Genomic DNA, 54,177 nt, shown 5'->3' with positions numbered 1-54,177 from the left:
AGCCCGCCTCCGCTTCAATTGGTGTTGCAAATATAAATCAACGCAGCATGGGAATGACATCTACCCCAAAAAAAACAGCCTGATTTTTGTCCACTTGAGAGCAACGTCTCAAAAACAGCCTAAAATTTGTCCATTACACCGAATATTCCGAATTTGAGCAAGGCACGCTGATTGCCGTCACCGAAGCCAGGGCGAAAGCCTCAGCTACCACACTGACAGCCAACGACATGACCGAAGAACAACTGCAAAGTTTTGAAGGCGTTCAAGACGAACTAACCAACACGCTTGGCAGATTGACGGCCCGCGTTGAAGACTATCCCGATTTGAAAGCCAACGAACAATACCTGACGCTTCAGGCACAGCTGAAAGGCTGCGAGAACCGCATCCTCACCGAACGCCAGCGTTACAACGAATTGGTTCAGGAATACAACAAGCGGGTCCGCAAGTTTCCAAGCAGCATCGTTGCCAACCTATTTGGCTTTGAGAAACGTCCCTATTTCGAGGCAAGCGAAAACGCCGGCCAAGCGCCACGCATTTAAGGACGCCTTGAAATACGAAAATCAAAAAGGTCGAAGCGTTTGCTTCGACCTTTTTTCGTCTATTGATTTCTGTTTGAGACGGTTGTTTTTTCTTCATTTCGATAGCAGTTCATTCTGACTTAGACACTTCCCAAAAATTATCTGATATCCGCTAAACTTTGGCAGACGCCAAACAATTTGAAAAAAAAAACACGACTTCTTGCCAATTCCAAAAAATCCATATATTTGCCACGCCAAAAAGAGAACTTTGTTACAGTTTTGGGCATTCGTTCTCTATCGGGCACAAAATTTAGGAGTTTTAATGATTCATAAAATACAAACAATGAGCAACTACACATTGACCTACGACAAAAGCAAATCTCAAGAGATTTACATTGAGGATTGCAAATCGAACAATAATCCTTATTTTAAGGATGAATACGAAAAAGCCAAAAAGTTGATTGACGAAATCGTTAGATTTCAAAATGACGAAGAGAATAAAACTACCATCAAACAATATGGCTGCAACAATCGCATCCTGTTTATAGGACAGCGTGGCTGTGGAAAGACATCCGTGATGAGATCTTTAGCTAAACATCTGTCTTCAGAAGAATATCAAACAACTGACCCCAAAACCCCAAAGGTTAAGTTCTGTTGTCTTCCAATAGTGGATCCAAGCCATTTTGACAACAACGACAGCATCTTGCTGACGGTAATCACCAACATGTTCTCTGAAGCAAAAAGGAGGATGAACGAAGCAAAAAACGAGTTTGACACTTTCGGACGTGAAAATCTTCTGAATCAATTTGAGAAAGTTTTCAAGTCATTGAGTTCCATTAATTTAGAGCTGTCATCCCATACCTTGGAAACATTGAACAGGAAAAGCGATGCCGAGGATTTAAGTAATAAAATAAAACAACTTGTCGATGAATATCTTAAATTCACGGGCTATGGCAAAGACAATTCAAAACTCGTTCTTCTGATTGACGACCTCGACATGTCCGTGTCGTATGCCCCTGATATGCTTGAGCAGTTGCGAAAATATTTGGAAATAGACAACCTTATCATCTTGATGTCTGCCAATTTGGGACAATTGACCAACGAAATGAGGGAGAAATACAGTTCTGCATTCAAGAACACGTTGAAAGACAGCAATTAGGCACTTTCCATCGATGTGGAAGACTTGGCCACAAAGTACCTGCTGAAGTTGTTCCCGACCTCAAGAAGAATAAACGTTGAACGGCATGTCAGCCAATTGCTGGAGACTAACTTGAAAGTCGTAAATGCGAATGACACCTGCCCCAAAAACTCTGACGGATGCAGTGGCTCTTATAATCTTAATGCGAGAATTAACATTACTAATAAATGCTTTTGTGGAAAATGGGATGAGTCAGAAGCTAAAAGCGATGATTCAAAAGGCGATGATTCAAAAGGCAATTTCCAAAAAATGATACTATCTTTGATATGGGAGAAAACCCGACTCCTTTTCATCCCTAAAGATCCTGATAACACATTGCATCCGATAATCCCGACCAACCTGCGTGACTTGGTGCAATTCTTAGATATGCTGACGGATTTGAAAGAGGTTAAACCCAAGCATGATAATCTATTTAAAGATATAACTTCGTATAATAACTGTAAAGAAAATCTGGGAAAATTCAAAAACTATGTGATGAATATCTGGATTCCCAATCATTTGTCGGTGGAGGAAGAACTGGTGTTCAAGAATATTCCAACGGATATCACGGAAATCAACAAGCACCTGATCAATTCCATTAATGTAATTGGAACCAGACACAAAAACCGATTGATGTCGCGCCAGGTGGATTTGGACATGATCGAACGCAACGCCGAGAATATCAATATTGACCGTGACATTTACACAATGGTCAGTCCCAACGACCCCAAGTTTGTAAAAGCCAACAAGATTTCCGACATCTTCAACCAGCCGTCCAACTATTCATACGGCGACCTGTTGCTGATGATTGACAAGTATGAAACCTACTTCGAGTCGGAAGAAGACAGAAAATTTACCGATGCCATAAAGATTTACTATTCCATTCTGCTCTTTGAAACCATGTTTTTCAAGAGTGGAAAAGTTAAATATAATAAAAAGAAAGAAACAGAAAAAGAAAAAGATGGATTTTATGATTTGCAGGAAGATGAAAAGATTCTTCCTATACAAAAACTACTTGGCGGGACGGTATATTACCCCAATTATTTTGAGATAATAACGAGCAAACACTTTTCCCAAAAGGGTCCTTCTTTCGATGCAAAGCGAGCTTTTTACCACAAAGTTGAAGTGGAAAAAGAAGGGGGAAAAAGAAATGGGAAAAAAGTAGAAGAAAAATACACGGTTGGTAAAGATTATCCCTTGTTTGCTGTTTTGTACTACGGCGACATACGCCCTGACAGGTACGACAACAAACACATATACGATACAACGTTTGAAAATGATGCAGATGTTGACGGAACAAAATATGTCACATTTGACATCCTTTCCATTTTGAGTAACATGCTTAATCCTTGGCATACTATTAATAGAGCCAATGGTGCTGTTGTCACTGATAGTGAAGTCGATTATGATAATAATTATTTCAAAAATTGGGGGAATTATTGTTCAATACCAAATTCAGAACATATTACACCTAATTCAATACTGCCATTTTATTCAGTAGATATTATGTTACAATATCTTAATAAATCCATTTCGTTTGAGAACATACTGAAACAGGAAGAAAATGTAAAATTAAAAGAAATATTTGACGAAAAGGTTAGCAAAAATAATAAAATTAGTAAAAATAATAAAAAAGGAACAGAAATTTCAATGAAATACTTTCTTGCTGAGGATACTTTAAATTCACAAAAAGTCATTCCTCCAAGCAACATTACTATATTGGAACAAGCTAAAAATGTCTATAATAAAATTATTGAAATTAATACATCTGATAATAAAACAATATGTGCCAAAAACTGCTGCAATAAAGCCACTGCATTTAGAGATTACGTGATGTCATTGGTGTTAATGCACTTTGAGGGTAGTGTAAAAGAACGTGACCTGTTGATTAAGAATCTGCATAAATATGATACTTGCTCCGAAATATTTGAATATCTTTATTCTGTTTTATTTACGGATGCTTATAGGGCAAATACGGCACGTTTATCGGTTCAGGAGACCGTTCATTCCAGAGATTTCGTCAAATATTACTACGGACAGCTATTGGCTAATACGGATAGGATGTTGAAACGTATAGACATAGGCACAGGTATGGTTGACGTGTATAACAAAATCTATAATGAAGCCATTCCGTATTTCATTGATCCACAGACAAAGTAAAAAACAACAATAGGCAGTAATGACAACGTCAAAAAATCCTGAATTATCCTTCTTGATAGAAGCCCTTCATCTCAGTCCTGATGAGGTCTTTGAGTATGTCCATGAACATCCTTGTTGGAAACTTAAGGATGTTATCAGCTTTGTAGCCGACAAGACCCAGTGTAATGTTGGCATTACGGATTTGCGGCATTTCACTCCTGAAATTGTGGATTCGTGGAGATGTTATGTGGTTGGTAACGATAAGATTCCAGCATCAGAAGACGAAGAAAAGTCCGTCTTCGATTTTGTTAGGGAAAGAAGTAAGGAATATCTGCTGGTACAAAACGGAGAGCCATACTTCAGGATAGAGAAAATGGATGAATGGCAACATGTGTCGTTCCACTGCGGCGAAGACCTTTTCGTCGCAGCTTTGTTGGCCGACATGAAAATCAACGGGAATTATGAGCCACGCAATTTCCAGTGGAACTACATCCTGAAATCGGATTTCTCGCTGCTCAACAACATGATTGTCCAAAACAAAATCGTTGAAAACCACTACCATCTTGGCGGCTCGTCACCAATGGTGGATCTCTCGTGGATATATCTGATGAATCATCCATTTGGTCAGGAAGAAAGATACCGTGCATTCCTTGAAAAGCCTGAATCTCTTTATATTGCCCCCTATAGTCTCAACAAAACGCACCAAAGTTCACTTCAAACACTGGTAAAGATGGCAGCATACATCAGGCTTTGGCTGTTTCGGCGGAGCGTCCAACGGAAGGATATTTTGGAGAGTCAAAACGGTAGTGATGACAATGCACGATCGGATGACAATGTGATTCGTGACATTTATGACATACTCCATTCTGCTGGAGTCCTGCTTGAAGATGAGTTGGCATCCACCATCGATGCCCTTCTTTATAACAGCGATTTTTCGGCATTCGGCGTTAAAGTGGATTATGCCATCAAAGGTTTTAACATATCCGTCGATGAAAAAAATTGTTTTTTATCAGGTGAACGCCATCTCAACTATTGCTGTCTGAAACACATTTACACTTATCCGAAAAAGGATGATTATTTCAGGGTGATGTATTACCTTTATCTGCTGGTCAAGCATCATTTCAACCTTTACTTTGTCCAGTCCAACGACAAAACCGGTTTTCAGAATTTCAAGGACTACAACGACAGAAAAAGGGAATTGATTCGAGGCACTAAATATGCGGACATGGCGACTAATATCGCACTTGAATGGGACATAAAGGAAAACCATCTTGAGCAGCTTGAGGTGAGAATTGCGCCAGACAAGAAAAAAAGCAAAATCATCAATGGTATAAATGACACTGACAGCAAAGCTTTTTTCCGCTCATCACGAATCAGCGGTTACGACAGGATTACGCCACGAGTGCCGGAAAATGGTCGTTTGAGATACAGCGACGGCACGGACAAGTATTTCTATGTGCTTCACTTTATAAAAAATAAATGTGCCAATTGGTATACCGATAAAAGCCACATCAATGCTCCTGTATGCCGTGAGTATGCTAAGCGGCGTGAATTTCGCTGTCAGGCTGAGACTTTAAAGGACATGCGTGACAGCAATGAAGATGTGTGCAGAAGGATATTCGGAATTGATGCGGCAAGCAACGAGGTTAATTTCCGTCCCGAAAACTTTGGCACTACATTCCGTTTTCTTTCCTCTTCAAGAGAAAAGCAAGATGTACCATGGATTCGCAAGATACCAGACCTACGCAAGACATACCATGCCGGAGAAGACTTCTACGAGGTGATTGACGGACTGAGGGCTATCGATGAGGCAGTGATGTACCTTGAGCTGTCGCAAGGCGACCGAATCGGTCATGGCGTGGCTTTGGGCATTGATGTTGACAAATGGTATCAGCGTCATCCTGTCATTGCTTTGCCATTGCAGAACAAGATTGACAATGTGGCTTGGATGCTGCATAAGATACGCGAATGGAGACTGACGGTGTCAACAGCGTACTACGAAAAACTCATGACCGAGTTTGAACGGATGTATGTTCAACTGTATCAAGACAAATGTCCGGGTTTGATGGATTATATCAAGGCTTGGGAATTGCGTGGCGATGATCCTGATTGTTATTCGAGTCCGAAACCGGAAAATTCTTATACAACACCAACAACTTTGTGGGAACGGTATCACATCAGGGATATCGGACAATATAAGGATTTTGTTAAAGTAGCTAATCGTCCAAAATCCGAAATTCCTGCTGCTTATGGAATCTACCACAGGTATCATTTCGATACCGAACTGAAACGGAGAGCTTCCATGATTGAAAAACACGAGTTCAATCAAGACGAATATGCACAGGAACGCATAAGGCTTGTAAAGGAAATACAGTTACACATGAGAACACATGTCGCCAACAAGGGCATTGCGGTGGAAAGCTGCCCGTCATCCAATTTCCTGATTAGCAACTTTGATGAGTTTAAGGAGATTCCAGCATTCGCCTTATTTCCCATTAGAGAGAATGAAGCCGACCATATTAGGACAAATGTGTGTATCAACACCGATGACCAGGGCGTATTTTACACCAATCTTGTCAAGGAATACACCATGTTGGCCGGCACGTTGCGCAAATGCAAAACGGAAGACAATAAGCGGAAGTATTCTGATAATGAGATTCTGAAATGGATCATGTGCTTGATAGAAAACAGCAAGCAGCTGTGTTTCCGTTCGGGTGATGTTGAATATTACGGCATTCGAAGTGACAACAACCTGTTTGAAGACAATGTAAGAGAACGGCCATTGGATGATAGATATGTACTACCGAGTACATTTTAAACGGTTAGTTCTGTATAATAACGTGAGTTCGATAAGTAACTGTTTAAAATTAAACTTCAATTTGGATTTCAAGGCTGCGAGATTTTGAGAGGTCTCGTATTCTCGCGGCCTCGATGCTTCGTTTTCATCATGTCTAAATTTGCTCATCTACATATTCATAGCAGATGCTAATAGTTTCAATCCAACCGTTTTTTCAAATGCTTTCAGCCTTCCCACCAAAAGGCGGCGGCCTTTTGGTGAAAAGCACGCCGCCTTTTACCCAAAAGCCCGCCTGCTTTTTGAAAAAGCAGACGGGCTTTTAAAATTTGCCGCTCGTGCTTTTTTCAAAAGCTGGCGGCCTTTTCAGTTTGCGCTTCCGAGGGGCTTATTTCACCTTCTCGTACTTGAGCGTGGCAAGCATTTCCTTCAGGTCGATGCCCGGACGGAAAGCCACCTTTGCACCCTTAATCATCGAGGCATTGAAACGGCTTTCGGTTTCCGCACCCTCACTCGTGAGTGAGATTTGGAACGAACCGAAATCACCGAAACGGACAATCTCTCCGTTTTCCAAGTGGCGTTTCAGCACCTTGGTAAGGTCGTTGAGTACTGCAAGCACATCGCTGTCGCTCACTGTGGTGGAGCCTTCGGCGATTTCCTTGCTCAGTTTGCGGAATGTAAGTTCTTCGCGAGCCTTTGCCTGTGCGTAGAACTTCTTCGGGGCGTTTGCGTTGCCCGGATTACCCTTCTGGGTCAAAACATAAGTTACTGCCATGATTTTTGATTTTTTATTTGGTTAGACAATAAATTTTGATTGCGGGTGCAAGTATACACTTTTTTTCTGACTTATCATAGGCTTTCAGGGCATTTTTTTTGCATTTTTTCCGAAAAACAATCAGGCCAGACATTCCTACATGAGTGGATTTACACCTTATTAATTAATAGCGGACACCTATAATAAAATATTGCTGTCCGCTAAAAATGGAGACAATACCTGTAATCGATAAAATTTCAACGAATTACGATGCCCTGTCAAAAACAGGGCTTATCTTTATACGATTTCATTTTCATCACAATCTCAATAAAAAGCAAAGAGACTGAAGTGTTGAAAGCTTGACTGGGATGGGCGTGCGGGCCACGGGCAAAATCAGTGCCGCCTTGCATTTAGCGGCCTGATTCATCGAACGCTTGCGTGAGACTAAATGCGGGGCAGCGTCCGCCCAAAGGACAGACTAAGTGTTTGAGCCTTAGGGAGCTGCATTTATGTTCCGCGACTTAAGGCTCAGACACTTGGCTATTGCCCAATTGACTTCGTCTCGGCATAGTTCAAGCAAGCTTGCCTCTGCTCTCGACTTGCGTCAATTTAGGCTGGCCGTGCGTAGGGCCGATGATTTTGCCCTTGACTCTTTGGTTACTTTCTGGTCAAGTTATCATTGTTGTTGAACAAACGGATGGCGGATATAACAGGCAAGAGTTCTGTTGTGTCACAATCTGGTGGTATGTAGAGACGCACAGCCGCGCGTTTTTACGTTCCAAAAAATCCCTCGAAAAAACACGTTTCGTTGCAATTTTTGTAAAAATGCTGTCTAATAGATAATTGCGTTTTAGTTATATAGAAGAAAACCATAGTCCACTCATCAATTTGTAGTTGGGATTTTCATAAAGATTTTCAGTTGGGATTTTGAGGGCTTTGCCCGACCTAAAGTGAAAGAATCGTAGAAACATTTTCGGAGAGATTTTCAGTAAGGATTTTGATGGAGATTTTTTCAAAATCCTTCTGAAAATCCTTACTTAAAATCCTGTTAAAAATAAGCGCAGGCTTTCGCTGATTAGGGTCGCTTCGCTCAAAATCCATACTTAAAATCCTACAAAAAATCCTTACTGATATTGCTTCGCTTTCTTATCAAGTTATCATTGTTGTTGAACAAACGGATGGCGAATATAACAGGCAAGAGTTCTGTTGTGTCACAATCTGGTGGTATGTAGAGACGCACGGCCGTGCGTCTTTACGTTCCAAAAAATCCGTCCAAAAAGCATGTTTTGTTGCAATTTTGTAAAATACTGTCTAATAGATAATTGCATTTTAGTTATATAGAAGCAGAAAGTGACAAAAAAATGATAGTTTGGCTGTCCGCTAAACTTTTAGCGGACACCAATAAATAAAAAAAGCAGAAGACCGAAATTCCAGTCTTCTGCTTTTCGTTATTTTGCTATGCAACATCTTACGCCTGAGCCGTAGGGCCATTCAAGGTAAACGGAGGCATTTCGCCGCCATCCTTGATATTGCCAAACTGAGCCTCATACTTGCTCAAATTGTCAGCCAAAGCCTTGTAAAGACGCTTGGCGTGCTGTGGGGTCATAATGACTCTTGATCTCACCTTTGCCTTTGGCGAACCCGGCATAAGCTGAACGAAATCGAGGATGAATTCAGTTGGTGAGTGTGTGATGATGGCCAGATTGGAGTATTTTCCTTCAGCCACTTCATCAGTCAATTCAATGTTAATCTGATTTTTCTGATTGTTTTCCATAATATTTTTGATTTAAAAAATGGGGATAGAACGCAGTCCATCCCCATTTTGGTTAATTACATATTAGGCTTCCAGAGTTGGAGCAACCTTTGCTTCGTATTCTTCACGTGAACCGACGATAAGGTCTTCGTATTCGCGCAAACCAGTACCGGCAGGAATCTTGTGACCGACGATCACATTTTCCTTCATGCCGAGCAGAGAATCCGACTTAGCGGCGATGGCGGCATTGGTCAGGACCTTTGTGGTTTCCTGGAAGGATGCAGCCGAAATGAAGCTATCGGTAGCCAGAGCTGCGCGGGTAATGCCTTGCAGCACCTGAGTAGCAGTAGCCGGATTAGCAGGTCTTGTTTCAGGCAACTTCAAGTCCTTACGTTTCAAGGCTGAGGTCTCTTCACGCAACTTCATTGAAGAAATGATTTGACCGGCATGGATATTCTCCGACGCACCAGGATCGATGACAAAGAACTTGCCGTAAATATCATCGTTTTCTTCCTGGAACTTCAGTTTATTGACGAGTTCACCTTGCAGGAAACGGGTATCACCTGGGTCAATGATTTCGACCTTACGCATCATCTGACGGACGATGACTTCAAAGTGCTTATCATTGATGGTCACACCTTGTGAACGGTACACGCTCTGGACTTCGTTGACGATGTATTCCTGAACCTTCATTGGGCCCATGATAGCCAAGATGCTGGCAGGTGTGATGACACCTTCCGACAGCGGCTGACCAGCCTTCACGAAGTCGTTTTCCTGAGCCAGAATCTGCTTTGAAGTAGGAATCAGATAGCGTTTCTGTTCGCCAGTCTTAGCCGTTACGACGACTTCACGGTTACCACGCTTCAGTTTCTTTTCCAAAGTCACGATACCATCGATTTCAGAAACGATAGCCGGGTCGATAGGGTTACGGGCTTCGAACAATTCCTGGACACGCGGCAGACCGCCGGTGATATCGCCACCGCCCGAAACGTTACGAGGAATACGGACGAGATGGTCACCAGCCTTAATCTTTTCGCCTTCTTCAACAACGACGTGAGCATCAACAGGAAGGTCGTATGAAGCAACGACTTCTCCATCAGCCACGATTTCAATCAACGGGTTCTTTGCGCCTCTCTTACCTTCAATGATGACACGCTCGTTAAATCCGGTTTCAGCGATGGTTTCCTTACGGAAGGTAATGCCTTCTTCCACATTCTGGAAACGGATTTCACCGGCAAATTCGGAAACGATTGATGCATTATATGGATCCCATTCATACAGCTTGTCGCCCTTCTTCACGGTTTCACCGCTTGCGAAATACAACTTGGCAGCGTATGGGATATTCAAAGTCGTCAGAACGACATCGGTATTGCTGTCGTGCAGTTTCAATTCAGCGGAACGGCCAATGACCACTTGGTACTTCTGGCCATCCTTTTCAGCATTGACTGAACGCAATTCATCGATTTCAAGATAGCCGTCGTACTTGGCTTCGGCGCTTGAAGCGACCAGATTCTTGGATGCCTTACCACCTTGGTGGAAGGTACGCAGAGTCAGCTGAGTACCTGGTTCACCGATTGACTGGGCTGCGATAACGCCCACAGCTTCACCCTTTTGCACCAGCTTGCTGGACGAAAGGTTGCGGCCATAGCAGTTAGCGCACACGCCACGTTTCGATTCGCAAGTCAAAACGGAACGGATTTCGACGCTCTCCAATGGTGATTCGTCGATAGCTTCAGCGCGTTCCTCGTTGATTTCTTCGCCACCGGCAACGATAAGTTCGTTGGTCTGAGGATGGAAGATGTCGTGCAAGGCGACACGGCCCAAAATACGGTCATATAATAAGGAGTGCTTTCCTGGTTCCTTCTTTTCATCACCGCGCGAAACGGTCAAGCCACGCAATGTGCCGCAGTCCTTTTCGGTAATGATGACATCGTGAGCGACGTCAACCAGACGACGGGTCAAGTAACCAGCGTCAGCGGTCTTCAAAGCGGTATCAGCCAAACCCTTACGGGCACCGTGAGTTGAAATGAAGTATTCCAAAACCGACAGACCTTCCTGGAAGTTGGAAAGAATCGGGTTTTCGATAATTTCGGAGCCGCCAGAACCAGCCTTCATAGGCTTAGCCATCAAACCTCTCATACCGCAAAGCTGTGAAACCTGTGCTTCAGAACCACGGGCGCCAGAGTGCAGCATCATGTAAACAGGGTTGAAGCCTTGGTCATCGCTCGAAAGGACGTTCATCACTTCCTTGGTCAGCTTGGCATTGACATCAGTCCAAAGGTCGACAATCTGATTGTAGCGTTCGTTAGGACCCATGAAGCCCATCTTTTCGTATTCACGGATTTCAGATGCCTTTGCATTAGCTTCTTCAATAAGGTTGCTCTTCATGGCAGGGACGAGGACATTGCCCAAATTGAATGACAAACCGCCCTTATAAGCCATGCGGTAACCCATATTCTTGATATCATCCAAGAACTTGGTGGTGATAGCGGTACCTTCGTGTCTCACCATATCACCGACGATGGTACGCAGTGACTTCTTGGTCAACAGTTCGTTGATAAAGCCGAAATCATCCGGAACTACCTGATTGAAGAATACGCGGCCGACAGTCGTTTCAATCTTCTTCGTAACAATCTGATCGTTTTCGCGGACACCGACTCTCACATTGATGATGGCGTGCATATCGGCACGACCTTCATTCAATGCAATAATCACTTCTTCAGGCGAATAGAACGACATGCCTTCACCCTTGACAGGATGTTCAGGCGTGCTCTTACGAGGCTTAGTGATGTAATACAGACCAAGAACCATATCCTGAGAAGGCAAGGTGATAGGCGCACCATTGGAAGGATTCAGGATGTTGTGAGAAGCAAGCATCAGAATCTGAGCTTCAAGGACAGCGGCATTGCCCAGCGGTACGTGGACAGCCATCTGGTCACCATCGAAGTCGGCATTGAATGCCGTACAAACCAACGGGTGCAGACGGATAGCCTTACCTTCAATAAGTTTCGGCTGGAAGGCCTGGATACCCAAACGGTGCAGTGTAGGAGCACGGTTCAGGAGAATCGGATGACCTTTCAATATGTTTTCAAGGATATCCCAAACGACAGGATCCTTGCGGTCAACAATCTTCTTTGCCGATTTCACGGTCTTCACGATGCCGCGTTCGATGAGCTTGCGGATGACAAACGGCTTGAACAATTCGGCAGCCATATCCTTCGGCAGACCACATTCATTCATGTGAAGGTCTGGACCGACAACGATAACGGAACGGCCTGAATAGTCGACACGTTTACCCAGCAAGTTCTGACGGAAACGGCCCTGCTTACCTTTCAAGCTGTCGCTCAAGGATTTCAGCGGACGGTTGGATTCCGTCTTAACAGCACTTGATTTGCGTGAGTTATCGAACAATGAATCGACAGCTTCCTGCAACATACGTTTTTCGTTACGCATGATGACGTCAGGAGCATTGATTTCAATCAAACGCTTCAGACGGTTGTTGCGGATGATGACACGACGGTAAAGGTCGTTCAAGTCGGAAGTAGCGAAACGGCCACCATCCAAGGGGACGAGAGGACGCAGCTCCGGAGGAATGACCGGCACCACGCTCACAATCATCCATTCAGGACGGTTTTCGATATGTGTATTTGCTTCGCGGAAAGCCTCAAACACCTGCAGGCGTTTCAGCAGTTCCTGCTTACGCATCTGAGCCTTCACATCGTTGGCTTCTGCACGGAGCTTGTCAGCTTCAGCGTCAATGTCCAATGACGCCAGCAAATCATAAACTGCCTCAGCACCCATCTTAGCGATGAATTTCTTAGGATCATCATCCTTAAGATATTGGTTTTCAATTGGCAGCTGTTCCATCAAGGTAAGATACTGTTCTTCGGTAAGGAATTCCAGCCTCGTAACCGTACGGTTTTCTGAATCATTCGGAATAGGAGCACCTTCCAAAGCACCGCCTTGAATGATAACATAGCGTTCGTAATAAATGATGGCATCGAGCTTCTTTGTCGGGATACCCAGCAAAGCGCCAATCTTATTTGGCAATGAACGGAAATACCAGATATGAGCTACCGGAACCACCAGTTTGATGTGGCCCATACGCTCTCTTCTGACTTTCTTTTCAGTCACTTCAACACCGCAGTGGTCGCACACGATATTCTTGTATCTGATGCGCTTGTACTTACCACAGTGGCATTCCCAGTCTTTTACAGGTCCGAAAATTCTTTCGCAGAACAAACCGTCACGTTCAGGCTTGTAAGTGCGGTAGTTGATGGTTTCCGGTTTCAAGACCTCACCGTGTGAACGGGCAAGGATCGATTCTGGAGAAGCCAAACTGACCGTAATGCTGTCGAAGTTGCTATTAATTGTGTTATTGACCATATATATTCCTTATTATTTTCAAACGTTAGTTTAACAATTCAGGACTTTACCATCCTTATCCTTGAAGGTGATTTCGAGGCCCAAGCCACGCAATTCGTGAATCAACACGTTGAATGACTCAGGGATGCCAGGTGTCTCGAAGTTAGCGCCCTTGACGATAGCTTCGTAAGCCTTGGCACGACCATTGACGTCATCTGACTTAATGGTAAGGATTTCTTGCAGCACGTTGCTGGCGCCGAATGCCTCCAATGCCCAGACTTCCATTTCACCGAATCGCTGACCACCGAACTGAGCTTTACCACCCAAAGGCTGCTGCGTAATCAGTGAGTAAGGACCGATTGAACGGGCATGCATCTTGTCGTCGACCATGTGGTGCAGTTTCAGCATGTAGATGTAACCCACTGTTGCTGGCTGATCGAAAGGCTGACCTGTTTCACCATCATAAAGCTGCATACGGCCATTGGCTGGCAGACCGGCCTTTTCCATATAACCGTTGATTTCGTCAAGCGTTGCACCATCGAAAATAGGTGTAGCAAACTTGAGGCCCAGTTCATGACCTGCCCAACCGAGCACGGTTTCATAAATCTGACCTAAGTTCATACGTGAAGGCACGCCCAGAGGGTTCAGAACGATATCGACAGGAGTACCGTCAGCCAGGAACGGCATATCTTCGGCACGCACAATCTTCGAAACGATACCCTTGTTACCGTGACGACCAGCCATCTTATCACCAATCATCAGCTTGCGCTTCTTGGCAACGTAAACCTTAGCCATTTGGACGATGCCATTCGGCAATTCGTCACCGACACCGGCGGCATATTTTTCACGGTTGAACTTACCTTCGATTTCCTTACGCTTCACGATATAGTTGTCGATGGTAGCACACACGAGTTCGTTGGTCTTTTCATCGGAAGTCCACTTCGTAGGATTGACATTGAGGAAATCAATTTCAAGCAAACCCTTTGCCGTGAATTTCACCTTCTTGGCAACTAAAGGATTCGACTTGAAGTTTTCATAAACGCCACATGAAGTATGGTTGCCGAGGATCTGCATCAGCTTGTCGACCAAGACGTTCTTCAGAGCAGCAAGCTCTCTTTCGGCCTGAGCATCGATTTTTGCCATATCTTCCTTATCCTTGGCGCGCGACTTACGGTCTTTCTGCAAGCGTGAGAACAAACGTTTGCCAATGACCACACCCTTCATCGAAGGACCAGCCTTCAACGAAGCGTTCTTCACATCGCCAGCCTTATCACCGAAGATGGCTCTCAGGAGCTTTTCTTCCGGTGTAGGATCGGTTTCGCCCTTAGGCGTAATCTTACCAATCAGGATGTCGCCTTCGGTAACTTCGGCACCAACGCGAATCAAACCGTTGTCGTCCAAGTCCTTAGTGGCTTCTGCACTGACATTCGGAATATCGTTGGTCAATTCTTCAAGACCACGGCGCGTGTCACGCACTTCAAGCGAGAACTCTTCAACGTGAACCGAAGTGAAGAGGTCTTCCTTAACGATACGTTCCGAAATCACGATAGCATCCTCATAGTTGTAACCCTTCCAAGGCATGAAGGCAACCTTCAGGTTGCGACCCAATGCCAGGTCGCCGTTCTGAGTGCCGTAACCTTCGGTCATAATCTGACCCTTAGTGACGCGCTGACCTCTACGGACGATAGGTTTGATATTGATGCTCGTACCTTGGTTGGTGCGGCAATACTTGGTAAGCATATAAGTCTTCACATCATCATCAAAGCTGACCAGACGCTGTTCATCAGTGCGGTCATATCTGACGACAATCTTAGTGGAATCGACGAAAACGACTTCGCCATCGCCTTCAGCCATGGTAAGCACGCGGGAGTCGCGGGCCACATAGCGTTCGATGCCGGTACCGACGATAGGAGCTTCAGGATTCATCAACGGCACAGCCTGACGCATCATGTTGGAGCCCATCAAGGCACGGTTAGCATCGTCGTGCTCCAAGAATGGAATCAAGGAAGCAGCGATTGAAGCGATCTGGTTAGGACCGACATCCATCAAATTGATTTCCTCTGGAGGAACAATAGGATAATCGGCAATATAACGCACCTTGATTTCCTTGTCGATGAATCTGCCTTCATCATCAACCGGCGTTGTGGCCTGAGCGATAATCTTATCCTCTTCCAGTTCGGCGGTGAGATAAACAGGATCCTTCGAGAAATCAACCTTACCATCAACGACTTCACGATAAGGAGTTTCGATGAAACCGAGGTCATTAATCTTTGCAAACACGCAAAGTGATGAAATCAGGCCAATGTTAGGACCTTCAGGAGTTTCAATGGTGCAAAGACGGCCATAGTGTGTGTAGTGAACGTCACGCACTTCGAAACCTGCACGGTCACGCGACAGACCGCCAGGACCCAAAGCGGAAATACGACGCTTGTGGGTGACTTCTGACAGCGGGTTCGTCTGATCCATGAACTGTGACAGTTGGTTGGTGCCAAAGAACGAATTGATGACCGATGAAAGGGTTTTAGCATTAATAAGGTCTGTAGGTGCAAACACTTCATTGTCGCGCACATTCATTCTTTCACGAATGGTGCGGGCCATACGGGCCAAACCGACGCCAAACTGAGCCGAAAGCTGTTCGCCGACGGTACGGATACGACGGTTGCTCAAGTGGTCGATATCATCAACATCGGCCTTGCTGCTCAGCAACTCGACCAAATACTTGATGATGGCAATGATGTCTTGCTGCGTAAGCGTTCTCGTATCGAAAGGAATGTCAAGATTCAGCTTACGGTTGATGCGGTAACGGCCGACCAAGCCCAAGTCATAACGCTTATCTGAGAAGAACAGCTTATTGATGACATCACGGGCTGTTTCCTCATCGGGCGGTTCGGCATTACGCAACTGGCGGTAAATATATTCGACTGCTTCGAGAGCAGAATTACATGTATCTTTTTGTAAGGTATTGAAAATCACAGAATAGTCGGACACCTTTTCTTCAGCCGACTGGTCAATGTGCAGGAGAATGGTCTTCACGCCTGAATCGACGATCTTCTGGATATGTTCTTCTTGAAGCTCAACATCACGGTCGATGATGACTTCGTTACGTTCAATGGATACGCATTCACCAGTATCTTCGTTTACGAAATCTTCATAATAGCTATGAAGCACTCTGGCGGCCAGTTTACGGCCACAAACGCGCTTTAATCCAGCCTTGCTCACCTTGACTTCTTCGGCAAGGTTGAAAATATCAAGGATGTCCTTATCGGTTTCGTAACCGATGGCGCGCAACAAAGTGGTGATAGGCAATTTCTTTTTACGGTCGATGTAGGCGTACATCACATTGTTGATGTCCGTTGAAAATTCCATCCAAGAACCCTTGAAAGGAATGATACGGGCTGAATACAACATGGTGCCGTTGGTATGCTGGCTTTGACCGAAAAACACGCCAGGCGAACGGTGCAATTGAGATACGACGACGCGTTCAGCACCATTGATGACAAACGTACCGCGAGGCGTCATGTACGGGATGGTTCCCAGATAAACGTCTTGGGTAATCTGTTTGAAATCGTCCTGCTGATCAGCATCGTTGCACGACAACCGTAATTTAGCTTTTAACGGGACGCTATAGGTGACGCCACGTTCGATGCATTCCGCAATGCTGTAGCGCGGAGCATCAATATAGTAATCGAGGAACTCGAGTTCAAAATTGTTTCTTGCGTCGGTGATAGGGAAATTCTCCTTGAACACCTTGTAAAGACCCTCGTTCTTTCTGTTGTCAGGGTTGGTTTCAAGTTGGAAGAATTCCTTGAAAGACTGAAGTTGAATGTCCAGAAAATCAGGATATTCAAAAGGCTTCTTAATGGACGCGAAGCTAATTCTTTCAGTTGATTTTGTATCCAATGTATGAGTTATTTAAGGGTGAAAAAACGTTAAAGACGTATGAAAATAAGGGGGCGCAATCGCTTAAAGCGAATAATAGGCACAAACCTCAGTCCCAAAAAACTGTTTGGAACTGAGGTTGAATGCCACAAAACTTGCGGGAAATAAATCCTTCTTATTTAACTTCAACTTCTGCACCAGCTTCTTCGAGTTGAGCTTTGAGTGCATTAGCTTCGTCTTTGCTCACACCTTCCTTGATAGCCTTAGGAGCACCGTCGACCAATTCCTTAGCTTCCTTCAGGCCGAGGCTTGTGAGTTCCTTCACCAGCTTCACGACTGCCAGTTTCTGAGCACCGGCTGACTTCAGGATGACATCGAAAGAAGTCTTTTCTTCTGCAGCGGCAGCACCGCCTTCAGCAGGAGCAGCAGCAACAGCAACAGCAGCAGCTGCAGGTTCAATACCGTATTCTTCTTTCAAAATGGTAGCGAGTTCGTTTACTTCCTTCACGCTAAGATTCACTAATTGTTCAGCAAAAGCTTTAAGATCTGCCATTTTACTTCTATTTTTTAAATTGTTAATAATTTACTTGTTAATTTGTTGCGAATGTCGATACATTCAATTTTTTTATTCTGCTTTGTTTGATAATGTTTCAAGAATACCGCACAGTTTCTGACCACCTGACTGCAAGGAACCGATAACATTCTTGATAGGTGACTGCAACAGGGCGATGACGTCGGCGATAAGGTCGTTCTTCGACTTAACGTTGCACAAAGCGTCAATCATGTTGTCGCCAATGTAGCAGCATTCTTCGATGAAAGCGCCTTTCAGGATAGGACGATCACTGGTCTTACGGAAATTCTTTATCAATTTTGCGGGAGCGTTGCCGGTCTCGCAAAGCATGACGGCTGTTGAGCCATGAAGAACGTCATAAAGGCTGTCGAAATCCTTGCCTTCCATCTTCAGCATTGCTTTATGCAGAAGAGCGTTCTTTACGACCAACATCTTAATGCCACTATTGAAGCATTGTCTTCTCAGTTGGCTGGTCTTTTCAGCGTTAAGGTCTGAAACGTCAGTCAGGTAGAAATTAGGACAAGCTTGCAATTCGCTGAGTATGGAGTCGATAACGATATTTTTATCTTCTTTTCTCATTTCAATAACTTCCTTTCAAATTTAGATTGCTACTGATTTTAAATCGATCTGCACACCCGGGCTCATGGTGCTAGAAACATATATGCTCTTCACATACGTGCCTTTAGCAGCTGCTGGTTTCAATTTGATAACGGTCTGGATCAATTCCTTGGCGTTATCAAAGATTTGTTCTGGAGAGAAACTGACCTTAGCGACACCGGCATTGATGATACCATACTTGTCGACCTTGAAGTCGATCTTACCGGCTTTAACTTCTTGAACAGCTTTTGCTACATCCATCGTAACAGTGCCAGTCTTTGGGTTTGGCATCAATCCACGGGGACCGAGGATACGGCCAAGAGCACCAACTTTAGGCATGATGTTAGGAGTAGTGATCACTACGTCAATATCGGTCCAACCTTCCTTAATCTTCTGGATGTATTCATCCAAGCCGACGTAATCGGCACCAGCGTCGATAGCTTCCTGAGCCTTGTCAGGGTTACAAAGAACCAAGACGCGGACAACCTTACCAGTACCGTGAGGGAGTGTAACGGAACCACGAACCATTTGATTGGCCTTACGTGGGTCGACACCCAGACGGATGTTCAGGTCGACTGAAGCATCAAATTTGGTGTAAGTGATTTGTTTTACGATATTAACCGCTTCACTTAAGGAGTAACTCTTGCTTTTGTCGAACTTAGCTAAAGCTTCTTTCCTTTGTTTAGATACTTTTGCCATTTACTTAACTTTTTGTTGTTCTACAAATGCATTAAAGACTTAGTCTTTCTTTAAAGGTGATTCGCCTGTAACCTTGACTCCCATACTACGGGCAGTACCAGCAACCATCGACATAGCTGATTCGATGGTGAAGCAATTCAAATCCTTCATCTTGTTGGTAGCAATTTCACGAACTTGATCCCAAGTCAATGAACCGACCTTTGAACGGTTAGGTTCCTTGGAACCACCCTTGATTTTACCAACTTCGAGGATGGACACAGCCACTGGAGAAGCCTTTACGATGAAATCGAAAGACTTGTCCTTGTAGACAGTAATAATGACTGGCAAAACCTTACCAGCCTGATCCTGTGTACGTGCGTTGAACTGCTTGCAGAACTCCATAATGTTCACACCTTTGGAACCTAATGCAGGGCCAACGGGTGGAGCAGGGTTCGCGGCTCCTCCTTTAATTTGCAGTTTAATTAATCCGCTTACTTCTTTTGCCATTTTTTAATCCTTAATTAAAATGTCATAAGGAAACACTTACTTCACATACAGGTTAGCTTTCCATCTTAACTTGGAAATAACTCAATTCCAGTGGGGTCTTGCGTCCGAAAATCTTAACGGCGACCTTCAGTTTCTTCTTCTCAGGAATAACTTCCTCGATGATGCCAGAGAAAGTGCTGAAAGGACCATCGTTGACAATGACCGACTGGCCGACGACAAATTCCAAATCGTTTCCTTCACCCATCTCCTGAAACTCATCCATCTTACCAAGAAGACGATTCACTTCAGCAGGACGGAGCGGATCCGGCTCGCCCTTTGTGCCAAGAAAACCGATGACATTAGGCACGTCCTTGATGACGTGAACAACCTCACCCGTCAGGATAGCTTCAACAAGCACATAACCTGGCAGAAAAGTGCGTTCTTTCGAAACCTTTTTGCCGTTACGTACTTCATAGACCTTCTCCATCGGAATAAGGATGCTGGAAATAGAATCCTGCAGATTCAGCCTCTTGATTTCGGATTCAAGGTATTCCTTTACCTTTTTCTCCTTACCAGTAACGGCCTTCACCACATACCACTTTTTCTCACTATTGCCACTCATTTCCAAATCAAATTAGATTGTTAGCCTATAAATGCTTACTAAAGATTCAATATACACCAATCAGAAGAGTCTATAGAACGCTTCCAAAATGTGTTGAAAAGAGAAGTCCATCAAGAAAACCACCAAAGCGATTATCAGGGAAGCAATGGACACAACGATTACGCTACTTTGTAATTCTTTCCAAGTTGGCCAAGAAACCTTGTCCTTCAACTCGGTGTAGCATTCCTTAATGTAGTTTACGAATTTCATCTTGTATTGAATCTTAATTAAAAAAGCACGGGCGGAAAGGCTCGAACTCTCGACACTCGGTTTTGGAGACCGATGCTCTACCAACTGAGCTACGCCCGTTTAAAAGGGAGGTGAGGTTTGGTCACCTCCCTTGTGCTATTGATTTATAAATTAGTCGTCAATGATTTCGATAACCTGACCTGAACCCACGGTACGGCCACCTTCACGGATAGCGAAACGCAGACCTTTATCCATTGCGATTTCAGCAATCAGCTTAACATCGATAGTGACGTGGTCACCTGGCATAACCATTTCCATTCCTTCTGGGAGGGTGATTTCACCGGTAACGTCAGTTGTTCTGAAGTAGAACTGAGGACGATACTTGTTACGGAATGGGGTGTGACGGCCACCTTCTTCTTTTGACAGAACGTAAACCTGACCCTTGAAGTGGCTGTAAGGCTTCACTGAACCTGGCTTTGCGATAACCATACCACGACGGATTTCGTCCTTGTCGATACCGCGGAGCAGCAGACCAGCATTATCGCCAGCTTCACCTTCGTCCAAAATCTTACGGAACATTTCAACACCGGTAACAACTGATTTCAGCTTTTCAGCACCCATACCGAGGATATCAACAGGATCACCAACGTGGATGACACCAGTTTCGATACGGCCAGTAGCAACGGTACCACGACCTGTGATTGAGAACACGTCTTCGATAGGCATCAGGAATGGTTTATCAACGGCGCGCTGTGGTTCTGGAATCCAGGTATCGCAAGCTTCCATCAATTCGTCGATCTTACCAGACCATGCTGGGTCATCATTCAGAGCACCCAGAGCTGAGCCACGGATGATAGGAGTATTGTCAGCATCGAATTCGTACTTAGCAAGGAGGTCACGAATTTCCATTTCGACCAATTCGAGCAATTCTTCATCATCAACAAGGTCGCACTTGTTCAGGAACACAACCAGACGAGGCACACCGACCTGACGAGCGAGCAGGATGTGCTCACGGGTTTGTGGCATAGGACCGTCGGTAGCAGCGACAACGATGATAGCACCGTCCATCTGAGCAGCACCGGTAACCATGTTCTTAACATAGTCAGCGTGACCAGGGCAGTCAACGTGAGCATAGTGACGATTTTCAGTCTGGTACTCAACGTGAGCTGTATTGATGGTGATACCTCTTTCCTTTTCTTCTGGAGCTGAGTCGATTGAGTCAAATGACTTGACTTCTGACAGACCCTTCTTTGCAAGGTGCAATGTGATAGCAGCTGTCAAAGTGGTCTTGCCGTGGTCAACGTGGCCGATAGTACCAATGTTGACGTGCGGTTTAGTTCTTTCGAATTTTTCTTTTGCCATTGTTCTATTTATTTACTTAAGGTTATACTTTATAATTCTTACACGAAAAATCGAGCCGATGGGGAGAATTGAACTCCCGACCCCTTCCTTACCAAGGAAGTGCTCTACCGCTGAGCTACATCGGCTTGTCATTCATCTGAGCGGAAGACGGGGCTCGAACCCGCCACCTAAAGCTTGGAAGGCTTTCGCTCTGCCAAATGAGCTACTTCCGCTTGACTTGTGGGGGAAGGTGGACTCGAACCACCGAACTCATCCGAGGACAGATTTACAGTCTGTTGCAATTGCCACTATGCGACTCCCCCGCTTTTTTAACTGAGCCGGTAGACGGACTCGAACCGCCGACAGGCTGATTACAAATCAGCTACTCTACCAACTGAGTTATACCGGCATCATGTGAAAGAACATTGTTTTGCTTCTTAAAAGCGCACCCCCTCATTGCTGAAAGAGTGCGCAAAAATACTCACTTTTCTTGAATCCACAATCAATTTTGGAGATTTTTTTCAAAAAAAATTGAATTTAAAGTTTATAAGACTATAAATCAACGCATTATCACTTTGCGATTTTACCCTTATATTTCTCCAATTGCTTCTTCAGAGCGTCGACTGCGGTGTCAACTGACTCTTCAAAGGTCTTTGACTGCTTGCTTGCGAACAGGTCATCACCCTTCAAGACGATGCGGATGTCGGCAATCTTGTTTTCCGGCGTGTCGTTGTTGTCTAATTTCAGGTTGACTTCAGCGCCAATAACCTCGGCATATTTTTCGCAAACCTTCTCCACTTTCTTTGTGATGAAGTCTTCAAGTTTTTGATCAGCCTTGAAGTGAACTGAATTAATCGTTACGTTCATAATAAACTCCTTTCTTTTAATCATCCTTTCGGATGAGCTTGTTTATGAATTTTCTTAAGTTGTTCTATCGTTGTGTGTGCATATATCTGCGTTGATGACAGGTCGGCATGGCCCAGCAGTTCCTGAATGGCACGCAAGTCGGCTCCCTCGTCGAGCAAGTGCGTCGCAAAAGTGTGGCGCAAGACGTGCGGACTTTTCTGCTTCAAGGTGGTCACGCCCTCCAGCATCTGATGCACCTTATTATATATATAGTAGGGTGTCATCTCCTTCCCCTTGTCGTTCACGAGCAGACGATCGTCATGTTCGGGAAACGCCGCATCGCGCAACTGCCTGTAGTGGTCAATCATGCCGAGCATTTTATGACTTAACGGAACAAAACGCGTTTTATTGCGTTTGCCAACGATTTTGACTTTCATTTCCGCCTTGTCGACATCGGCATCACGCAAACCGCGCATTTCGGCCTGACGCATACCAGTCTGGTACAATAACTCAAACAAGAGTTCGTCGCGTTTTGTTTGAAAATCGTCAGCATCGCCAAACGAAATCTTTTCCATATCCGATTCGGGCACAAACTTCACCAAAGATTTTGGCAATTTCAGAGACTTCACTTTCATCATCGGGCTGACGCGGATGAGATCTTCGCGAAGGCAATACTTGTAAAACGACCGCAAAGTCGAGATTTTCCTATCTATGCTTTTGTTTGCCAGACCATTTTCCTTGAGCAAAGCCATGAACGATTTCACCATGACGGCAGTAACCTGAAGCAAATCGCTGGTTTCGTAAGTCTTTGCAAGATAATCCGAAAACTCCTCCAAATCACGGCGGTAGGCCTTGACAGTCAGCGGAGAATAGCGTTTTTCGGCTTCGATATATGTTGCAAATTGGTCGATGAGCATAAAAAAAAAACTTCGTTGTAAAAGTAAGCAAAAAATGCTTATACAACGAAGTTTTCCCTAAAAAAATTATTTTCCTATGAGGGGAGAATCAGATATTCTCTTCAGCGTCACGGAGTTTCTGCACATAGACAGCCTTCATGTGAGCAGCACGCTTCAGCACTGATGGCTTGGTGAATTTTTGACGTTCGCGCAATTCTTTCACGACGCCGGTCTTTTCATACTTTCTCTTGTAGCGCTTCAAAGCTCTGTCGATGCTTTCGCCTTCTTTTACAGGAACAATAATCATTTTAAAACACTTCCTTCTTTTAATGGTTAATAATAAATACTTAATTTTGAGGGTGCAAAAGTACAACTTTTTCAAATGCAAACAAGAAAAAAGTTGAAATACTTGCACTTATTTATCCGATTTCCTGCGGTTACACTTGAAGCAAAGATGTGTGGACTTTTCAGAAAGGCAATTGATTTCACTCAACATATTGACGAATCGCATCCGCCCAAATACTATATGCTTCAGGGAAAAGATGCACACCATCTCTTGATAATCTTTCAGGCATTTGACCATTCTCTTCATACAAAGAAAACAGGTCAACATATACACAATTCGAGCGCTCTGCAATTTCACGAATAATTTCATTGCTTCTTTTTATCTTTTCATTGTCCAATTTTGCAGAACTTCTCTTCGTCTTACAAATAGGAAGAATACTCTGAAGATAGACTTCAGTTTCTGGAACCGATTCCCGAATTGAATCAACAAGCCTTTGATACTTCTCTTCAAAAACCTTATCCGTTTTCAAATATAGCCCATTAATTCCAGCCATGACAAATAGTTTCTTCGGCTGCAATGTTTTTATTTGTTCCACCCGTAGGAGCATTCCTTCCAACTCATCACCAGGACAACCCAAATTACATGTTTTTACATCTGGAAAATAATCCTGAAATTGACCGCCACAAGTAATCGAATTTCCAAAAAACACGACATCAATGTCAAGATTCAGTTTTTTTATTGTGTTGGTCCATCCTTTGATGCACCAATAGTTTCCTGATTCTTGCGGAGACATTTCACAAAGACCGATTCGGGCACATTGACGTTTAAAAAAACTCGTCTTCACAACGCCAACATACATAATGCCAGCAAACAATACCACATTAAACACTAAAGATAAAATTAAAATAGTGTTTAATCTTTTTACACTTTTTACCTTTTCTTTCATTTGACAATTGATAGTTTTGCGCATCACTATCAATCGATTCCCGAATGGACATAGAAAAGGTGTGGCTTTTCTACTCGCGTTCACGGGAAGTCCGGAAAGAAACCCGCCAATCCTTATAGATAAAGCTCACACCAGAACGGTATGAGCATTAACATTTCAAGGATTATAGGGACTGCCTTTTTCGGCTTACCGTGAACACTATTTCCGATTCGTTAGAAAATCGTTTTCCGGACTTTTTTCTTTGAACGCGAAATAATAGTTAATGCTTGGTTAATAATATGTTATGATACTTTCTTTTTCTCGATAAATAAACTTACAAATTCTATTTTTCTATTTGTCCGTGCAAATATAGGGAAAAATCAGTGAAACAAAAGATTTATGAAAAAAAGGCACAATATTGGCCGATGAACAGAATCATTTGAAATAGATTTATTGGGAACTATCAGTCCATTACTCCAGCAATCTTTGCGCAAATCACGCTGATGTTATCAGCACCGCCATTGCGACAAGCGAGGTCATAAAGGTCAGTGGCGCATTGCTGGCTTTGCGATAAAACGGATTCTATTTCTTCGTCAGTGGCCATGTCAGTGAGGCCATCGGAACAGATAAGCATTTGGTCGCCAACGCGAAGACGCCCAGTGATGTCAATTAGGGTTAAGGTTCCCACACAACCGCCCCCGATGCAATTGACCAACAGTTTGCTGTCGTCAGGATTTCCCGAAAGGCCGCGTTCCGTTTCGTCGATGGTGAGTTGCCTCAAAGTGCCGTTGCGAAAACGGTAGGTGCGGCTGTCGCCTGCATTCAGTACATATATCTTGCCTTTCAGCCACACCACACCTGTCAGCGTGCAACCCATCGGACGAATCTGTCCTTCCTCCGAAGCTTGATTGTTCATGAAACGACTGAATGCCAAAACGCTATCACAAATCTCCTTCTCAAAATCCTTTTCGTTGAAATCATTTACGGTAAAGAAATCTTTGAGATGTTCGAGCAGCATTTGACTAGCGCGTTCGCCATGTTCGTGGCCACCCATGCCATCGGCAAGGAGAAGGTAAAAACAGGAGTCGTCGTCAAATTCGACTGGCAAGGTTAAACTGTCGTTGCGCAACATGACTCCGCTCACCGAAATCATGTCTTCGTTGTTGTCGCGCTTTAAGCCTTTGCCGCTGATGGCTTCAATCTCTAACTTCGTCATTTTACGGAAAGACGTGTGGTTGCAATTTTCAGTTGATCGCCAATATTTATATTCGTCCAGACGTTAGGCGCAAGCCTTATGCCGTTGACGAAAGTGCCGTTGCGACTACCTAAATCGCGGATTTGCCATTGCCCGTCATGGAAACGCAGTTCGCCGTGAATGCCGGAAATATAGATGGAACTGCCAAACTCGGGATAAATGCCTTGGGTTCGGCCAAAGATGCCTTCCTTGAGTTTCAAGTTAAAGCCATCGCCCACCATGGTCATTTCATGTGTCGGATTTGCAGTTTGCTGTTCTTTTGGTTCAGGCTTAGGTTCAGTCCCGCCAGTATTGAAAAATGCTTCAGCCGAAATCAAATCGGCACCGCAAGCTGGGCATTCCGTTCCCCTTTTCGGCTGACCGCATTCGGGGCAAAAATGCAGTTCTTTGCCGCATTGGTCGCAGTAGCGGCTATCATCGTCAATGATTGCTTTGCAAAACGGACACTTCATCACATTATCTCCTCTATTTTAATGTTATTGATATCAGCAGCAGTGAAGGTCATCAGGGCATCGTCGTCGAGCGTGTCGTCGAAAGCCGTGCGTTTCGAGAGGTTCTTGATGGCCTTGTCCAAGGCTTTGCGCACGGTTCGGCCATTGCCGAAATTCCTGTCGCGCGAGGCATAGACCCGCACAAACAAATCGCGAATGGCAGCTGCGGCATCCTCAGCGATGATGTATTCCTTCTTTGTGGCCATCGAAACGAAAATCTTTTCCAAGTCATCAACATCGTAATCTTCAAAGATAATGGTTTCGTCAAAACGCGATTTGAGGCCTGAGTTCTGGTCAAGGAACTGGTTCATTTCGCGCGTGTAACCAGCGGCAATGCAAACGAACTTGCCTTTGTGGTTTTCGAGCAGCGGCACCAAGGTGTTGATGCACTCGGGACCATAATCACCAGCACCGCCAGAGCAAAGCGAATAAGCTTCGTCAATAAAGAGCACGCCGCCCATGGCTTTCATCACCACTTCCTTGGTTTTCAATGCCGTTTCGCCCACAAAGTGCGACACAAGGTCGTCGCGGGTCACTTCATAGACATCGGCAGTCGGGATGACGCCCAACGAGCAGAGAATCTTGCCCATCAGTCGTGCCACGGTGGTCTTGCCCGTACCCGGATTGCCCAAAAACAGGTAATGGCTCAAGGTGATTTTAGGTGTACGGTTCTTGCGTTGCGCCAACTGCTGTTCGCGCCGAATGGTGACGGCCAGGTCGTTCAGACTTTCCTTGACATTTTCCAAACCCACCAAGGCATCAAGCTCTTTCATCACCTCTTTTATGTCAAATGAATTGCGCGCGCTTTCACCCGCAATATCGTCGTAGGTCAATAATTTGCCTTCCTGTGCAACCTCAGCATCGTTCATCGTGCGCAATCTGACACCGCGTCTTTCGATGGCGGCATCAAGGAAATTACGCACGTCGCGGGCGTTGCCAAAGGTCTCGCTGCGACGGTTATACATATTTTCAAATTCGATGTGCATCTTCTCGTCGGCCTCGTTGCTGAAAGTAAAGCCGCGCTTTTGAGCCATGCTTCTGAATATCAGTTCCAACTCGGTGGCGTTATAATCGGGGAAGGCAATCTGTTTCTTGAAACGCGAAGGCAGACCCGGATTCATTTTCAGGAATTCCTTCATCTCATCACGATAACCAGCTGCAATACACACGAACTCACCTTTCCTGTTTTCCAAAATCGGCACCAGCTTGTCAATTCCAGCCTTGCCAAACTGTCCGTCGTTGAGGCCGTAGGCTTCGTCGATGAAAAGCACGCCGCCCATGGCGCGGTCAACGGCTTCCTGAATATTGCGTTCAGTGCCACCCACAACATCGGAAATCAAGTCCTTGCCCGCCACTTCGACATACTGACCTTTTGGAAGAACGCCCAAGGCACCGAGAATGTCGGCAAAGATGCGTGCGATGGTCGTCTTTCCCGTTCCGGGATTGCCCGAAAACACATAGTGGTCGCTGATGCACAACTTGGCATCGGGACCGTTTTCGCGTTGGGTTTCCATAATATTGTCAATGATTTTATGAATCTCGTCTTTCACACTTTGCAAGCCGATGAAATCATCAAGTTCCTTCCAAATCTCGACTTCGGTACGCGGAACGAATATTTCACCTTTAATATCTTGCTCATCAATTTGTTGACTTCCTCTGCTCAAGGCGCTTATCGCCAATTCTTCAGCCTTGGCATCGGCCAAATGGCCATTGCTTTCGGTGCCTTCGCCCTTGCGCAAAAGCCATTCGAAATGCGATTGCAGCTTTTTGGCCGCTTCGGGCGATAAAATCAACTTGTATTTTTCCTTCAACGAAAGGGCGCAGATTTGCATCAAGGCCTTTTCGTCGAAAGGCTTCAGGGCGAAACGGAACTCGAACAAGGAAGCCGCATCGGGATTGCTGGAAAGGAACTCCTCCAAGCCACGACTCAAACCGGTCATGAAAACGAAAGGCATCTTGCTGGCATTGTTGCGCATACGCGAAAACAAGCGGTCGAGGTCGTTCACATCGTTGGCATCGCCATTAGGCAGAAGTTTCTGCACATTGGTCAGCACCAAAACACCCTCCTTGACTTCGTCAAGATGCTCATCGAACTTGTCCATCCAAATCTTGAAATCGGCAGCATCAACGACTTTAGGCTTCGGCTGGCTCACCATGCCCGCCTTGAGCAAGATTTCGAAAAGTTTATTGACCATGAAACGCTTCCCCGTTCCGGCCTTGCCCAAAATGACGGCATCCATCTGTATATGCACATTGGCACCATTCTTCCTGAGTTGGGCTGCGACTTTCGCCCTATCCCTATATTTCTCGATTTCAGCAAACAGTTCATCCTTGGCATAAAACTCCTGATTCATCTGATTTACAGATGTCTGAAAAGCCGTTCCGCAGTGTTTGCAGAACTTAGCCTCGTTACGGTTTTGCTTATGGCAGTGTTCACATGTTTTCATTTTAAAACGCCTTAATATTCAAATTTTTAGGGTAAAAAATCACAGATAATGATAATTTATAATCAATTCTGGCCAATCGAAACAATAAATAATCATTCAATTTTAGAAAACCCCAACGCTTCATCAAACTGTGGGCTAATAACAACTTTTCCGCTCTTATCAATATAGCCATATTTTTCTCCAATTTTCACAACAGCTAAGCCATCGGAAAAATTACCTGCATAATAATATTGGGGTCTAATAATGAATTGGCCGCTTTTATCTATAAATCCATATTTTCCGTCAATTTCAACAGCAGATAAGCCTTCAGTAAAACCACTTGCATTATCAAACTGAGGGTTAATAACATATTGCCCCGTATTGTCAATATATCCATATCTGTTGCATAACATAACAGTTGCCAAACCCTCACTAAACTTCGATGCTAATTCAAACTGGGGATTTATAAGAATTTGTCCTTTTTTATCAATATATCCCCATTTCCCATCCATCTTTACAGGAGCCAAACCATCATCAAAAAACCTTGCATCTTCAAACTGTGGATTTATAATGTATTGACAAGATTTGTCGATAAAGCCCCATTTATCACCAATATTCACAGCAGCCAAACCTTCAGAAAAAGGATATGCAAAATCAAATTGCGAGTTAATCACAAATTGTCCATTTTGATCAATAAACCCAAACTTACCATCTTGTTCAACAGCGGCCAAACCATCAGAAAACCAAAATGCATAACTAAACTGTGGATTAATAATATACTGTCCATTCTGATCGATAAAACCCCATCTACCGTCAACGTACACGGCTGCATAACCTTCGTTAAAACCATAAGCAAAATCAAACTGCGGTTTAATAACAAATTTACCAAACTTATCAACATATCCCCATTTACAATTATCCAAATCACCAATCTTCACAAGAGCAAAACAATGATCAGATTTCTCAGAATCTTCATTTATGTTAAACTCAACCTTCTTTTCATCACATGCCACAAAGAAGAATACTCCACATGTCAATAGTAACAATTGCAATACATTTTTTATCATATTATCAAATTTTAGATTTCATTGTGGCAAAAATATCAAAAAAAACATTCCATACATCTTATGCAGAAAATATCTCAAATCCAACGAACAAAATGAAATAAAAAACATTTCCACAAGTAAAAGTGATGTATGTTATTGGAGACCATCTTCAATTTCTTGACTCTTCAAAACTTACTCCTTCCCGCACAGCCAATCAGCTGCACTTATCACATGGATGATTTTCCCGTCTTCAACGATTTGCCCCGTTTCGCCATACATCACTATCAGCGTCATGTTATCACAATGGGTATAGGCCGATGCTTTCAGCAATCCACCGATTTCACGTTTATATAGTTTTGCGGACGGCTCTGCAAAATCATACGTCACCTGAATGAGTTGTTGCACATGCGACCGCTCAACCACCACAAAATCACACTCATACTCGCGAGTCTTACGCAAATAATATACTTGTTGATAGTCTTGATGCAGACGACGAAGCAATTCAATGGCCACTACATTTTCTAATCTAAGCCCATAACTTTCCGTGAGCAAAACATTCTCATGCTCATTAATAAAGGCAGGGTCGATGGCGTATGTCTTGCGCATACCATTGCGTTCACTGCTTTTGAGAGAGAAAAGCGGCATTATGGCTAACAGATATGCATTTTTCAGATAGTCAATGTAATTCTTGACCGTGTGTACCGAACGTATGTCCTGCTCCTCAGCAATGTCGCTATACGATTTCTCCTGACAAAACCAATCCAGCATTTTGTTGGCCAATTCTGCTATTGTATGCGGATAACGGACTTTGTATCGCTTGCAAATGTCTTTTTCGACAATTGCCTTGATGAGTGATTGCACATAGTCATGCTTATCCACATCGGGTAAGGTAAGCAGTTCGGGAAAACCGCCATCCATAATATATTGATTAAGCGCATTTTGCCGAAGTCCCAATCCTTTCACGCTCCCTGATTTCAAATCCACACCTTTCATGCGGCAATACTCCATAAATGAAAACGGAAATAGTTCAATCTGGTGGTAACGTCCGGTAAGGTGTGTAGCAAGTTCGCTGCTGAGCAGGTTGGCGTTACTGCCAGTCATTATAAGGTGAATGTGCTGACGTAGCAACCGATTGACGAATAACGGCCAATCCTTCACGTTTTGCACCTCGTCCAACAACAGATGAGTAAATGAGCCATAGACACAATACAACGTCTGCAACACATCGTCCAAATCGTCCGTTTTTGCCTTTGCCAACCTTTCGTCATCGAAGTTGACGTATGCAAACAGCAACTTGCTTTCAATCAACACTTTCTGGCAGAGCGTTGACTTGCCGCTTCGCCTAACGCCAATAACCACTTGGGCAAGATTGCTGTCCAAATTGACTTCTGCCTCTTCATTACGAAAACACAAAGCCGTCACATCCAAATCCTTCAATTCTTCGCGCTGCGATTCCAAAATACGTTGCAAGTTCTTAATCATAGTGTAAACCATCTTAAATGTGAGTGCAAAAGTACATAAAAATCATGGTATTACACAAACAAATCATAGTTAAACTGCACAAAAATGCAAATTTTTACCTTCCAAACTGCACAAAAATGCAATTTTTCATCGTCTAAACTGCACGAAAATGCAATTTTTGCAAACTCACTGAACGGCTGAATCAACATTTATTGAATCATTAACCATGATGGAATCATTAACGATGGTCGTCTCGGTCTCACCTTTTATTTTCGGTGTGTCATTGGGCAGTAAAAGACTCATAGCGCCTAATATCAACACGACGCCAATGAAAATGCCGACCCACTTCCATCGGTCTTGCAAGTCGAGTTTCCAATATTCTATCGATTTGCCATCAACGACACCATTGAGCGAGGAATCAAAATGTTTCTCGTCGTTGAAAGCGAAGTACAAAGGTTCAAGCGTAAGTTCCTCAAAACCAGGATTCGCTACGGACTTTGCGTCTCGCACAAACGGACTGAAATCAAAAAGCGTCTTGATGCTGAAAAACACAATGGCTGCCAAGACGACCAAACCATAAATCCAGACAATATACTGACCTAAAAACTTAATCAACAGCAAGATGATTATTGAAGTCGCTACACCAATGACGAGAGGAACGAAACAGCCAAGACTGTCAAAAAGCTTATAAGAAACTATGATTGTAACAATGCCTAACACAATAAAAAACCAACTATTAATCTGAATCGAACTTGTATCGACAGTTGGATTGGCATAAAGACTGATTATGATTTTAATGAATAAATATATTGCCGGAATAAAAGCCAAAGCCACGGCCAGCACCTTTTGGATGACGCTACGCGCCCAGTTGCGCTTGATTTTGCCTTTGGCATTGTCCGAAACAGATTGAGCTTCTGTACGTGCTTCGATGAACCTCTCGAAATTTTCGTTGTCGGTATCGGCCACACCCAAGGCTTGAACGTATTGCTCCAAAAGTTTCTCGTAGGCATATTTCGGTTTAAAGTCGGCATTGGGGTTTTCTTGATATTGCACCGCGAGCCAGCCGCGCAAACCCTTGTCGTTCTGCAAATCGTATTTCAGTTCCTTTTTTGGAGCCTTCAGGAAATCATCGAGATTTTTCAGCACTTGGCCTGTGCGCGAAAGACGATATTCGGGCATTGCGCCATAGCCGACGATGGCTTTCATTATCGCCACCTGGTCCTTATAGTTTCTGTCTTTCGGACCGGCTTTTTTCTCATCGTCTTTTGAAGGAGTAACGCAGTAACCGAACCATTTGCGCTGTTTCGCAAAACGATTTCCCTTGTGGTCGAAAAACCAAGGCAGATAGTCGGCATCGCCACCATTCTGGAAACTCCAAACGATGTTGTAAGCCAACTCAGGACCATAAATCTTTTCAGCTTTCGCCCCGTCGAAATCGCTCAAAAGCGCGTCGTCATCGGCGTTGTTCTTCGTGAAATAGAGATAATACACCTTGTTGAGCAAGCGCCCGATGGCTTCACCGGTCATGGCATAGTCGGGATGCTTGACATCGCAGCAAAGGTTAAGGTCGCAGAAAGGATTCAGCGTGTGGACGGCAGCCAAAAAGCCCATGGTTTCGTCGTCGGGATAGTCCTCTTCGACAATCTTTTCGATTTCGACTTGCAATTCAGGGCAATACTCAAGCCACTTGCTGATTTTGCCGCTGTAAAGGAATTTCTTAGCCAGATCGGCATCTTCAACCATGAAAGCAGCCAGTTCTTCGGGAGTGTGCGCAATCTGGTTTTTGCTGCTGTTATATATGATATTGAGACCTTTAGCCTTGGTCTCGTCGTAAATCTCAACTTTCTTTCCTTTGACGAAATCCTGAATCTGTTTCAAGCCCCAACGATGGGCCGGATCTCGGGTCAGCAGTCCACGCGTGATGGTAAACAGGGGTTCGGGCATGTCGGTAGGCACTACGATGCCATCGTGGGCTTTTTGCATGGCCATCAGCGTTTCCTTGGCGCGGAAAGCCGATTCGCCATACCAAAGGCTGAGAATGGTCATGCCCAATGAGTAGAAATCGGCGGCGGGGGTCAGGTTGCAGTAGGTCTTGTTGTCGATGATGACCGTGCTGGCAGGGTCATAGACTTCGGGCGCGGCATATATGGGAGTCCGGCTCTGCAAAGTCTGCACCTTGCCGTGGTCGAGAATATCGGCAATGCCGAAATCGCAAAGCAGACAGTCCCAAGTCGATTCGTTGTTAACCAATATGTTGGCCGGTTTCACATCCTTGTGAATGAAACCCAAGCGATGACATTGGTCGAGCGCCATGGCCGTCTTCAATGCGATTTTCATGATGGCGTCCTTGTTGCCTTTCAGGTTGAAATCGCTCACTGCCCCTTTCGGACAATGTTGCATCAGTTCGAAGAAACGCTGCTCGCCCTGGTAGTTCATGGTGCCAAAATCGTAGAGGTCGATGAGGTAGCCTTTGCCACACAACTGCTTCACCAAAGGAAGGACGGATGCGTTTAAAGTGTAGCCTTCCTTATAGATTTTCAGCACTTTGCCATCATCTCTTACAATGATGTCAGCTTGCGATCCACAGTGCAAAGTGTCACCTTGCGGGGCCGTTGCTGTGCCTTGTGGAGCCGTAGCCGTTCCTTGAGGTGCTGTTGCGGTACCTTGTGGAACTGTAGCGGTATCTTGTGGAGCCGTTGCCGTTCCTTGCGGAGGCTGCTTCTTTGCGCTTTTCAATCGTTCGGAAAGGTCTGACATAATTTAGTCCTCATATTTATATTCCTTAGTGGTTTCCACCACATCCTTGTCAACAATGATGGTTTCGTACTGCCAGGTTCCGCCGCGCCATGGTTCGCAGCATTCGCTGGGCTGATTGTGGAAACAGCCGCAATAGTTGCACACCCAGCCTGTCCTGACTTTTTCTTCGGTATGGATATGTACCTTGCGAGTAGTTTCGATGGCGACCTTGCGTGCCGAATAATAGTTGTATTGCTCTTGCGGTGTGCTGCCAGCGGGAGGTAGCATTTCGTCAAAAAGCTGGTTGATGTCTTTGACAACTTGCTGATATTCCGCCTTGACTTGCTCTGCATCGAATGTCTCGGCTTGCTGGCCAAGGAGTTCCAGTAAACTCTGTTCTGCTTCGGTGACCTGAACTTGTTGCTTTTCGAGCAAGGATTCCAGTTCGACAGCACGGTCGATGAGTGCCGCCACCTGTTGCACTTTCGGGTCTTGCTTGGCCTTTTCGATGGCACGTTGGGCTGCCTTGGTGAGGGCTGTGTTGCAATGGCGGCAATAGGAACGTACATTCAAAGTGCCGCAATTAGGACATTTTACGCCGCTGGCGGGCATACCACATTCCTCACACACGCTTTCGCCAGATTCCATTGGTGCACCACAAAAAGTGCAATAATCAACGAGTTTCTTTCCGCAATGTGGACAAAATTCAGCCGTCTTGTCGATTTTGGCACCGCAATGCGGGCATTTTCGAAGGTCGGAAGGATGTTGTTCAGCTTTAGTCTTAGGCTGGACTTGCTGCTGCGTGCGTATTTGCGTTCTCTTGTTGTCCATAATCAGAAAAAGGTTCAAAAGTATAATAATTCTCTTACACACGATGAGATTCCCGCCTGCGCGGGAATGACGGCCTCAAAAAAAGGCCGTCTATGAGCCGAAGAGTTCAAATCAACCATCACCAAAGTTTAGCTAATAGAACTGATGGATGGAATGAAGTTTTGGCGGATGCCAGCAGTGAGGAAACTAAATATCACTTCATCGCTGAAGCCAAACTGCTGGTGCCCGATTTGGAACATGAGGTCGAGTTCCTTCTGGTCGAACTTGTGGTCGGTCACCGTCAGGTTAACGATATAACTGAACAAGTCGGCTTTCATGTCAGGATTGATGTCCAGGATTCTTTGCACGCTCTCGTTGAAAATCTTGCAGCAGTCGCCTTGACTGACTTGTTCCAAAATCGACATCGGGAACATGTAATAGCTCGACATGGAGAGCAGTATGTGCTCGATTTCTTCCTGCGTGACCTGTCCGTCGGCATTGGCCATGATGAGACCCGCCGAAGCCATGAAATACACCATGTAGTCCTCAATTTCCTCGGTGTTGAGTCGCGCTATGGCATCGATGAGCACATTCATTCCATCGTTGAGTTCCTTTTCAGTACGCGCATTGGCAAACAAGTTGAGGGCCTCAATGCGGATTGGGCTGACCGGATGCGTGTAACCATCGTTAAGGCTCAAGCCCTTACCGTTGATGTAGTGTCCCAAAATGTTTCTGTTTTCCTCGATGAACGCTGGAATATTGACTTCCATCTTGTCCAGTTTCAGTCCTGATTTTAGCTTGAATTCTGATGAAATGCAGGCCTCAAGGTCCTTTACGGCAAGATAACCGTAGCGGTCGGCGAAGAGTTCGCTCATCTGCTTCCACAGGAAAAACTTATAGCGCAAAGGCAAGGGCAGGTTAGGCATTCCAGTTTGCGGATCGGGCGGAAAAACGAAACTGATGATGTCTTTCAGGAACATGTTTTCGTCGGCAAGATGGCCCAGTTCGTGACCCACCACCGAGCAGAGTTCCTTTTCGCTCATCACATCAATCAAGGCCGAATTGATTTGCACGATGTAAGGGCTATCAGGGTCGATGGAGGTATAGCAATAGGCACCCGCATTGAGTGAGGAACTGCTGACGACAAAGAAATCGACGGGATGCACGAAATTCAGCGCTTCCTTCACGCCTTCAAGCAGTTTGTAAAGATGCGGCGTGACGCTTTCGCTCACCTTCAGGCTTTCGCCTTCCATTTTGATGCGCAAGTGGCGGTCATCCATCTTGTCGGCACCGATGCGTTTCATAAGATCGTAAACCACATCGCCCTGAAGCGCTTGGTAAAGCTGTTCGGTGAGTTGTCGGTAGCGTGGTATTTCAGGCAACAGCAGGTTCTGTTTCTTCTGCTGCATCCGGGCTTTGTATTCTGCTGCGTTCATAACGGAATATTATTAGTTGGCAATGTTTAGCTCCATGCATCAAATCTGCCATCGTCGTCGTAGTTATCGTCATCGAGACAAATGTTTGCGATGGTGGCGCCCAAGGCTTCCAGCACGCGGCGCAAGGCGTTGATATCGTAGAAACTCATCGGGTTGTGGTCGTCGTCTTCAAGCGTCAGGATGATGTCGCCGGCAATAGGTTCGCGAGAAATTTTTTGCCCGACGCTGTTAATCGGCAGCCGTTTCTGCTGACCGTTTTTGTCGGTCCAGCCCGTCACCTTTTCCTCATATCCGGCCTTATGCCCGATCTCGAAGAGTGGCTGCACGCGCAAGGCGTGAAGTCGGTCAGCACTAATGAAATCAGCCATTTCGCTCCAATTATCGACATCAAACTCGATGATGTCGGCAGTGGCATCGGTATGGACAATGGCAATAAGCGGAATACCTTCGTCAATGAGGCCGCCATCGGTTTGTTCCTCATCTTCTTCTGCCGGTGCAATATTCTCATACAAAGGCAGATAGTATTTCTCGATCTCCTCCTTGAAATCATCGAGTTGTCCATTCTGATAAGCTTCAATGACATCTTCCAAACGGCTGTCGTCGCCATTGCGATAGGCGCAAAGCAGGCAGAAGGGTCGGAAACTTTCGGGGACTTCGACAGGACAATGGCCTTCATCAATCATCGTGGCCATCATGCTGTAGCAGTTTGAACTGAAGTACGCGGCTCCAAGGTTGAACCAATCCCAGGCCTCTTCGTCGTTTTCCTCGAACCCGAAGTTGCCGAAATAATAGTTTTTACCCATTATCCATGGCGCTATGTTGTCGCCCAATTGGTAGCCTTTCTCCAGATCGGCCTTGATTTGTTCCGTCTTCCTAATTTGTTCTCTCTTGCTGAGCTTGTCATATTCATTCTTGGTAATGTCGCCTCGCAAGGTATAACAGAAAGCATCGTTATGCTGGATGCCAATTTCGACATATTTGTCGAACATTTCTTTCTCGGTCAAATTGCCATTCTCGTCATAGCACATCATCAGGATGAGACTGCTTATCGATTCGTAGAAACCGAAACTGATTGCTTGAATATAGGCATCTTCAGCCTTTTCAATGTTGCCCACTTCCTGATAGGCACGGCCCAACAAATCGTAATATTCAGGTTCAATTTCAAAGATATCCTTTTCGTCATCGCCCGTGACATCTTTCAGAATATTGGAAACAAAGTCGAGTATATATTTCGGGTCAGCCTCGTAGTCATTCAAGCCATACATGATGTCCTTTGCCTTCTGATAGAACGCCTTAACGCTGCCCTTTTCGATGGCATCTTCGCGGAGCTTGAGGTATGTCTGATTATCGACTTGCCCAAGGAGACTGACATGTTTTTGATTATTGGCTTGCTTTACGCGGCCATCGCGGTAAAACAAGGACAAGGCAAAGATAGCGTCACCGATGCCTTTGTCGGCAGCGGCAACGAAAAGGTCGTAGGCTCGCTTCATCGAGTCTTCATCGGGCTGAACCAGCTGGTGATAGCGGCCCAAGGCATATTTCGCAATGGCATAGCCCTCATCGGAGAGTTTCTTCATCTCGGCGACTTGCTTGTCGGTGAGCATGTACATAGGATACACGCCGCGAACGATACGCAAGAAGAGACGGCGAGCCGTTTCATCAGCCAACGCCGCATAGAACAACTGGTCGAAAGCACCCGACATATCGTTATCCATAAGGCATTGGGCTGCTTTATTGAGGCGGATGTTCAGTTCCTTGCGGAACTCTTCTTCCGTCATTTCGCCATTATCAGCCGTGCCTTCGGGTTCGCTTTCCCGAATCTCCTTCATGAGGTCGTCATAGATGATATCGACAGCCTGCTTGCCATCATAGCCGAATTTTTCGCAAATATGCTCGGCAAGACTCCTTTTCTGCTTATCGATGACGCCATCGGAAAACATCATGGAAACGAGGTTCTTCATGTAATCCACCTTGTCGTCATCAGACTTCGGAATCTCGATAATGAGATTGTCGCTGTCTTTAAAGCATTGGTCAAGTTCGGCTTGCGTAAGGCCAAATTCCTTGGCTACCAGAAGAATATAATCATGCTCATTTTGCGTAAGCTGACCATCGAGGCACGCCATGCTGATGAGATTTGAGACATGAGCCAACTGGGCTCGTTTTGTCGGGTTGAAGAGTGGCATAATGACTATATTAAGGGACCTCAAAATACTATTTTTCTCTAGTGCCATTTGACTCAGCACCGAGGCCCTTTAGGTGCAAAGCCAAATAACACCGCAAAGTTAGCATTTATTTCTTTGTTTCCACTTGTTTGTTGATTTTTATTTTCCCAAAGCGATTTTGTCAAGTGATTTGCAATCAATATAATACAACAGAAACCTACAGAATTTTCTGCAATATTGGCCGATGAAATTAAATCATTTGAAATAGTTTTATTTGAAATAAAATGATTTGAAATAAGATTATTTGAAATAAAGTTATTACATTTGCAGTAAAATTACAAAAAAAACGCCATGGACTTACCATTTGTTTACGGAAAATCAGCAAAAGACGAATTCTTCACCGATAGAGAGCAAGAAAGCAAGAGCCTTACGGAAAACCTTAAAGGTCTGAATAACATCATCATCATTTCGCCCAGAAGATGGGGAAAAACCTCATTGGTCAACAAAGTAGCCAACGAAATCAAGCAAGACAAGAGATACTATGTAGCACAGTTAGATATTTTCAACTGCCGCACCGAAGAACAGTTTTTCAGGACCTACATCAACGCAATACTGAAAGCCTCAACGAACAAATTCGAGGAATTCACCACTGTGATTAAAAAGTACTTAGGTTCCTTCGGTCCCAAAATCACGCTTTCCGACGACTCGCAAAGTTACGAAGTTGGATTAGGCATTGGATTTAAGGACAAGGATTACTCGCAAGACGAAATTCTGGATTTGCCGCAACGCATCGCTGCCGAAAGAGGGAAAAGGTTCATCATCTGCATCGACGAATTCCAAAACGTGAACGATTACGCCGACCCGATAGGGTTTCAACGCAAATTGCGCGCCCACTGGCAGCACCACAACAGCGTAGGTTATTGCCTCTACGGCAGCAAACGCCACATGCTATTGGATATTTTCGGCAATTACGAAATGCCGTTTTACAAGTTCGGCGAAATCATGTTCCTTGAAAAAATAGCCAAAAAGGCTTGGATACCTTTCATCACCACAAGATTCGAGAAAACAGGTAAACACATCAGCGACGGACTTGCAGCACTGATAGTCGACAAGGTGGAGGCGCACCCCTACTATGTGCAGCAACTGGCGCAACAAGCCTGGCTTCATACCCAAAGTGATTGCACGGAAGAAATTGTCAACATAGCACACGAAAGCATTGTCAACCAACTGAACTTATTGTTCTGCAACCTGATTGATTCCTTAACGCCGAAACAGATAAACTTTCTGCATGCCATAGCCGATGGTGTAAAAAACTTTTCAGCAAAAGAGACCTTGGAAAAATACGATTTAGGTTCATCCGCAAACATAAAGAATCTGCGCAACGCCATGCTACAGCGCGACTTAATCGACATCATTCCTGGTCATAGCATAGAATTGCAAGACCCGATATTTACCTATTGGCTGAAGCAGCAGAAGCCATAAGCCTCCACTATTTTAAGGGTGAGGACATGCCCTCAGCTTATTTCCACCATGCCAGCAAGGGCGCTGCCGCTTGCGCGACGCTCGCCTTTTTCGACAAAAGCGACATACACCAGATAATTCCCTTTTCTCATTTCGGAAACAGCAGCGATGCAGCTTTCATCAGAACGACACGACTCTGTCAAATCCCAATGCACCAGCATTTTCTGTTCCTCATAGAACAAGATCAGGAGTCTATCGGTGGCATTTGAACTGGTGGCACTGCTATTGTCGGTCCAGCGGATTTCCGCCTTGCCGTCACTCACGGCAACACACGCATCAAGCGGCTGAGCCAACGAGCCTGACACGACAGCCACCTTCTCCACCTGAACTGTAAGCGTTGCCTCATCGACAGCCTTCAAAACGCGGCCCACTGCCTGTTGGTAAGGGTAAGCGCGACTCGAAGGCTCGTAATTCGTCTCATTGAGGAACGCTTTCAAAGGTTCCAAAAAGCGATGGACAACAGCCATTTTGCTCACTTGGAGGCTTTGCTTTTCGTTCAAAGTGTATTTCCTGTTTGGCTTTGTCCTCAAAATGCTGCCAAACCGGGGATGATCCACCAGCACGGCATTCCCGACCATGCCACTGAAATTGCCTGTTTTCGGATTAAATCTTGCCATAATTCTTTCTTTTTATCGTGCTGCAAAGATAATCAATAAAAGCAGACCGGACTATACCAAAACCTGTATTTCTACATAATTTAACCATTATTAACATATAGATAACCATAAAGTAATGGATAAACTATGGATAAATAATGGGTAATTTATAAATTTATTAATTTTCGTTCACGACTAGGAAGCGTTGAAATAATTATCGTTCCATCTACAGTTATTTGCGTTTCCTTTTTTACTATCTTTGCCCTCTCAAAATATACCTTATTAATATAAGCAAGTCATGTGGAAATTAGCATTTGTATGGATTGGAGCCGTCATCCTGTTTTTCGTCATTTGGGCATTGGCGGCAAAACTCATCAGACGCGCCTGCGAGAAACACGATGCCGAGAAGAAAGAAGAAAGCTCTGTCACGAAAAACAATTCCACACACGACAATCTTAACTCTTAAATCTTTGAATTTTAAATCATTAAATAATAAAGCGTTTGACCATAAAAGATATAATTGCAGAAAAAACAGTAAGAATTGGTTCAAAAGTCAAGTTGGTTATTGGTTTTCAGTTATCAGTTATCTGTTTTCAGTTTTTCAAAAGTTCAAAATTGTTCAAAAAGTCCAAATGTCTAATGGTCAAAATGTCAAATAGTCAAATCACTAATTATTAAATCATAAATAACAAACACACAATGAAATACGACGTTATCGTTATAGGCAGCGGTCCTGGCGGATACGTGGCTGCCATCAGAGCATCACAATTGGGAAAACACGTTGCAGTGGTCGAAAAGGCCGAAGTTGGCGGCATTTGCCTCAACTGGGGCTGCATCCCTACCAAAGCCTTGCTGAAAAGCGCACAGGTTTACAACTACATGCAACACGCTGAAAACTACGGCATTAAACTGGAAGGCGAAGTAAAGCCCGACATGGAAGCCGTAGTCGCACGCAGCCGCGGCGTCGCCGACACCATGAGCAAAGGCGTTCAGTATCTTTTCAAGAAGAACAACGTTGAAGTGATTGCCGGTTATGGCAAGCTGACTGCCAACAAGCAAGTTGAAGTGACTGATGCCGAAGGCAATGCAACGCTTTACGAAGCCGACCACATCATCCTTGCCACAGGTTCAAGAGTCCGCGAATTGCCAGCTTTGCCTATCGATGGCAAGAAAATCATCGGATACCGTCAAGCCTTGGTCTTGGACAAACTGCCTGAAAGCATGGTGGTTGTCGGATCGGGTGCCATCGGTTCGGAATTCGCTTTCTTCTTTACCTCGATGGGTGTGAAAGTCACCTTGGTGGAATTTCTGCCAAACGTGGTGCCGAATGAAGACGAGGAAGTCTCCAAACAAGTGGAACGCGCTTTCAAGAAGCTGAAAATGACCGTGATGACGGAAGCTTCTGTCACCAACGTTGACACGACTGGCGAGAAGTGCGTTTGCACCATCAACACGAAAAAAGGCGAAAAGACCGTTGAAGCTGACATCGTGCTTTCAGCCGTCGGCGTTCAGACCAACATCGACAACCTTGGTTTAGAAGAACTGGGCATCACCTCGGAACGCGGCAAAATCAATGTCGACGAATACTACCGCACCAATGTGGCTGGCGTTTATGCCATTGGCGACATTGTCCATGGTCCGGCACTGGCTCACAAAGCCGACCACGAAGCCATCATTTGCGTGGAAAAGATTTGCGGCTTAGACCCGAAGCCATTGAATTACAGCAACATTCCAGGCTGCACCTACACCACTCCTGAAATCGCATCCGTCGGTTTGAGCGAAGCCAAAGCCCTTGCAGCAGGTTACGAAGTGAAGATTGGCAAGTTCCCATTCACCGCATCGGGCAAAGCTACTGCTGCCGGCAACCGCGATGGTTTCATCAAGGTTGTATTCGATGCCAAGACCGGCGATTGGTTGGGCTGCCACATGGTTGGCGACAACGTGACCGAAATGGTTGCCGCTGCCGTTCTGTGCCGCGAACTGGGGGCCAAGGGCGAAGACATCATCCGTGCCGTGTTCCCACACCCGACCATGTCGGAAGGCATGATGGAAGCTGCCGCTGCCGCTTATAATGAATGTGTACACCTTTAATTAGTTTGCAGTTAGGAGTGAGGAGTTAGGAGGATTTTGAGGACTATCCTTAACAACCTTCTGATTTCAGACTCGATTCGCATCTATACTCCTCACCCCTAACTCCTAATTCCTAACTTTATATCATGGAAATCATAGAAACAAAAATTAAAGACCTTGTCATCATTAAGCCAGATGTGTTTTTGGACCAAAGAGGCTATTTCTTCGAGTCTTATAATAAAGAACGTTTTGCTGCATTAGGCCTGAATATGAATTTCGTTCAGGATAACGAATCCAAATCGATGAAAGGTGTTTTGCGCGGATTGCACTTTCAAAAAGAGCCATACGCACAGGGCAAATTAGTCCGAGTGGTGAAAGGTGCCGTGATGGACGTGGCCGTCGACATTCGCAAAGGCTCGCCCACCTTCGGGCAATGGGAGTCAGTAGTGCTAAGCGAAGAAAACAAGTTCATGTATTGGATTCCTGAAGGTTTTGCACATGGTTTTGTGTGTCTGGAAGACAATTCTGTTTTCACCTACAAATGCACCAATGTCTACAACAAGGCCTCGGAAGGCAGCATACGCTGGAACGACCCCGACTTGAACATCAACTGGAAAATTGAGAACCCGATCCTGTCGGAAAAGGACAAGGTTTCGCCGATGTTTAGGGAGTTTTGCGATGGAATTTAAGCCATTAGCCTTTAGCCATTAGCTGTTAGCTTTTGTCTGTCCAGAGGTTGAATGTGTTTTTGGAATTATTTGAAAGATTTCTGTTATTCTTTGCTTGACGAACAATTATTAAGAGCGATTCTGACATGAAGAAAAGAAGCATTATCCTGATAAGTTGTCTGGCGGTTCTGCTGGTCTGTGGAATTGCAGCCATTACTTATTGCACAGCCCAAGATTATGCCGACGACGAGATGGAACGATACGTAGGCACAGACCGCGAATTTCTGACTTTCGACAAAATCGACCATCCGACCCACGACATCGAACTACCCGAAAGCCTTGAGTTTTGCGGCGAAGAAGTGCCTTTGGATTTGTTTTATGTCAGAGAAAGTCTGGAAAGGGAAATCCTCGTCAATTCGTATTTACACTCCAGCACCTTGCTCCTGTTGAAGCGCACAACACGTTGGTTTCCAGTGATGGAGCCTTTGATGGAGAAATACGGTCTGCCTGAAGATTTCAAATATCTTTCGATGATTGAAAGCTCACTCACCAATGCGGTTTCGCCATCAAAAGCAGTCGGTTTCTGGCAGTTCCTTGAAAGTACGGGAAAAGATTATGGTCTTGAAATCGACAAAGAGGTGGATATGCGCTACAATGTTGAAAAAGAAACCGTTGCCGCTTGCAAATACCTGAAAGAATCCTATCGTAAATATGGCAGTTGGATTTTAGCTGCGGCAGCATTCAACTGTGGCAACGGCAGAATCACACGCACTATTAGCGAGCAAAAAGTCGACTCATATTTCGACATGATGCTTCCACAGGAAACCGAACGCTATGTATTCCGTATCCTTGCCTTGAAGGTCATCACGGAGAATCCAGAAAAATACGGATTCCAAATCAGTGATAACGGATGGTATCAACCACTTGAATATAAAACCGTTACAGTAACCGAAAGTATTCCTGACCTCGTTGATTTCGCCATTAGTCAAGGAACAAATTACAAGATGCTGAAATATTACAATCCGTGGCTCAGAAGCAACACTTTGACTATTTCTGCTGGCAATAGTTACCAAATCAAAATACCGACAGGAAAATTTGCTAAAACGCACAAGTCTGGAGTTAGGAATTAGGAGTGAGGAGTTAGGAGGATGAGGAGGAATTAGGAGTGAGGAGTTAGGAGTGAGGAGTTAGGAGTTAGGAGTTAGGAGTTAGGAGTTAGGAGTTAGGAGTTAGGAGTTAGGAGTTAGGAGTTAGGAGTTAGGAGTGAGGAGTTAGGAGTGAGGAGTGAGGAGTTAGGAGTGAGGAGTTAGGAGTGAGGAGTGAGGAGTGAGGAGTGAGGAGTGAGGAGTGAGGAATTAGGAGTTAGGAGTTAGGAGTTAGGAGTGAGGAGTTAGGAGGATATAAAGAATCAGAATAGAAATTTAAGTAATTAATTATCAATAATTTAAATTTAAAAAATAATCTTATGGAAGAAAAGAATACCGTGAAGTTCAAGAGCAGACAGTTTGCAATTGATATTATTATGCTGTATAAGTGGATTTGCGAGAATAAAAAGGAATATGTTTTGTCCAAGCAGATTCTTCGTAGTGGAACTAGCATTGGTGCGAACATCGCCGAGGCAGAATCAGGTATCTCAAAAAAAGACTTTCTCTCCAAAATGTATATTGCATTCAAAGAAAGTTGCGAGACTTTATTTTGGCTCGACATTATGCATGCAACTGAATATATTGATGACACAAACTTCAATGAACTAAACGAGAAATGTTCCGAATTGAACAAAATGCTTAGTTCCATTACAAAAACCGTCAGAGAATCATTTGAATAATAATACATTATTAAATTAGCACAATCTTAATATCATTCAGAATCCAAAAATACTCCTAACTCCACCTTCCTAACTCCTAACCATTTATGAACGACTTTTCGGAAGATAAGAACCTTGAGATTTTAGGCGTGCGCGAAAACAATCTGAAAAACATCGATTTATGCATTCCGCGCAATGCGTTTGTCGTGATTACCGGCCTTAGCGGCAGCGGAAAATCATCGTTGGCTTTCGACACCATTTATGCGGAAGGTCAGCGGCGCTATATGGAGAGTTTTTCAGCCTACGCCCGACAGTTTATCGGCAACATGGAACGCCCTGATGTTGACAAGATTACGGGACTAAGTCCTGTGATTTCAATCGAACAGAAATCGGTCAACAAGAACCCGCGTTCCACCGTCGGCACCATCACGGAGATTTACGATTTCCTGCGTTTGCTTTATGCACGCATTGGCGAAGCCTATTCCTATAACACGGGCGAAAAGATGGTCCGCTACACCGAAGAGCAAATCACCGATTTGATTCTCAACGACTTTCGAGGCAAACGCATCAATATCTTGGCTCCATCGGTCAGAGGCAGAAAAGGCCATTACCGCGAACTTTTCGAACACATCCGCCAAGCGGGATTTACGAGAGTGCGCATTGATGGCGAAATGCGCGAAATTGAATTCGGCATGATGGTCGACCGCTACAAAACGCACAATATTGAAATCGTCGTCGACCGAATTGAAGTCAACGCAGATTCTGAAACACGCATCAAGAAATCCGTGCAGACGGCTTTCCGCTACGGCAAAGGTCTGCTGATGGTTTTGCCTAATGATGAGTTAGGAGTTAGGAATGAGGAGTATAAGAATGCTACAGCCAACTCCTCACTCCTCACTCCTCACTCCTCGCTCAGATATTTCAGCCGACTCTTAATGTGCCCGACGACAGGCATCTCCTACGAAGACCCAGAGCCGAACACCTTTTCGTTTAACTCGCCTTACGGTGCCTGCCCAAAATGCAACGGCCTTGGCGAAATCACCGAAGTCGATAAGGAGAAACTGATTCCAGACCCTAATCTCAGCATCAAGAAAGGCGGTTTGGCACCGGCCGGCGAATATAAGAGCGGAGGCTGGATTTTCAAGCAACTGGAAGCCATCGGCATGAAATACGGTTTCACCCTCGACACGCCAATGAAAGACATTTCCGACGAGGCCATCGACGTCATTCTTTACGGCACCAACGAGTCGTTTGAAGTCAAGCACGAATATTTGGGAGTCACTTCAAAGGTGAAAATCAATTTTGAAGGTATCATCAATTTCATTGAAGAACAGAATACCGAGGACGCGCCGGCTTCCATTTCACGCTGGGCAAGTTCGTTTATGAACCACAAGACCTGCCCTGTTTGCAATGGTTCGCGTCTGAAAAAAGAGTCACAATATTTCCGCATTGCGGGCAAGAATATCGCCGAAGTGGCCGAAATGGACACGCTGAGTTTGGGCAAGTGGATTGAAGATTTGCCAAGTCAACTCACTGAAAGACAGAACGGAATCGCCAAAGAGATTTTGCGCGAAATCGACAAACGCGTTCATTTTCTGCTTGACATCGGCATCGATTACCTCAACATGAACCGTCCGGCAGGCTCACTTTCGGGCGGCGAGGCGCAACGCATCCGACTGGCAACGCAAATCGGCTCGCAACTGACAGGCGTGCTTTACATTCTGGACGAGCCAAGCATCGGACTGCACCAACGCGACAACCACAAACTCATTGAATCTCTCAAGGAATTGCGCGACATCGGCAACTCGGTCATCGTCGTCGAGCACGACAAAGACACCATGCTGGCGGCTGATTATCTCGTTGACATCGGTCCTGGCGCAGGACGGCATGGCGGCGAAGTGGTCTTCGCCGGAACGCCAAAAGAAATGGAGCAAGGTCATTCCATCACTTGCGACTACCTCAACGGAAAACGCAGCATTGAGATACCGAAAGAACGTCGCAAAGCCTTAAAAGACAATTTCTTAATATTAAAAGGTGCAACAGGGCACAATCTGAAGAACGTTGATTTGAAGTTGCCACTCGGCATGATGATTTGCGTGACCGGCGTTTCGGGTTCGGGCAAATCAACCCTGATTAACGAGACGCTCTCCCCTATCCTTTGCAAGAAATTCTACCGTTCCGTGAAGGAACCTCTGCCCTACGCTTCCATTGAAGGCTTGGACAAGATTGACAAAATCATCGAAATTGACCAAGCCCCGATTGGACGCACGCCACGCTCCAACCCTGCCACCTACACCAAGGTCTTCGATGACATCCGCAAACTGTTTGGCGAATTGCCAGAATCGAAGATAAGAAACTATAAATCAGGTCGTTTCTCATTTAATGTAAAAGGCGGACGCTGCGAAGCTTGCAAAGGCGCAGGCGTGAAACTGATTGAAATGAATTTCCTGCCTGATGTTTCGGTAGTCTGCGAGGAATGTCAAGGCAAACGCTACAACCGCGAAACTCTGGAAGTGCGCTACAAAGGCAAATCCATCAACGATGTGCTGGACATGACCATCAACGAGGCCGTCGATTTCTTTGAGAACATTCCTTCCATCGTGCAAAAAATCAGGACTTTGAAAGATGTCGGTTTAGGTTATCTCACTTTGGGCCAAGCCTCTACGACCATCTCGGGAGGCGAAGCACAACGTGTGAAACTGGCCACCGAACTTGCGAAACGCGACACGGGCAAAACGTTGTACGTTTTGGACGAACCAACAACAGGCTTACATTTCGAGGACATCAAGGTGCTGATGAATGTACTGAACAAACTTGTCGACAAAGGCAACACTGTCCTCATTATTGAGCACAACATGGATGTCATCAAGATGGCGGATTACATCATCGACATGGGTCCGGAAGGCGGCGAAAGAGGCGGCACCATCCTTTGCGAAGGCACGCCTGAAGAAGTGGCGCTTTGCGAAAAAAGTTATACGGCGAAGTATTTGAGGGAAGAGTTGTAGAGACACGATAATTGCGCCAAAATCGTGTTTGACTGAAGATTGAAAATCATTTTTCCAAAGCAATGTTCCAAGGCTGAATTTGCGAAGGACGGAATGTCCCAGTCCAATTTTGATAGCCAGCTTTTGATACCAGAATCTGCTGTATTTCAGATTGTTTTTCAAAAGGGATTTCTATTGAGAACCGCCCCAGCGAATCTGATGTGGTTTGAATGTTTTGTATGGTGATTTGAGCATTGGCTACCGGCAAAGCGGTTTCGGCATCAATAATGGTGCCGAAAATCAGTCCCAAATCGTTGTTGCGCTTTATGTTCAGATTGATGTTGCGTTGCACTTTGACGGCCGTATCGATACTTTGATAGCCATCAGCTTTGAAAACAATGTGGATGTTTTTGTCGGAGCGGCTCACTTCGTCCAAAACGATACTCGGGCTGTCGCCAGTAAGGGTGTAGCTGTGCGGCTGATGATTGCCGTATTGACAAATGATTTCTCCCTTGTCGAAAGGCAAGTTTTCAATACGGAAAACACTGTCTTCCTGAATATTGACTTTCGTATTGGCAGGTGCAAAATAGTGGAATGCAAAGGCGACGGCCATCAGCACGGCCACCACGGCAGCCAATATGAAGTAATGGCGGCGGCGCATCTGGCGGAAGGCTTTCTCGCGCGAGATGAGGATGGCGGCCCGCAGCGACAGCTCGTCCTTGGCAAGAAGCTGTTCGACAAGACGCGATGCTTCATTGCCCGCCGTCCCGTTCAGGTAGCGTGCCAGCATTTCAGGTGATATGTCTTTCCTATTCTTCATCTTTTTTTGCCGTTAAGTTTCTTTCCAAGTTCTTTTTTCGCCCGCTTGGTGAGGTTGTATACTTTCTGCTGCTTGCAGTGCATTTCCGCAGCAATGGCTTGCGAAGTCATGCCGCTTAATAATGCCATCAGCACATATCGATAGCGAGGATTTCTAATGCTGTTGATGGCTTGATAGAGTTCATACTCAGTTAATTGCTTGTCAATTTCTTCTAAGAACGCAGCCAAAGAGTTTTTAGTGTCTTCTTCCTCGACAGACTTTGGTTCTCTGTCAATTACACCGAGATCTGTTTTCTTGTCTGCAATGAAATTGATGGCAGATGTAAACAGGAATGTGTCTAAAGAAGATTCAAAGCGGAATAAACGAAGGCCATGCCAGTCGTTTTCATTGAATTTCAGATAAAGCTCGTGCAGCAACTCTTCATCATGCTGAAAATCAGTATTGAAATTGCGCTTGACAGCAGCCAGCACTTTCTTGTAACGGTAGTAAAACAAGTATTCGATGGCTTTAGCGTCATTGGAAAAGACGAAATCCAACAATTGCTTGTCGGACAGTGCTTTCCAATATCTCAGCTCATCGTCGTGCATCGGCTTGATGTGTTACTTGCGGTAGCTTTCGGCTTCCTCCCGATAGCGTTTTTCATCGGCCTCGTTGCCTGTGGTCTTGCTCAGTTGAGCCAGATTGTTGAGTATCATGACAATTTGAAACCTGAAGGTCTCGGGGCTGAATTCGTAGCCTTCGCGGCCAGCGGCCAATGCTTTTTCATATAGTTTTCGGGCATCTTCCAGACGGTTCATCCCGACCTCGAATTTTGCATTTGAAATGATGCAGTCGATATAGTTTTTCTTGAAGAAATTTGTGATGTAAGGTGTTCGGTTCTCCCAAATGTCGAGGCTTTGGCGGAAATAATAGTCGGCGCTGTCGGCTTGTCCTAATGGCCAGTATATTTGAGCCATCGTGTTCACAAAAGCTGCCTGAAGGGGATGATAGCTTGGGTCGAAACGACAGATGGTGTCGGCAATTTCAACGGCTTCTTTCGCGTAGGTTAAGGCTTCCTGGTATTGTTTCTTCTGCTTGTAGAGCATGGCCAGACTGTTACATTCGTTGGCGTATTCGCCGCGATAGATGGTGTCGTGCTCCAACATGATTTTACGGCATTGCATGGCCTGCTCGATGCAATAGAGTGAGGAGTCTATTTCTCCCATTCTAAAATAGGTGAGACCCAACATGTGCAGAGGATAGTTGAGGCGAAAGGCTCTGTAATAATTGTCTTCCACCTGTTCGGCATATTGCAGCGAAGTTCTCAGATATTGTTTCGCCTTGTTGAAGTCGTTTTGGGTTTGTGCAATCTTGCCAAGTTCCTGATAGACAGCGCTGATGGGGCCTGGGTCGGTTTGATCGCGTTGGAAGGCTTCGTCGGCAAAAGCGTAAGCCTCGTCGAAACGTCCCATGATGATGAGGAACTGTATGTATTTGAGACATTTAGTGACGTTGGTGCTGTCGCTGTAGGCGACGGCGCGGTAGATGTCGCTGGCGCGTTGTATGTTTTCGTCGCCGCCAATGGCCAAGCGCAGGTCGGCTTCGTTGAGTACTTGCTTTTCAAGGATTACGAGGGCTTGTACGGCATCGTCGCGCTGGGCGATTTTCTCCTTCATCTTTCCGAAGGCGTCGGCATCTTCATAAATCTTGATGGCGCGTCCGATGTCGCCTTCGCTGAGGGCTTGGAAGGCGGAACGGCTGACGGCATCCAAGTCGTCGCGGTTGATGCGTGAGAAGAGGTCGGCATAGTGGTCGGCTTGCTCCAAAGCTTTTGCGAGCTGCTGTTCGGCTTCGGTGGCACGCTGCTCATACTCGGCGGCGGTTATCTTGGCTGCCTCCAATTCCTTCTGAAGTCGGGCTATGGTGGCGTCGTGTCGGCCAACGTGATACTGGTCGATGATGTCGTAGTAGTGAGCGCGTGCTTCGGCCAATTGTTCGGGGCGCACCATGACGATTTCTAACGTGTCTTTCTCCGTGAGGATGATGCCCGATTTCAGCACTTGGGCGTTGACGATTTCGAAGCCAGGTTTCGTGATGCGCAGATTGTAGATAATGTCGCCCGGAATGTGTTTCTTGAAGCTGAGCAGGAAGATGCCGTCGTTGTCGGTAGTGGTGGGCTGCACGTCGGTAGCCGAGAGGCACACTGCCGAAGCACCCACAATAGGCTTGCCGTCGGAGTTCAGTTCGGTAATGCGGCCAACCTGCACGACTTGTGCCGAAAGCATGGAGGCATAAAAAAACAAAAACGTTATAATAAAGCATCTCTTCAGATGGCGTTTGAAAATACAAGTCATTGCAAATTACGTTAGTAATAAAAAACGTGCAAATTTATCGCTTTTTTCACATTGCTGACTTTGGAAAAACGTCATAGGGTAAATTTTGCCACAAAAATAACGCTTCTATTTGCGATAGCTGTCGGCTTCTTCACGATAGCGTCTTTCCTCGGCTTCGTCACCTGTGACCTTGCTCAATTTTGCCAATTCGTCGAGCACTTCAATAAGGATAGGAGTAAATTCTTCTTGGCTGAATTCGTATCCTTCGCGGCTGACAGTCAAGGCTTTTTCAAGCAGTTCTTGCGCATCTTCAAGGCGGTTCATCTCCACATTGAAATTTGCGTAGTGGATTAAATCGATTGCATAGTCTTCTTTGTAGAAATTTATGATGTAAGGTATCCGGTTTTCCCAAATATCCAAGCATTGACGGAAATAATAGTCGGTGCTGTCGTTTTGCCCCATCGACCGATAGATTGTGGCTACGGAGGAAACGTAGGCCGACAAGCAGGAAAGATGGCCGGGGTCGTATTGGCAGACCTTTTTTCCTTCCGTAACGGCTTCTTTTGCGTATGCCAGGGCTTCCTGATATTTGAGCTTCCGATTATAGAGAACGGCCAGACTGTTACATTCGTTGGCATACTCGCCGCGATAGACGGTGTCGGCATTCAGCATGTATTTCCGGCACTGCATGGACTGTTCAATGTAATAGAGCGATGAATCGATGTCACCTGTCTTGTAATAGATGAGGCCCAACATGTGCAACGGATAGTTGCTGTGATAGGTTCGGATGAATTCGTCTTCCACTTTCAGTGCATATCTTAAAGACTCTTTTTCGTACTTTTTTGCTCTGTCGAAGTTGTTTTGCGCCTGGGCGGCTTTGCCTAATTCCTGATAGACGGCGCTAAGTGGCCCTGGATCGGCATGTTTACGCTGGAAGGCTTCGTCGGCAAATTCGTAAGCTTCGTTGAATTGTCCCATGTTGATGAGGAACTGCAGGTATTCGACACAATTTACGATATTTGTGCTGTCGCAATAGGCGATGGTGCGGAAGATTTCGCTGGCGCGTCGTATGTTTTCGTCGCCACCGATCACCATGCGAAGGTCGGCTTCGTTGATGGCTTGAGGCTCTAAATCCTTGATGGCTTGGACGGCATCATCGCGCTGGGCAATTTTCTCTTTCATTTTGCCGAAGGCATCGGCATCTTCATAAATCTTGATGGCGCGTCCGATGTCGCCTTCGCTGAGGGCTTGGAAAGCGGAACGGCTGACGGCATCTAAGTCGTCTTTATTGATGCGCGAGAAGAGGTCGGCATAGTGCTCGGCCTGTTCCAAGGCGATTTTGAGTTGCCTTTCGGCTTCGGCGGCACGCTGCTCATATTCGGTGGCGGTTATCTTGGCAGCTTCCAGTTCCTTTTTCAGCTGGGCGATGGTGGCTTCGTGACGGCCGACGTGATAGTGGTCGATGATGTCGTAGTAGTGGGCGCGGGCTTCGGCCAGCTGTTCGGGGCGTGCCATGATGATTTTCAAGGTGTCTTTCTCAGTCAGAATGATGCCTGATTTCACCAACTGGCTGTTGACGATTTCGTAGCCTGGCTTAGCGATGCGCAGGTTGTAGATGATGTCGCCTGGACAGTGTTTCTTGAAGCGGAGCAGGAAAATTCCGTTGTTGTCGGTGGTGGCGGGCTGCACATCGGAGTCCGAAAGGCAGACCGCTGAAGCACCCAGAATGGGCTTGCCATCGGAGTTCTGCTCGGTGATACGGCCAACCTGCACGACTTGCGCCGAAAGCAACGGCACAAAGCAGGACAAAACCAATAACAAAAAACATCTTTTCAGACTATATTTTGAAAAACAAGTCATTACAGACAATATTGAAAAACACGGCAAAATTATCGGTTTTTCACATTGATGGCATGGGAAAACCGAAGATAGAGTAAATTTTGCCACAAAAGATTTACGATGGTTGTCTATGCTTGTTCCAATTCCTCAGCAGAGAGTCCTGTGAACTCCATAATCATTTCCGATGACATGCCGTTTGACTTCATCTTTTTGGCCATTTCAAGCATGTCTTCTTTGTGTTGTTCCGTCCTGCCTTTCGCTTCGCCTTTGGCCAAACCTTCTTCAAGACCTTCTGCCTTACCTTCAGCTCTACCTTCTGCTCTACCTTCTGCTCTGCCTTCTGCCCTGCCTTCTGCCCTACCTTCTGCCCTACCTTCAGCTCTACCCTCAGCTCTACCCTCAGCTCTACCTTCAGCATGGCCTTCGATGCGTGCCGTGTCAAACATATCGTTCTGAATCATGATGTTGTCGATGTGGCGATCGTAGGCTTTCCTTTCCTTTTCCGTCATTGAGAGATATTCCAGTTTTCGCTTCGCTTCGCGCAGACCGGGGGCAGTTGTGCTTTCGTCGATGTCGCCATCCTTCAGATAACGTATCCATTCATCCAAGTGGTTCTCGGCAATCTTGTCAAACGACTTGACGCGGATAAGGTAGTATTCGGGGAACACGTCTTCGGGGGCCTTCATGTTCAGACCGTCCCTTTCCCGCTCCGTAATCTGGAGCGTGTCGTGCTTGGTCAGGCCATGGAAAACAGTCTGGCCACGGTAGATATAGTCCTCGCCCTTGCCAAGGTCGAAATACAGGATGCTGATGGAGTACACTTTCTTCACTTGGTCGTACTTGTTTCCCTTGTGGATGTGCTCGGTGATGGCATTGGCGACTCCA

At 45.3% G+C, this 54,177-nt stretch carries 40 protein-coding genes, 5 tRNA genes and 1 pseudogene; 11 read left to right on the top strand and 35 right to left on the bottom strand.

What is annotated here, in order from left to right:
* Positions 1-152 precede the first annotated feature (152 nt).
* The 4 genes and pseudogenes from AC06MN_RS01685 to AC06MN_RS01670 all read left to right on the top strand — a co-directional run.
* Positions 153-539 (top strand): annotated as a pseudogene (locus tag AC06MN_RS01685) (LemA family protein); the annotation flags it as partial.
* Between the two features lie 322 nt (positions 540-861).
* Positions 862-1,677, top strand: a complete 816-nt coding sequence (locus tag AC06MN_RS01680) for an AAA family ATPase (protein ID WP_475670618.1) — start codon at positions 862-864, stop codon at positions 1,675-1,677.
* Positions 1,678-1,692: 15 nt separating this feature from the next.
* Complete coding sequence (locus AC06MN_RS01675) at positions 1,693-3,855, top strand: hypothetical protein (protein WP_475670617.1); 2,163 nt, start codon at positions 1,693-1,695, stop codon at positions 3,853-3,855.
* Positions 3,856-3,874: 19 nt separating this feature from the next.
* Complete coding sequence (locus AC06MN_RS01670; protein WP_475670616.1) at positions 3,875-6,652, top strand: hypothetical protein; 2,778 nt, start codon at positions 3,875-3,877, stop codon at positions 6,650-6,652.
* A gap of 364 nt (positions 6,653-7,016) precedes the next feature.
* On the opposite strand, the gene AC06MN_RS01665 is transcribed toward AC06MN_RS01670, so the two are convergent.
* The 29 genes from AC06MN_RS01665 to AC06MN_RS01525 all read right to left on the bottom strand — a co-directional run bounded on the left by AC06MN_RS01665 (position 7,017) and on the right by AC06MN_RS01525 (position 38,699).
* Positions 7,017-7,403 carry an HU family DNA-binding protein gene (locus AC06MN_RS01665; protein WP_475670615.1) on the bottom strand — a complete coding sequence of 129 codons (387 nt, stop codon included), beginning with the start codon at positions 7,401-7,403 and terminating at the stop codon, positions 7,017-7,019.
* Between the two features lie 1,447 nt (positions 7,404-8,850).
* On the bottom strand, positions 8,851-9,156 hold the full coding sequence (locus tag AC06MN_RS01660; RefSeq protein WP_475670614.1) for a DUF3467 domain-containing protein: 306 nt from the start codon (positions 9,154-9,156) through the stop codon (positions 8,851-8,853).
* A gap of 63 nt (positions 9,157-9,219) precedes the next feature.
* Entirely contained in the window at positions 9,220-13,521 is a 4,302-nt protein-coding gene (rpoC, locus tag AC06MN_RS01655) for a DNA-directed RNA polymerase subunit beta' (RefSeq protein ID WP_475670613.1), read from the bottom strand.
* A gap of 30 nt (positions 13,522-13,551) precedes the next feature.
* A complete protein-coding gene (rpoB, locus tag AC06MN_RS01650; protein WP_475670612.1) occupies positions 13,552-17,400 on the bottom strand; it encodes a DNA-directed RNA polymerase subunit beta in 3,849 nt (1,282 codons plus the stop codon).
* Positions 17,401-17,554: 154 nt separating this feature from the next.
* The gene (gene rplL, locus AC06MN_RS01645) at positions 17,555-17,932 is read right to left on the bottom strand and encodes a 50S ribosomal protein L7/L12 (protein WP_475670611.1); all 378 of its coding nucleotides are present in this window, start codon (positions 17,930-17,932) and stop codon (positions 17,555-17,557) included.
* Between the two features lie 72 nt (positions 17,933-18,004).
* Positions 18,005-18,529, bottom strand: a complete 525-nt coding sequence (rplJ, locus tag AC06MN_RS01640; RefSeq protein ID WP_475670610.1) for a 50S ribosomal protein L10 — start codon at positions 18,527-18,529, stop codon at positions 18,005-18,007.
* A 21-nt stretch (positions 18,530-18,550) separates the two neighbouring features.
* Positions 18,551-19,246, bottom strand: a complete 696-nt coding sequence (gene rplA, locus AC06MN_RS01635) for a 50S ribosomal protein L1 (protein ID WP_475670609.1) — start codon at positions 19,244-19,246, stop codon at positions 18,551-18,553.
* Positions 19,247-19,285: 39 nt separating this feature from the next.
* Positions 19,286-19,732, bottom strand: a complete 447-nt coding sequence (gene rplK, locus AC06MN_RS01630) for a 50S ribosomal protein L11 (RefSeq protein ID WP_475670608.1) — start codon at positions 19,730-19,732, stop codon at positions 19,286-19,288.
* 52 nt (positions 19,733-19,784) lie between these two features.
* Entirely contained in the window at positions 19,785-20,333 is a 549-nt protein-coding gene (nusG, locus tag AC06MN_RS01625; protein WP_475670607.1) for a transcription termination/antitermination protein NusG, read from the bottom strand.
* Between the two features lie 60 nt (positions 20,334-20,393).
* Positions 20,394-20,582 carry a preprotein translocase subunit SecE gene (secE, locus tag AC06MN_RS01620; protein ID WP_475670606.1) on the bottom strand — a complete coding sequence of 63 codons (189 nt, stop codon included), beginning with the start codon at positions 20,580-20,582 and terminating at the stop codon, positions 20,394-20,396.
* A gap of 26 nt (positions 20,583-20,608) precedes the next feature.
* Positions 20,609-20,681 (bottom strand) — tRNA-Trp (locus AC06MN_RS01615).
* 51 nt (positions 20,682-20,732) lie between these two features.
* Positions 20,733-21,923: an elongation factor Tu gene (gene tuf, locus AC06MN_RS01610; RefSeq protein ID WP_475670605.1), complete on the bottom strand. Its 1,191-nt coding sequence runs from the start codon at positions 21,921-21,923 to the stop codon at positions 20,733-20,735.
* A 53-nt stretch (positions 21,924-21,976) separates the two neighbouring features.
* Positions 21,977-22,048: transfer RNA gene (locus AC06MN_RS01605), tRNA-Thr, on the bottom strand.
* Between the two features lie 14 nt (positions 22,049-22,062).
* A tRNA-Gly gene (locus tag AC06MN_RS01600) sits at positions 22,063-22,135 on the bottom strand.
* An 8-nt stretch (positions 22,136-22,143) separates the two neighbouring features.
* Positions 22,144-22,225, bottom strand: a tRNA-Tyr gene (locus tag AC06MN_RS01595).
* A gap of 13 nt (positions 22,226-22,238) precedes the next feature.
* Positions 22,239-22,311: transfer RNA gene (locus AC06MN_RS01590), tRNA-Thr, on the bottom strand.
* A gap of 161 nt (positions 22,312-22,472) precedes the next feature.
* Positions 22,473-22,769, bottom strand: a complete 297-nt coding sequence (gene hpf / locus AC06MN_RS01585; RefSeq protein ID WP_475670604.1) for a ribosome hibernation-promoting factor, HPF/YfiA family — start codon at positions 22,767-22,769, stop codon at positions 22,473-22,475.
* A 20-nt stretch (positions 22,770-22,789) separates the two neighbouring features.
* Entirely contained in the window at positions 22,790-23,665 is an 876-nt protein-coding gene (locus AC06MN_RS01580) for a tyrosine-type recombinase/integrase (RefSeq protein WP_475670603.1), read from the bottom strand.
* Positions 23,666-23,753: 88 nt separating this feature from the next.
* A complete protein-coding gene (gene rpsU / locus AC06MN_RS01575; protein ID WP_475670602.1) occupies positions 23,754-23,951 on the bottom strand; it encodes a 30S ribosomal protein S21 in 198 nt (65 codons plus the stop codon).
* A 178-nt stretch (positions 23,952-24,129) separates the two neighbouring features.
* The gene (locus AC06MN_RS01570) at positions 24,130-24,876 is read right to left on the bottom strand and encodes a GDSL-type esterase/lipase family protein (protein WP_475670601.1); all 747 of its coding nucleotides are present in this window, start codon (positions 24,874-24,876) and stop codon (positions 24,130-24,132) included.
* A 442-nt stretch (positions 24,877-25,318) separates the two neighbouring features.
* Positions 25,319-26,071: a PP2C family protein-serine/threonine phosphatase gene (locus AC06MN_RS01565; protein ID WP_475670600.1), complete on the bottom strand. Its 753-nt coding sequence runs from the start codon at positions 26,069-26,071 to the stop codon at positions 25,319-25,321.
* Positions 26,068-26,562 (bottom strand): FHA domain-containing protein, encoded by a 495-nt coding sequence (locus tag AC06MN_RS01560; protein ID WP_475670599.1) that lies wholly within the window; start codon positions 26,560-26,562, stop codon positions 26,068-26,070. The genes AC06MN_RS01565 and AC06MN_RS01560 overlap by 4 nt, the downstream gene beginning before the upstream one ends.
* Entirely contained in the window at positions 26,562-29,048 is a 2,487-nt protein-coding gene (locus tag AC06MN_RS01555; RefSeq protein WP_475670598.1) for an AAA family ATPase, read from the bottom strand. The genes AC06MN_RS01560 and AC06MN_RS01555 overlap by 1 nt, the downstream gene beginning before the upstream one ends.
* Positions 29,049-29,140: 92 nt before the next feature.
* Complete coding sequence (locus AC06MN_RS01550; RefSeq protein WP_475670597.1) at positions 29,141-30,094, bottom strand: WG repeat-containing protein; 954 nt, start codon at positions 30,092-30,094, stop codon at positions 29,141-29,143.
* A gap of 171 nt (positions 30,095-30,265) precedes the next feature.
* The gene (locus AC06MN_RS01545; protein WP_475670596.1) at positions 30,266-31,555 is read right to left on the bottom strand and encodes an ATP-binding protein; all 1,290 of its coding nucleotides are present in this window, start codon (positions 31,553-31,555) and stop codon (positions 30,266-30,268) included.
* 165 nt (positions 31,556-31,720) lie between these two features.
* Positions 31,721-34,291, bottom strand: coding sequence for a protein kinase domain-containing protein (locus AC06MN_RS01540; protein ID WP_475670595.1), 2,571 nt, complete (start codon positions 34,289-34,291; stop codon positions 31,721-31,723).
* Between the two features lie 3 nt (positions 34,292-34,294).
* Positions 34,295-35,101: a zinc ribbon domain-containing protein gene (locus AC06MN_RS01535; protein ID WP_475670594.1), complete on the bottom strand. Its 807-nt coding sequence runs from the start codon at positions 35,099-35,101 to the stop codon at positions 34,295-34,297.
* 128 nt (positions 35,102-35,229) lie between these two features.
* The gene (locus AC06MN_RS01530; RefSeq protein ID WP_475670593.1) at positions 35,230-36,516 is read right to left on the bottom strand and encodes a M48 family metallopeptidase; all 1,287 of its coding nucleotides are present in this window, start codon (positions 36,514-36,516) and stop codon (positions 35,230-35,232) included.
* Positions 36,517-36,542: 26 nt separating this feature from the next.
* Positions 36,543-38,699 carry a hypothetical protein gene (locus AC06MN_RS01525; RefSeq protein WP_475670592.1) on the bottom strand — a complete coding sequence of 719 codons (2,157 nt, stop codon included), beginning with the start codon at positions 38,697-38,699 and terminating at the stop codon, positions 36,543-36,545.
* A gap of 330 nt (positions 38,700-39,029) precedes the next feature.
* Between AC06MN_RS01525 and AC06MN_RS01520 the strand changes: the two genes are divergently transcribed.
* The gene (locus tag AC06MN_RS01520; RefSeq protein WP_475670591.1) at positions 39,030-40,160 is read left to right on the top strand and encodes an AAA family ATPase; all 1,131 of its coding nucleotides are present in this window, start codon (positions 39,030-39,032) and stop codon (positions 40,158-40,160) included.
* 32 nt (positions 40,161-40,192) lie between these two features.
* On the opposite strand, the gene AC06MN_RS01515 is transcribed toward AC06MN_RS01520, so the two are convergent.
* Entirely contained in the window at positions 40,193-40,816 is a 624-nt protein-coding gene (locus AC06MN_RS01515) for a DUF6266 family protein (RefSeq protein ID WP_475670590.1), read from the bottom strand.
* Between the two features lie 277 nt (positions 40,817-41,093).
* On the opposite strand from AC06MN_RS01515, the gene AC06MN_RS01510 reads away from it, so the two are divergent.
* The 6 genes from AC06MN_RS01510 (at position 41,094) to uvrA (ending at position 48,342) form a co-directional block, all read left to right on the top strand.
* The gene (locus tag AC06MN_RS01510; protein ID WP_475670589.1) at positions 41,094-41,261 is read left to right on the top strand and encodes a hypothetical protein; all 168 of its coding nucleotides are present in this window, start codon (positions 41,094-41,096) and stop codon (positions 41,259-41,261) included.
* Between the two features lie 233 nt (positions 41,262-41,494).
* Positions 41,495-42,886, top strand: a complete 1,392-nt coding sequence (gene lpdA / locus AC06MN_RS01505; RefSeq protein ID WP_475670588.1) for a dihydrolipoyl dehydrogenase — start codon at positions 41,495-41,497, stop codon at positions 42,884-42,886.
* Between the two features lie 125 nt (positions 42,887-43,011).
* Complete coding sequence (gene rfbC, locus AC06MN_RS01500) at positions 43,012-43,554, top strand: dTDP-4-dehydrorhamnose 3,5-epimerase (RefSeq protein ID WP_475670587.1); 543 nt, start codon at positions 43,012-43,014, stop codon at positions 43,552-43,554.
* Between the two features lie 125 nt (positions 43,555-43,679).
* Complete coding sequence (locus AC06MN_RS01495) at positions 43,680-44,663, top strand: lytic transglycosylase domain-containing protein (RefSeq protein ID WP_475670586.1); 984 nt, start codon at positions 43,680-43,682, stop codon at positions 44,661-44,663.
* A 335-nt stretch (positions 44,664-44,998) separates the two neighbouring features.
* Positions 44,999-45,358: a four helix bundle protein gene (locus AC06MN_RS01490; RefSeq protein WP_475670585.1), complete on the top strand. Its 360-nt coding sequence runs from the start codon at positions 44,999-45,001 to the stop codon at positions 45,356-45,358.
* A gap of 86 nt (positions 45,359-45,444) precedes the next feature.
* On the top strand, positions 45,445-48,342 hold the full coding sequence (gene uvrA / locus AC06MN_RS01485; RefSeq protein WP_475670584.1) for an excinuclease ABC subunit UvrA: 2,898 nt from the start codon (positions 45,445-45,447) through the stop codon (positions 48,340-48,342).
* A 46-nt stretch (positions 48,343-48,388) separates the two neighbouring features.
* On the opposite strand, the gene AC06MN_RS01480 is transcribed toward uvrA, so the two are convergent.
* From AC06MN_RS01480 to AC06MN_RS01460, 5 genes are all read right to left on the bottom strand, one after another.
* The gene (locus AC06MN_RS01480; protein WP_475670583.1) at positions 48,389-49,141 is read right to left on the bottom strand and encodes a carboxypeptidase-like regulatory domain-containing protein; all 753 of its coding nucleotides are present in this window, start codon (positions 49,139-49,141) and stop codon (positions 48,389-48,391) included.
* Positions 49,138-49,728 (bottom strand): RNA polymerase sigma factor, encoded by a 591-nt coding sequence (locus tag AC06MN_RS01475; protein ID WP_475670582.1) that lies wholly within the window; start codon positions 49,726-49,728, stop codon positions 49,138-49,140. The genes AC06MN_RS01480 and AC06MN_RS01475 overlap by 4 nt, the downstream gene beginning before the upstream one ends.
* Before the next feature lie 12 nt (positions 49,729-49,740).
* Entirely contained in the window at positions 49,741-51,423 is a 1,683-nt protein-coding gene (locus tag AC06MN_RS01470; RefSeq protein WP_475670581.1) for a tetratricopeptide repeat protein, read from the bottom strand.
* 156 nt (positions 51,424-51,579) lie between these two features.
* Complete coding sequence (locus tag AC06MN_RS01465; RefSeq protein WP_475670580.1) at positions 51,580-53,274, bottom strand: hypothetical protein; 1,695 nt, start codon at positions 53,272-53,274, stop codon at positions 51,580-51,582.
* A gap of 146 nt (positions 53,275-53,420) precedes the next feature.
* Positions 53,421-54,177, bottom strand: a 757-nt coding sequence (locus AC06MN_RS01460; RefSeq protein WP_475670579.1) for a nuclease/transposase family protein, incomplete at its 5' end; no start/stop codon positions are given.

Source organism: Candidatus Limimorpha sp. (assembly GCF_056203535.1).
Note: the sequence above shows the minus strand (reverse complement) of the source record. Positions and strands in the feature narration are given on the sequence as shown.

Bases quoted from the DNA above. Each gene is read 5' to 3' on its own strand.
- rplL (WP_475670611.1), bottom strand. From the start codon at position 17,932: ATGGCAGATCTTAAAGCTTTTGCTGAACAATTAGTGAATCTTAGCGTG.
- AC06MN_RS01580 (WP_475670603.1), bottom strand. From the start codon at position 23,665: ATGCTCATCGACCAATTTGCAACATATATCGAAGCCGAAAAACGCTAT.
- AC06MN_RS01680 (WP_475670618.1), top strand. From the start codon at position 862: ATGAGCAACTACACATTGACCTACGACAAAAGCAAATCTCAAGAGATT.
- AC06MN_RS01515 (WP_475670590.1), bottom strand. From the start codon at position 40,816: ATGGCAAGATTTAATCCGAAAACAGGCAATTTCAGTGGCATGGTCGGG.
- AC06MN_RS01570 (WP_475670601.1), bottom strand. From the start codon at position 24,876: ATGAAAGAAAAGGTAAAAAGTGTAAAAAGATTAAACACTATTTTAATT.
- rplJ (WP_475670610.1), bottom strand. From the start codon at position 18,529: ATGAGAAAAGAAGATAAAAATATCGTTATCGACTCCATACTCAGCGAA.
- AC06MN_RS01480 (WP_475670583.1), bottom strand. From the start codon at position 49,141: ATGAAGAATAGGAAAGACATATCACCTGAAATGCTGGCACGCTACCTG.
- AC06MN_RS01520 (WP_475670591.1), top strand. From the start codon at position 39,030: ATGGACTTACCATTTGTTTACGGAAAATCAGCAAAAGACGAATTCTTC.
- rplK (WP_475670608.1), bottom strand. From the start codon at position 19,732: ATGGCAAAAGAAGTAAGCGGATTAATTAAACTGCAAATTAAAGGAGGA.
- AC06MN_RS01560 (WP_475670599.1), bottom strand. From the start codon at position 26,562: ATGAAGTGTCCGTTTTGCAAAGCAATCATTGACGATGATAGCCGCTAC.
- rpsU (WP_475670602.1), bottom strand. From the start codon at position 23,951: ATGATTATTGTTCCTGTAAAAGAAGGCGAAAGCATCGACAGAGCTTTG.
- lpdA (WP_475670588.1), top strand. From the start codon at position 41,495: ATGAAATACGACGTTATCGTTATAGGCAGCGGTCCTGGCGGATACGTG.
- secE (WP_475670606.1), bottom strand. From the start codon at position 20,582: ATGAAATTCGTAAACTACATTAAGGAATGCTACACCGAGTTGAAGGAC.
- rplA (WP_475670609.1), bottom strand. From the start codon at position 19,246: ATGGCAAAAGTATCTAAACAAAGGAAAGAAGCTTTAGCTAAGTTCGAC.
- AC06MN_RS01555 (WP_475670598.1), bottom strand. From the start codon at position 29,048: ATGAAAACATGTGAACACTGCCATAAGCAAAACCGTAACGAGGCTAAG.
- AC06MN_RS01665 (WP_475670615.1), bottom strand. From the start codon at position 7,403: ATGGCAGTAACTTATGTTTTGACCCAGAAGGGTAATCCGGGCAACGCA.
- AC06MN_RS01475 (WP_475670582.1), bottom strand. From the start codon at position 49,728: ATGCACGACGATGAGCTGAGATATTGGAAAGCACTGTCCGACAAGCAA.
- AC06MN_RS01535 (WP_475670594.1), bottom strand. From the start codon at position 35,101: ATGGACAACAAGAGAACGCAAATACGCACGCAGCAGCAAGTCCAGCCT.
- AC06MN_RS01495 (WP_475670586.1), top strand. From the start codon at position 43,680: ATGAAGAAAAGAAGCATTATCCTGATAAGTTGTCTGGCGGTTCTGCTG.
- AC06MN_RS01530 (WP_475670593.1), bottom strand. From the start codon at position 36,516: ATGAACGCAGCAGAATACAAAGCCCGGATGCAGCAGAAGAAACAGAAC.
- rfbC (WP_475670587.1), top strand. From the start codon at position 43,012: ATGGAAATCATAGAAACAAAAATTAAAGACCTTGTCATCATTAAGCCA.
- AC06MN_RS01550 (WP_475670597.1), bottom strand. From the start codon at position 30,094: ATGATAAAAAATGTATTGCAATTGTTACTATTGACATGTGGAGTATTC.
- AC06MN_RS01545 (WP_475670596.1), bottom strand. From the start codon at position 31,555: ATGATTAAGAACTTGCAACGTATTTTGGAATCGCAGCGCGAAGAATTG.
- AC06MN_RS01525 (WP_475670592.1), bottom strand. From the start codon at position 38,699: ATGCCACTCTTCAACCCGACAAAACGAGCCCAGTTGGCTCATGTCTCA.
- rpoC (WP_475670613.1), bottom strand. From the start codon at position 13,521: ATGGTCAATAACACAATTAATAGCAACTTCGACAGCATTACGGTCAGT.
- AC06MN_RS01490 (WP_475670585.1), top strand. From the start codon at position 44,999: ATGGAAGAAAAGAATACCGTGAAGTTCAAGAGCAGACAGTTTGCAATT.
- nusG (WP_475670607.1), bottom strand. From the start codon at position 20,333: ATGAGTGGCAATAGTGAGAAAAAGTGGTATGTGGTGAAGGCCGTTACT.
- tuf (WP_475670605.1), bottom strand. From the start codon at position 21,923: ATGGCAAAAGAAAAATTCGAAAGAACTAAACCGCACGTCAACATTGGT.
- AC06MN_RS01510 (WP_475670589.1), top strand. From the start codon at position 41,094: ATGTGGAAATTAGCATTTGTATGGATTGGAGCCGTCATCCTGTTTTTC.
- AC06MN_RS01670 (WP_475670616.1), top strand. From the start codon at position 3,875: ATGACAACGTCAAAAAATCCTGAATTATCCTTCTTGATAGAAGCCCTT.
- uvrA (WP_475670584.1), top strand. From the start codon at position 45,445: ATGAACGACTTTTCGGAAGATAAGAACCTTGAGATTTTAGGCGTGCGC.
- AC06MN_RS01565 (WP_475670600.1), bottom strand. From the start codon at position 26,071: ATGACGAAGTTAGAGATTGAAGCCATCAGCGGCAAAGGCTTAAAGCGC.
- hpf (WP_475670604.1), bottom strand. From the start codon at position 22,769: ATGAACGTAACGATTAATTCAGTTCACTTCAAGGCTGATCAAAAACTT.
- AC06MN_RS01660 (WP_475670614.1), bottom strand. From the start codon at position 9,156: ATGGAAAACAATCAGAAAAATCAGATTAACATTGAATTGACTGATGAA.
- AC06MN_RS01540 (WP_475670595.1), bottom strand. From the start codon at position 34,291: ATGTCAGACCTTTCCGAACGATTGAAAAGCGCAAAGAAGCAGCCTCCG.